Below are 55,711 nucleotides of genomic sequence, written 5' to 3'. Positions count from 1 at the left end.
GCGAGCACCGAGACGCCGAGGCCCCGCCGATCGAGCATCTCGACCAGACCGGCGGCCACCGCGCCCGACTGCGCGACGACGGCGACCCGGCCCGGCCGCGGCGCCTTGGGGAGGAACGAGGCGTCGAGCCGCACCGACCGGTCGGTGTTGACCAGGCCGATGCAGTTGGGCCCGAGCAGCCGCACACCGGCCTCGCGGCACAGCTCGCGCAGCCGGTCCTCGTCGTGGGGTGACCCCTGCTCGGTCGCGTGGCCGAACCCGGCACTCAGCACCAGCAGCGCGCCGACGCCGAGCGCCAGCAGGTCTCGCACCACCGCCTCCACCTCGGGCGCCGGCACCGCGACGACACCGAGGTCGATCGAGCGCGGCAGGTCGGCCACCGACCGGTACGCCGGCACCGAGTGCACCGCGTGTCCCGAGCGGTTCACGACGTAGAGGGGGCCGGTGAACCGCGCCCGACGCAGGTGGGCCACCACCTGGTGGCCGACGCCGTTGCGGCGACGCCCCGCACCGACCACCACCACTGACTGGGGGGCGAGCAACCGCGCCAGCGACTTCACGCTGCTGGTGACGGCACGGCGGCCGGCCTCGGCGGCGCCGGGCCCGTTCTCCTGCAGCGGGATACGGAACGTGACCGTGTCGGCGTCCGTGAGGGCCTCGCGAACGAGGCCGCTGTCGCGCAGCACCTGCACCATCTGGTCGTTGGCGCTCAGCACGAAGGCGGTCACACCGGCGAGCCCGCGGGCCCTGGCCCGGGCGACGAGGTCCTCGAGCAGCAGCGTGCCGATGCCCCGGTGCTGGTGCTCGTCGGCCACGAGCATTCCGATCTCGGCCTCGCCCTCGGTGAGCACGTGGCTGGACGCCACCGCGACGAGCTCGCCGTGCAGCCTCGCGACCACGGCGTCCAGCCCTCGCGCCGGGTCGAGGAGCTGCTCGACGTAGGCATCGACGGCCGGGTGGCCGGCCCCGAGGAACCGTTGGTACAGCGAGCGATCCGACGCACGAGCGAACAGGTCCGTCAGCTCGTCGCGAGTCACCGTAGACACGCTGGAGATCTCGAACGGCACGCCGTCGGCCGAGAGCGTCTCGTAGCGCTCGGGCCACGCAGCCACCGCGGCCGGGTGACCGGGGCTCATCGTCGGGACGTCGGTCTCAGGCCCGTTCCTCGGGCGCGTCCTGGCCACGTGCGGCCGCCTCACACGGCTTCGACCGCCGCCTGGCGGCGGTGGCGCGTCGTCATGGCGGTCGACACCGGCACGAGCACCACCGGGCACCGCGAGTAGCGCAGCGACGGGCGGTGGTCGGTGTCGTCGAGCGGGACGACGAGCAGGTCACCGGGCAGCGTGCGTTCGAACTCCACGTGCGCGGCCCGGCCCTCGACGAGAACCCCCGTGACCGTGGCGACGCCGCGCACCGCTGCGCGCACGGCGGCCATCGTCGCGCCGTGCCGCTTCGCGGCGTCGTCGTGGGCGGCGTCCTCGACCTCGGTGGCGAGCAGGTCGCCGGCCATCGCACCCACCGACCACGTGTCGAGCACGTGCAGCTCGCGCGCCGTGCGCCTGGCTCGCCGGGTGGCCCACGTGAGAGCGGACGCCGCCGCCGCGCCGCTGTGGCAGGTGAGCACCACGCGCTGCTCGGGTTGCGGGACGGCCTCGGGACCCAGCAGCACCACCGGCTCGGTGGCGAGGCGCACGCACCGCCGGCTCACGCTGCCGAGCAGCGTGCCCACCGGGCCGATGTGGCCGCGCGTGCCCAGCACCAGCAGCTCGGCCCCGTGGGCAGCGTGGGTCACCGTGTCGGCTGCGGCGCCCTGGTGCACGATCGTCACCACCACGGCGCGGCCACGCACGATCGGAGCAGCCAGCTGCTGCGCCTCGTCCGCCGTCGCCTCGGCCGCGTCTCGCCCGACGGTCTCGGGGTCGTGGTGCCAGCTGCCGACATCGGGCAGCCAGGCGACGACGATCCGCAGCTCGCCGCGCAGCTCGGCGGCCTCGCGCGCCGCCCACTGCACCGCGGCCCGCGCGGCGGGCGACCCGTCGTACCCGACCACCACGAACGGTCGGTGCGTCGCCAGGTGGGCGGCGTCTGGACTGGACATGGTGGCTCCTCCCGTCGTCCCTGGGATCACCATCTCGGCGCCAGTGGGTACGAGACAGGGCCGTTGGTCCCCCACTGACCTTGGCGCCCGATGCGAGCATGAGGTGAGCCGCAAGGACGCCCTAGGAGGGGACATGGCCGGCACGTTGACCTTCCTCGGCGGAACGGGCACGGTCACGGGGAGCCGCTTCCTCCTGCGTCACGGCGACGGGCGCTACCTCGTCGACTGCGGCCTCTACCAGGGCGAACGCCAGTGGCGGCGGCGCAACTGGGAGCCCTTCGTGCCACCTGCCGAGACCATCGACCACGTCGTGCTGACGCACGCGCACCTCGACCACTCCGGCTACCTCCCGGCGTTGGTGCGCCAGGGCTTCAGCGGCCCGATCTCGTGCAGCGCCGGTACCGCTGCTCTCGCCGAGATCGTGCTGCGCGACAGCGCGCACCTGCAGGAGGAGGACGCGCAGGCGGCGCGCGAGCAGGGCTGGAGCCGGCACGACCCACCCCTGCCGCTGTACGACGCGGCCGACGCTGAGCGGGCGATCGCGCTCTTTCGGCCGCACCCGTACGGCGAGCGCGGCGCCCTGGGCGCCGACGTCGGCTTCACGCTGTCGCGCGCGGGCCACATCCTCGGCTCGAGCAGCATCCTGCTGGACGTCGGTGACTCCCGCCTGCTCTTCAGCGGTGACCTCGGCCGGCCCACGCACCCGGTGCTGCTGCCCCGCGACGACCCGCCCGCCGCGACGACGGTGGTGGTGGAGTCGACGTACGGCGACCGCACCCACTCGGCACCTCGCGGCGAGCGGCACGAGGTGCTCGCGGACGCCGTTCGGCGCACCCTCCAGCGCGGTGGGTCCGTCGTGGTGCCGGCCTTCGCGATCGACCGCACCGAGCTGGTGCTGCACGAGCTGGCCCGGCTGATGCGCGTGGGCGCCATCCCCGCCGTGCCGGTCTACGTCGACAGCCCGATGGCGCTGGCCTCCCTGGCGGCGTACCGCCGCCCCGACCTGCGCCCCGAGCTGCGGCCGGACGTCGGCGACGACTTCTTCGACCTGCCGGGCGTTCAGGCGGCCCGCAGCGTCGAGGAGTCGATGCGGCTCAACCAGCCACGCCACCCGTGCATCATCGTGTCGGCGAGCGGTATGGCCACGGGCGGCCGCGTCGTCCACCACCTGCGCTACCTGCTGCCCGACCGCCGGAACACGGTGGTGCTCACCGGGTACCAGGCCGTGGGCACGCGTGGCCGGGCCCTGCAGGACGGCGCGCGCCAGCTGAAGATGCACGGGCGCTACGTGCCGGTGCGCGCCGAGGTGGTGATGGACGAGGAGTTCTCGGTGCACGCCGACGCCGGCGAGCTGGTGACGTGGCTGCAGCGGCTACCGAGCGCACCCGAGACGGTGTACGTGGTGCACGGGGAGCCCGAGGCCTCGCGCGGCCTCGCCCGACGCGTCCAGGCCGAGACCGGTTGGTGCGTGGTCGTTCCCGAGGTGGGAGAGAAGGTGCGCATCGGTTGAGCACCATGGTCGGCCTCACCTCCACCGAGGCGGCCCGAGCGCTCGAGGACGTCGGCCCGAACGCGCTGCCGGTCGCCGCCCCGCCTCGGTTGCTGCTGCGCGTGCTGCGATCGGCCAAGGACCCGCTCGTGCTGGTGCTGCTCGGCGCGGCGGTGCTGACGGTCGTCACGCGCGACCTCGCCGACGCTGCGGTGATCGGCCTGGTGCTGGTCGTCAACACCGTGGTCTCGGTGCGCCAGGAGGTGGGAGCCGACCGGGCCCTGGAGGCGCTGTCGAACCTCGGTGCACCGGAGTGCCGGGTGGTGCGCGACGGCACCGAGCGGGTCGTGCTGGTGCGCGACATCGTGCCGGGAGACCTGGTGCTGCTCGGCGAAGGTGACCTCGTGCCCGCCGACGGCGCCGTGCTCGAGGCCGTCTCGCTGCGGGTCGACGAGTCGACCCTCACCGGCGAGTCCGTCGCGATCGACAAGGTCGCGGTCGGCGAGCTGGCGGCGACCGCTGACACCTCGCGACTGCTCGCGGGCACCGCCGTCGTCCACGGCCGCGGCACGCTGCACGTCGACGCCACCGGCCGCAGCAGCTCGCTCGGGCAGATCGCCGCCATGCTGGAGGGGCCGCGCGTCGTCACCCCGTTGCAGCGGCGGATGGCGCGGCTGTCGGCCCTCATCGCCGCGGCCACGATCGTGCTGTGCGCGGTGGTGCTGGGGATCGGCTGGGTGCGTGGCCAGGACCTCGAGCTGATGGTGCTGGCCGCCGTCAGCCTCGCCGTGGCCGCGGTGCCGGAGTCGCTGCCGGCCGTGGTCACGATCAGCCTGTCGCTCGCCGCGCGGCGCATGGCCCGCCGGCACGCGCTGGTGCGCAACCTGGCGGCGGTCGAGACGCTGGGTTCGGTGACCCTGCTCGCCACCGACAAGACCGGCACGCTGACCAACGCCAGCATGTCAGTGGTCGACTGGTGGCCGGCCCCCGGCGTCGACCCGTGGCACCTGCGTCGCGCGGCCGCGCTGTGCAACGACGCCACCCTCGATGTTGGCCGCGACGGCGGGCACGCCGGCGACCCCACCGAGGTGGCGCTGCTCGTCGCGGCTCGTGCTGACGCGCACCTGGGCAGCGACGACCTCACCCGCTTCCCTCGCGTCGCCGAGGTCCCCTTCGACAGCGTGCGCAAGCGCATGACCACCGTGCACTCGACGCCGGACGGCGAGCTGCTGCTGGTGTGCAAGGGGGCACCGGAGTCGCTCGCCTCCACTGGCCTGCTCGACGACGGGTCCGCGCTCGAGGAGGCGTTGCGGCGCAGTCACTCCCTCTCCGCCTCGGGGCTGCGGGTGCTGGCGCTGGCGGAGCGGCGCGAATCGCGGGCGGGCCGCTCGGACGGTCAGCTCGCCGACGACCTGAGGGCCGGTGGCCGACCGCTGCGGCTGCTCGGCCTGGTGGCCCTGCAGGACCCGCCGCGCGCCTCCGCGCACGCGACCCTGGAGTCGTGCCGCACCGCCGGTATTCGCGTCGTGCTGGTCACGGGCGACCACGCGCTCACCGCGACGTCGATCGCCCGGCAGGTCGGCCTCGCGCCAGAGCCCTTGCGGCAGCTGGATCTCAGTACGCAGCCGCTCGACCGTGGCGATGGCCTGGACGTCGACGTGATCGCCCGCGCCACGCCCGCTGACAAGCTCTCGGCCATCCGCATCTGGCAGGACGAGGGCCACGTGGTCGCCATGACCGGCGACGGCGTCAACGACGGGCCAGCCCTGCGGCGCGCCGACATCGGCGTCGCGATGGGACAGCGCGGCACCGAAGTCGCCCGCCAGGCCGCCGACCTCGTCATCGCCGACGACGAGCTCGCCACCGTCGTCGCCGCGGTGGAGGAGGGCCGCCGCGTCTACGCCAACATCCGCCGCTTCCTGCTCTACGGGCTGTCCGGTGGCATGGCCGAGATCGTCGTCATGCTGGTCGGCCCGTTCGCGGGGATGCCGTTGCCGCTGCTGCCCGCGCAGATCCTGTGGATCAACCTGCTCACCCACTCGCTCACCGGTACCGCGCTCGGCTCGGAGCCGGTCGAAGTCGGGTCGATGACACGTCCGCCTCGCAGTCCGCGTGAGGGAGTGCTGGGCGGTGGGCTGTGGTGGCGCATCGCCGTGCTCATGCTGGTGGTCGCCGGGGTCGGGGGTGCGGCAGCGTGGGCGGTGCCGGCGTCCGTCGCGCAGTCGACCCTGCTGGTCGCACTCGGGACGGCGATGCTGGGCGTTGCGCTCGGAGTCCGCGCCCGCGCGCACCGGCCCCGGGCCAACCCCTTGCTGCCGGTGTCGGTGGCGACGTCGGAGCTGCTGCTCGTGGCCGCCGTCGAGCTCCCACCGTTGCAGGAGCTCATGGACACGACCTCGATCGGTGGGGCGGGCTACCTCGCGTCGGCCGCGGCCGGGGTCGCCGCGTGGCTGCTCACCCGGCTCATGCGGGTCAGCTGACCTCTCGGCGCATCACCCGGCCGCCCGGATGGCCTCGAGCGTGGCGGTGACCGCGGCTCGGGCGACACCGTGGCCACGGTGGCGGCTACCCGTGAAGACGCAGCCGATGCGCCAGTCCGGCAGGGACGCGAGCTCCTTGTCGTAGACCTTGCGGTTCTTGATGTTCGGCAGCTCCGCCGGCGACCCGTACTGACACCAGCCCACGCAGTCGTCGCCGTCGTAGACGAGGGTCTGGTGCACACTGCCGCGCGTGACGTGGTCGCGTTTGGCCTGTCGGTTGCCACCTGGCTCTTCGGCCTGCCGCCCAGCGGGCGCGCGTGGCAACGCCGGCCCCCTGGCGGTCTTCGCCTCAGATGAACAGCAGCTGGGCGCCGTCGGTCTTCTCGATGAAGTCGGCCGCGCTGATGATCGCCTCGACGCCGTCGTACAGGTCATCCTCGTCGAGCTTCATCATGTCCGCCGACATCCGGCACGCCCACAGGTGACCGCCGGAGTCGACGATCTGCTGCAGGAAGTCTGGGACGTCGGGCACGCCGACCTCCTCGATCTGCTTGCGCATCCGCGAGGTGGCCAGCGCGGTCATGCCAGGCAGGCCTCCGAGACCCTGCGGCATGTGCGTGGCCGGGTTGCCCAGCATCGTGAACTGCAGGTGCCCCATCGTCTTGCGGTTGATCATGTCGAAGCCCCAGAAGGTGAAGAACAGGTGCGTCTCGACGCCTTCGCCGAGTGCGGCGTTCGCCAGGATGAGGCCGGGGTAGGCCATGTCGAGGCTGCCCTTGGAGCAGATGATCGCGAGCTTGCGACCAGTGCCCTCCTCGTCGAACGACGGCACGAGCGGGGCCGCCTGCGGGACGGCCGTGTCGGTGGTGGTCATGACGCTCCTCGCTCTCAGACGCAGCCGTGCGGCTTGGGCAGGCCGGACACGTAGGCGAGCTTCTTCGCCGGCTTCTTCGGGAACAGCTCGAACAGGCGCTTGGTCGGGAAGCCGCCCACGGTCGAGATGCGGCGCAGCGTGGCGGTCTCGCCCTTCTCGGCGAAGTCCTGGCGCAAGAAGCGGATCACCTGCCGGTGCTCGTCGGTGAGCTGCAGGCCGATCTGGGCGGCCAGCGCCTCGCTCAGCGTCTCGTCCCACTCGCCGTACTCGGTCATGAAGCCCTCGTCGTCGACGGTGATGCTGCGGCCGTCGAGCGTGGTCACGGGCATGGCTGGGCCTCCTTGTGCGGTTGCTCCTTGCCGGCCATCGACATGGCGGTCGGCAACGGGATCGGGCGGCCGGGCAGCAGCAGGTTCCAGTAGACCCACCGGAACGCGAGCTTGCCGAGGTGGTTGGCCCGCGTCTCCTTCGCAGGCTGAGCGGCCCCACCACCGGGAGCGGGAAGCGGCCCGGCAGCGGCTCGGTGTCGTAGTTGAAGTCGATGAGCAGGCCCTTGCCGTGCCCGCTCTCGACGAAGCAGTTCGCATGACCGTCGAACGCCTTGGCCATGGGCCGCCCGGCGATCTCGTCGAGGAAGTTCTCGACGAACACCTCCACCGAGAAGTGCGCCACCGAACCGGCCTTCGACGCCGGGATGTCAGACGCGTCCCCGATGGCGAAGACGTTGCTGTGGGCGTTGGAGCGCAACGTCTTCTTGTCGACCGGCACGTAGTTGAGCTCGTCGCCAAGCCCCGACCGCTCGACGAACTCCGCGCCCATGTTGAGCGGCACGGTCACCAGCAGGTCGAACGGCACCTCGCGCTCGTCGTACGACAAGAGGGTCTTGGCCACGGGGTCGATGCTCTCGACGACGAAGTCGGCTTCGACGTCGATGCCTCGCTCGTCGAGCATCGACTGCAGGTGCTCGGCGGCTATCGGCTGGGTGAAGGCGCCGGGCAACGGCGTGACGTACGTGATCGACACGCGGTCGCGCACGCCACGCTCGCGCAGGAACGCGTCGGCGAGGAACGTGAACTCCAGCGGCGCGACCGGGCACTTGATCGGCATCTCGGTGACGTGCACGACGAGCCGGCCGTGGTCGAACCGTTGCAGCACCGGGCCGAGCGCGATCGCGCCGTCCAGCGTGTAGAAGTCGAAGACGCTCTTGCGCCACTCGTCGCTCAGCATGCCCGGTGTCTGGTCGGGGCGAGGCGTCGTGCCGCTGGCGATGACGAGGTAGTCGTAGGGCAGCGAGCGCCCGTCCATGAGGGTCACGACGTCGTCGTCGGCCTGCACGCGGTCGACCTCGCCCACGACGAAGTCGACGCCTCGAGCGAGGAACCGGCTGCGCGGCTTGGTGAGCTGCTCGGGCCGGTATCCGCCGAAGGGCAGGAACAGGTAGCCCGGCTGGTACGGGTGGACGTCGTCGCGGTCGACCACGGTGATCGACCACTCAGCGGGGTCGAGCCGGTGGCGCAGCTTGTTGGCCACCATCGTCCCGGCGGTGCCGGCGCCCAGCACCACGAGTCGCTTCATCACAGGCTCCTTACTCGCTCTCTCGGGTGCGGACGACGGCCACCGGGCAGTCGGCGAGCTGCAGGACGTGCCGGCTCACCGAGCCGAGCAGCAGGCCGGAGAACCCACCGCGGCCACGCGAGCCGACGACGAGCAGGTCGGCGCCGGCGGAGTCCTTGGTCAGCAGCTCGACGGGTTCGGCGCGCACGATCTGCTGTCGCACCTCGACATCGGGGTACTTCTCGCCCCACCCGGCGATGACCTCCGACACCAGCGCCCGCTGGCTCATCTCGAGCTCTTCGTGCTCGCCACCGGTGTACGGGACGGCGAACACGTCGCCGGCGTACTCGAGCCACCAGCCGTGCACGACCGTGAGCGTCGCGCCGCGCGACGAGGCCTGGGCGAACGCGTAGCCGACCGCGTCGTGGCACGTGCCCGCGCCGTCGACGCCGACGATGACGCGGCGCTCAGTCGACACCGCCCTGGGTGGCGCCTGTCGCACGACGACCACGGGGCACTGGCTGTGCGCGGCGACTTGCCCCGCCGTCGACCCGAGCAGCGCCCGGGCCACGCCACGCCGGCCGGCGGTGCCGACCACGACGGTGTCAGCGCGCGTCGAGGCGTCGATAAGGAACTTGGCGGCCGAACCGGTGTGCACGGCCGCGGTGACGCTGAGGTCGGGACCCAGCCGGTTGGCGCGCGCGACGGCGTCGTTGATCACCGCCTGCGCCATGCCACGCAGGTCGTCGAGCGCCGGTAGGACGCCGACCGTCATCGTCGGGTAGTCCTGCACGAAGACGTGCACGAGGTGCAGCGGCCGCTTGCGGCGGGCCGCCTCGTCGGCGCCCCAGTCGATCGCGAGCTCGGACGACGGCGAGCCGTCGACGCCGACGACCACCGCACCGCGGGGCGTGGGGGTGTCGCGGACGGTCATGGCGGCCTCCTCAGCAGGCTGGGCGCCGGTGCCAGGTGGTACCGGCTGCCAGCTCAACCCTCGCTGGGGCGCACTGCAGCGGGAAGGGCCGTTGGTCCTCCGGTGCGGCCGCTCTCGGGCGCCTCAGTCGTCGGCGCGGCGCACGCGCTGCAGCAACCGGTGCGTGCCGTCGCACCACGGCGCGATCCCGGACTTGCCGCACCGGCACAGCGCGACGGTGGCGCGCCGCATCGGCACCTCGGTTCCGTCGTCCCCCAGGATCGCCACGGCGTCGCGCAGCACGAGCGGACCGTCGGGGATCTCCACGACCCGGGCGCGGTGGGTGGGCGGCTGCGCGGTACTCACCGGTCCATGGTGCAGCCGCTCGACGATCGGCGCTCAGCGAGCGGTTCGGGCCGCGCTAGGTGAGCATGAGCAGTACCGATCCGGGGAAGAAGGGGACCATGCTGTCGTTCACCCACGCCACCGACGGCTCCCGCATGCCGGTGCCGAGCGCACGCGGACCGCTCACCGACGCGTTGAGCGCCGTCCTGCTCGGTGACCACGCGTCCACGCCTGACGAGCTCCCGCTGCTCGCCACCCTCGCCAAGTCCGCGATCCACGAGGCGGCGGCCCACGGGCCTGAGGCGCTGGTGGGCGACGACGACGTCCAGCTGGCCCTCACCATGCTCTACGAGCTGCACTACCGCGGTCTGCACGGCGTCGACGACCGCTGGGAGTGGCACACCGGGCTACTGGCGGTGCGCCTGTGCCTCGAGCAGGCCCTCGAGGCCGCGCTGCGGGCGCTGGTGGACGACGACGCCGGCACCTCGGCCGCCGACGTCGTGGCCACGCTGCACGAGCTCACCGAGCCGGCGCGCAAACCCGGCCTCGCGTCGTACCTGGCGCGCCGCGCCGAGCTCGAGCAGTTCCGCGAGCTGCTCGTGGTGCGGTCGGTCTACCACCTCAAGGAGGCCGACCCGCACACCTGGGCGATCCCGCGCCTCGCGGGTGCCGTGAAGGCCGCCATGGTCGAGATCCAGACCGACGAGTACGGCGGCGGGCGGCCGGAGTGGGTGCACGCGGCCCTGTTCGCCCAGTCGATGCGGGCCCTCGGACTCGACGACTCCTACGGCGCCTACGTCGACCTGGTGCCCGCGACGAGCCTGGCCGTGGTCAACGCGATGTCGCTGTTCGGGCTCACCCGCCGGCTGCGCGGCGCCGTCGTCGGCCATCTCGCGGCGTTCGAGATGACGTCGACCCTGCCCAACAAGCGCTATGCGCAGGGACTGCGGCGCCTCGACGCCCCGGACGAGGCGATCGCGTACTTCGACGAGCACGTCGAGGCCGACGCCGTGCACGAGCAGATCGCGGCCCACGACCTCGCAGGCGGCCTGGTGCGCGACGAGCCGACGCTCGCGGGCGACGTGCTGCTCGGTGCTCGCGTGGCGCTGGCGCTCGACACCCTCGTGAGCGACGCCATGGTCGCCGCGTGGAAGAGCGGGCGCAGCGCCCTGCGCTCCACCACGGGTGGCGCACGGCGCCGGGTCGCCACCGCCTGACCCCCGCCAGCCCAGCCCCCGGCCGCCCTTCCCCCGGCCGCCCTTCCCCCGGCCGGGGGACCTTGGGCCCGGGTGCGCGCGCGGCGGCGCGGCGAGGCTGTCCGCATGACAGCCGGGACGACGCCCCTCAGCCGCGCGCGGCGTGACGCGCGCCGGCGCGCCGCCCGCCGCACGTGCCTGACGTGCGGCACCGCACACGCCCTGCGCGTGGTGAACCACCCGTCAGGTCACGTCGTCGTCTGCATCCACTGCGGGGACGTCCGGCTCGCGGCGCGCCTGCTGCGTCCGGCCTGAGCGTCAGGCCAGCGTCAGGAAGAGCTTCTCCATCGCCTTGACGTCCGCCGACTCGGCGCCGCCGGGCTCGCTGAGGCACTGCTTCAGCCCCGTCGACACGATCGCGAAGCCGGCGCGGTCGAGCGCGCGGTTGACCGCAGCCAGCTGCGTGACGACGTCCTGGCACTCGCGGCCTTCTTCGATCATGCGGATGACACCGCCGATCTGGCCTTGAGCGCGGCGCAGCCGGTTCATGACCGCACCCATGTCGTCGGGGTTGAGCGCCACCATGGCGAGCTCCTTCGTGTCAGGCCAGTGAGTCGAGCGCCGCGGCGAGACGGCGACCGGCCTCGTCCGCGACGTCGGTGAGTGCGGTGTTGTCGGTGAGCCCCACCATGACCTGGGGGTCGAGGGCCTCGACGATCGTGGTCGAGTCGTCGACCGAGCGTACGACGACGTTGCACGGGAGCAGCAACCCCACCGAGGGCTCGGCCTGCAGGGCCGCGTGCGCCAGCGGCGGACGACACGCCCCGAGGATCACCTGCGGGGCGACGTCGACGTCCAGCTTGGCTTTCAGCGTGGCCTTGAGGTCGATCTCGGTGAGGACGCCGAAACCTTGCTCCGCCAACGCCTCCCGGGTGGCGGTGAGCGTGTCGTCGAAGCCGCGCTCGACGGTCGTGCTGAGTGCGTAGCCCATGGGGTCTCCTCAGTGGGTGGTGGCGGTCTGCTCGGCGAGCTGGGACCGGACGGCGTCCATGTCGAGGGCGCGGAGCTGGCCGATCAGGTCGTCGAGCGCCGGGGCGGGCAGTGCGCCCGGCTGGCTGAAGACCAGGATGCCGTCGCGGAAGGCCATCAGCGTCGGGATCGAGGTGATCTGGGCGGCCGCGGCCAGGCTCTGCTCGGCCTCGGTGTCGACCTTGCCGAAGACGATGTCGGTGTGCACCTCGGACGCCTTCTCGAAGACCGGCGCGAACATGCGGCACGGGCCGCACCAGGACGCCCAGAAGTCGACGAGCACGATGTCGTTGTCGCGCAGGGTCTGCTCGAAGTCCGTGGCCGTGAGGGCTCGGGTGGTCATGGGTTCTCCTCCTGGTGTAGAGCATACCGGCAGGGGTATACGGTCACTACAACGCGACAGCGCCGCAGGCATTCCCCCGGGCGTCGGCGCCCCGCGGGAATCAACTCGACGGCACCCTCGTTGCGACGACTGATACCCCCCTGGGTATAGTTTCAGCGGAACCGAAGGGATGGAGTCAGCACGCATGCGAGAGGTCACCCTGGAGTCGTTCGTCGCGGCTCACCGCGACGGCGCGTACGTCATCGACGTGCGCGAGCCCATGGAGTACGTCAGTGGACACGTCCCCGGAGCAGAGCTCGTCCCCATGGGCCGGCTGCCCGGCAAGGTGGCGGACCTGCCCCAGGACCGCCCCGTCTACGTCATCTGCGCGCGCGGCAACCGCAGCCTGGCGATGACCGACTTCCTGCAGCGCGCCGGCGTCCAGGCGACGTCCGTCGCTGGAGGCACCCACGCGTGGGCCTCCGCCGGATACCCGATCGTCACCGGCCCGCGCGCCAACGCCGCCTGATCCGCTCACCGCCCGAGAGGTCTCACCCCATGGTCACCATCGTCCCCCTCGAGACGCCGAGCCTCGGCGATCGCAGCTACCTCGCCCACGACGGTGAGGTCGCCCTGGTCATCGACCCGCAGCGCGACATCGACCGCGTGCTCGACCTCGCGCGCGCCACCGGCGTCCGCATCACGCACGTCTTCGAGACGCACCTGCACAACGACTACGTCACCGGGGGCCTGGCCCTCGCCGAAGCCACGGGGGCGGCGTACCACGTGAACGCCGCCGACGAGGTCGCGTTCGACCGGACGCCGGTCAGCGACGGTGACGTCGTCGAGGTCGGCCCGTCGATGCGCGTCGCCGTCATCGCCACCCCCGGCCACACCTTCACCCACCTGTCGTACGCCCTCGAGGCCGATGGCGAGCACCTCGGGGTGTTCACCGGCGGGTCGCTGCTGTTCGGCTCCACCGGGCGGCCCGACCTGCTCGGCCCCGACCACACCCAGGCCCTGGTGCATCACCAGTACGCCTCGGCCCACCGCCTCGCGTCCGAGCTGCCGGACGACGCCCAGGTGCTTCCCACACACGGCTTCGGCAGCTTCTGCTCCTCCACGCAGAGCGAGGCGACGACGTCGACCATCGGCCAGGAGAAGCGGTCGAACCCGGCGTTGACGCAGGACGAGGAGCAGTGGGTCGCCGACCTGCTCGCCGCGCTCGACGACTGGCCCGCGTACTACGCGCACATGAGCCCGGCCAACGCCGCCGGCCCCAGCGCCCCCGACCTCGGCGCGCCGCGCCGGGCCGACAAGCAGGCGCTGCGCGCGAGCCTCGAGCAGGGCGAGTGGCTCGTCGACCTGCGCACGCGCACGGCGTTCGCCGCCGGCCACGCCAAGGGCACGTTCAACTTCGGCCTCGACGGGCAGTTCTCCACCTACCTCGGCTGGCTCATGCCGTGGGGGACGCCGGTGACGCTGCTCGGTGAGTCCGAGGAGCAGGTGGCAGAGGCGCAGCGCGAGCTGGCGCGCATCGGCATCGACGGCCCGAGCGCAGCCACGGGCCGCCCGCAGGACTGGACGGACGAGGAGCTGGGGTCGTTCCCCCGCGCCACGTTCGCCGACCTGGCTCAGGTGCGGCACCACCGTGACGTGGCGGTGCTCGACGTCCGTCGCCGTCAGGAGTTCAAGGACGGCCACATCGAGGGCGCCGTCAACGTCCCGATCCACGAGGTGCTGGAGAGCCTCGACGAGGTGCCGCGTGGCGAGGTGTGGATCCACTGCGCCGGTGGCTACCGCGCGTCGGTCGTCGCGTCGATCCTCGCGGCCCAGGGCCACACCGTGGTCGCCGTCGACGACTCCTTCGACGAGAGCGCCGCCCAGGTCGGCCTGCCGATCACCTCATGATCTGGCTGGCGATCCCGCTCGGGCTGGCCATCGGGCTGAGCCTCGGTGCCCTGGGCGGGGGCGGCTCGATCCTCACCGTCCCCGCCCTGGTGTACCTGCTCGACCAGGACCCCCGCAGCGCCACCACGGGCTCGTTGCTGATCGTCGGCATCACCTCGCTGTTCGGCATGTTCGCCCACGCGCGGGCCGGACGGGTGCGGGTGGCGCACGGCCTGGCCTTCGGCGTCCTCGGCATCGCGGGCGCATGGGCCGGGTCGCGCCTGTCAGCCGCCGTGGCGCCCGAAGTGCTGCTTGCGGCCTTCGCGGGGCTCATGCTCGTGGTCGCCGCGATCATGTTCCGCCGCAGCATGCGCGGTGGGCGCGGTGACGGCGGCGACGACCCCGGTGAGGCGACGGTCGTGTCGTTCCACCCGTTCGTCTGCCACTGCCCGCAGGCGCTGAAGGTCGTCGTCACCGCGACGGCGGTCGGCCTGCTCACGGGGTTCTTCGGGGTGGGCGGCGGGTTCGCCGTCGTCCCGGCCCTCGTGCTGTCGCTGGGCTTCTCGATGCCGGTGGCGGTCGGCACGTCGCTGCTCGTGATCACGGTGAACAGCGCTTCGGCGCTCGTGGCCCGGCTCGGTGCAGGCGTCGAGCTCGACTGGAGGCTGCTCGCGACCTTCACGGGCGCGGCCATCGTGGGGAGCCTGGTCGGCGGCCGGGTCGCGACGCGGGTGCGTCCGGTGACGCTGACCCGGGCGTTCACGGTGCTGCTCGTGCTGGTGGCCGTCTACACGGCCGTCCGCAGCGTGCCGCAGCTCGTGTGATCCCGAGAGGTCGACGGGTCAGAGCCCCGCGACGGCGAGGGCCGACCGGTGGAGCTCGCGGCGCAGCGTCGCCTGAGGCACGCCACCGGGGGCGAGCTGCGCGGCCGACCGCAGCAGCCCGGCGATCAGCTGCGCGCGCGCCCGCTGGACGTCGGCCCGGCGGGCACCACCCGAGCGCAGGATCTCGGTGAGCGTTCCGTAGAGCTCCCTGTGCCGCTGCGCGAAGTGCTCGCGCACCTCGTCCGGCAGCGGCTCCAGCCCGGCACTGGCCTCGGTGAGCATGGCGTGCGACTCCTCGGTGAGGAAGTCCAGCTGGACGTCGATCCACGCGGTGAGTCGGTGCGCCGGTGTGCCGTGGCCCTCGACCACCGCGCGCGAGGCCTCGACGAGCGGCAGCATCTCGAGGTCGAACCAGCGCTGCAGGATGTGCGCCTTGGTCGGGAAGTAGCGGTAGAGCGAGGTGCGCCCGAGCCCCACCTCGGCGGCGATGTCACCGAGGGACACCGCCGCCACGCCGCGCTCGGCGAACAGCCGCTTCGCCGCGTCGACGACTGCGGCCTCCTGGGCGGCGACGTGCTCGGCGATGGTGGCGCCGGTGATGCGGGGCATGCGCTCGGTCAGCTCCTGATGACGGGTGCGACCCTCCCGTGCTCCAGGTGCACCTGGCGGTCGGCCCCCGCGGCCTGGTCGACGTCGTGGGTCACCACGAGGGTAGCCGCGCCGAGCCGCCGCGCCTGCGCGACCAGCAGGTCCATCACCGCCGCACCGCGGTCGGGGTCGAGTGACGCGGTGGGTTCGTCGGCGAGCAGCACCGCGGGCTCGTTCATGAGGGCTCGGGCGATGCCGACGCGCTGGCGTTCACCACCGGAGAGCTCGGCAGGGCGAGCATCGCGTCGATCGGCCAGGCCGACCTGCTCGAGCAGCTCCTCGGCGCGCCGACGGGCCGCGGCGTCGAGGCGTCCGGCGATGTGCGCCACGACCTCGACCTGCTCGCGTGCCGTGAGCGAGGGCAGCAGGTTCGGCGCCTGGTAGACGATGCCGATCCGATCACCACGCAGCCGGGTGCGGGCGCGTTCGCGCAAGGAACCGGCGTCGGCTCCGGCCAGCAGCACCCCACCGGAGTCGATGCGGCGCAGCAGCCCCGCCACCGCGAGCAGCGTCGACTTGCCGGAGCCCGAAGCGCCGGTGAGCGCGACGACCTCGCCGGCGTCGACGGCGAAGTCGACGTGGTCGAGCAGGGTGCGCGGGGTCGTGCCGTCAGGCACGGTGACGGTCACGTCACGCAGCTGGAAGCTCATGGGTTCCTCTCAGTCCGAGGCGCGCAGCGCGCCGGAGGGGTCGACGGACGTCACGCGGCGCACACCCGCGAGACAGCCTGCGAGGCCGAACAGGACGAGCAGCCCGAGCGCAGTCAGGGCCGGCCCGGCGTCGAGCTGGAACGGCACGGCCGTGCGCTCCACCAGCGTGCCCAGGCCGAAGGCCACGAGGCCGCCGACCGCTGCGGCGCCGACCAGGACGACGCCGAGCTGACCCACCGCGTCGCGCGCCACGTAGCCGCGTGAGGCGCCCAGCGCCTTGAGGACGGCGATCTGTCGGGAGCGCTGCATCGTCCAGACGATGAAGAACGCACCGACGACCAGGGCGGAGATCACGAGCAGGAACCAGCGGATCATCGTCATGGTCTGGGTCTCGCCGGTGTAGCCCGGCGACCCGGCGTAGGCCTGCTGCTTGGTGACGACCTCCATGCCCTCACTCGTGGCGGCCTGAGCCTGGGCCGAGTCCAGAGCAGCCGGATCGTCCGCACGCAGCGCGATCGCTGAGAATCGGCCCTTCGCGTTGTCTCCGTAGAGCAGGCTCTGCCACGTCGACAGGCTGGTGAAGCCGATGTCGACGTGCCCGTACGAGCCGGTGTAGGTGAAGCCGAGGACGGGCAGCGGCCGGTCGACCCCGACGATGGTGAGCTCGTCGCCGACGTTCACGCCGTCGTCCTCGAACGCGTGGCTGAGCACGAGGCCGGGGTCGCCGGCCAGGGCGCGTTCGGCGTCGCGTCGGGGCGCGAGGAAGCTGCCCGCTGGAACGCCGATGAGCGCGATGTCGACGGTCGAGCCGCCGGGGCGCTTGGCGTTGATGAACGACACCCCCATCGGCGACGCCTCGACGCCGGGGACGCCACGCCAGGTCGCGAGGTCACCCGGTGTGAGGGTCGACCGGCTGAAGGTGCTCTGGGCGCCGTGCTGGAACGCCAGGTGCGTCATCGGCAGCCGGCGCAGGCCGGAGATGCCGGCGTCGACCAGGCCGTTGGCGAGCCCGGACAGCAGCGTCGTCATCAGGGCGACGAGCGCGATCACGAGCCCGACCAGGACGAAGCGGCCGCGAGCGACCTTCAGGTCTCTCAGTGCGACGTACACGGGGCGTCTCCTCCAGGTATCGACAGGTTGTCACCAAACATGATGACACCCTGTCGTTATCTAGGGGAAACCAGCCCCCGAAGTGGCTCAGTCGCCGTCGCCCTCGCCACCAGACGGCGGGGTGTTGGCGACGCCGCTCCACGCGGCCTTGGCCCCGCTGTGGCCGATGCGCACGATCTGCACCGACGTGCCGACGACACCGATCACCGCGAGCACGGCCACCGCAGCCGTCAGCGGGACGCGCACCTGGGCCCCTCGGCGCTGCAGCCACCAGATGGCGGCGGCGGCCACGACGAGCACGATCACGAACGGCAGCAGGCCGTCGGCCAGCTCGGCGTGCCGCTCGACCAGCGCGGACTCGCCCACGCGGTGCTCGAGCGACTCACCCGACTGCGTCGACAGCGGCACCAGCACCAGCGCGACGACCGACAGCGCCAACGCCGCGATGGCTCCGTGCCGCCGGAAGCGCGGCCAGAACGCGGCCAGCGCCACGGCTACCGCAGCGGCCGGGACGAACACGACGGTCGCGTGCACGATGAGCGGGTGCACGGGGAGGCCGAAGATCGTGTCGAACATGACGCTCCTAGATGAAGGTGGGTGCGAACGGCGCGAGGACCGGACCGCGATCGTTCCGAGAGATTCTCAGAAGAGTCTCAGAACCGCACCAAAGCGTGACATACCGCATCAGTTGTCCGAGGCCGGAAGCCGCAACGTGAAGGTCGCCCCGTGCCCGGGCGCGCCGTCGACGTCGAGCTGGCCGCCGTGCACGCGCGCCACCTCGTCGACGAGGGCCAGACCGAGGCCGAAGCGACGGCCGCCGTCGCGGGAGGTGCCCCGCGCGAAGCGCCGCGCGAGGTCGCGGGCCTGAGCCGGGTCGATGCCCTCGCCGTCGTCGGCGACGGCGACCAGCACGTGGTCGTCCGCCGTACTGACCCGCACCTGGACGTGACCGCCAGAACCCGTGTGCGCCAACGCGTTGTCGACCAGCGCGGTGAGGGCGCGCCGCAGTGCGGCCTCGATACCCACGACGTGCGGCGCGCCGTCCGTGCCCGAGGTCGTCAACGCGACCTCCCGCTCGTCGGCCAGCACGCTGAGGCTCGCGACGACCTCGCGCGCCACCGCGCTGACGTCGACGGGCTCGCCGCGCTGAGGAGCGTGCTCGAGCTCGGCGGCCAGAAGCAGGTCGGTGACCACCTCACCGAGGCCCTGCGCATCGCGCACCAGCCGGTCGAGCTCGTCGCGGGTCGCCGGGTCGGCGGTCTGCCCGACGAGCCGCCGCCGCAGCAGCTGGGCACGCGTGTGCAGCACGGTGAGGGGAGTGCGCAGCTCGTGGCTGGCATCGGCGACGAACCGCCGCTGCAGCCCGAGCGCCTCACCCATGGGACGCACGGCGCGTCGTCCGATGAGCGCGCCCACCCCGGCAGCTCCGGCGATCCCCAGCAGCGCAGCGACGCCGAGGCTCACCAGCAGCCGGTTGCGTTCGGACTCGCGTGGCGACAGGTCGTAGACGGCGCTCAGCCGGCCGAACCTGCGGTCACCGGTCCACAGCGCGAGCTCCTGGCCGCCAACGGTGAGGCGGGAGGCTCCGTCGGGTTGCTTCGCGGGGTCGACCTCCCGCACCGCCTCGGGTGCGCCGTCCGTCACGAGGGTGCGCCCACCTTCGGTGCGCAGCACCAGCCAGATGCCGACCGGCGGGTCGCTGACGTCGTCAGCGCGGGCCCAGGCGCTGCGCGTCGTGGAGTCGGCCTGCCGGTGCTGCTGCTGCTCGTCGACCACCAGCACCACCGCGGTCATGGCGAGGACGACGAGGGCGACGGCGAGAGCGGCCTGGATCGCGACGCTGGCGCTGGCGCGCCGCATGAGCTGGCGATCGGCGGCGGTGGCGTCCCTCATGCGGCGTCCCTCATGCGGCGTCCCTCATGCTGCGTCCCTCATGCCGCGTCCCTCATGCCGCGTCCCTCATGCTGAGCCCAGCCGGTAGCCGCTACCGCGCACGGTGCGGACGACGTCGCGCCCGAGCTTGCGGCGCAGGTAGTGCACGTAGGTGTCGACCGACCCGGTGGTGTCGGCGTCGTCGAACACGCGGTCGAGCAGCTCGGAGCGCGAGAACACCCGCTCCGGGCGGCGGGCGAGCACCTCGAGCAGCGCCGCCTCGCGCGGCGACAGCTCGACGTCGGGCTGGCCGCCGCCGGTGACCAGCCGCTGCTCCGGTGACAGCGTGCGCGTGCCGAGCGACAGCGACTCGGCGACGTCGCGGTGGCGGCGCAGCAGGGCGCGCAGCCGGGCCAGCAGCTCGTCGACGTCGAACGGCTTGACGAGGTAGTCCTCGGCGCCGGCGTCGAGACCCTCGACCCGGTCGTCGGTGGTGCCGCGGGCCGTGAGCATCAGCACCGGCGCGGTGACAGCCCGCCCGCGCAGGCGGCGGACCAGGTCGACGCCCTCGATCGCCGGCAGGCCGCGGTCGACCACGAGCACGTCGTGGTCGCCGGTGAGCCCGAGGTGCAGGCCGCGCTGGCCGTCGCGCGCGACGTCGACGTCGTAGCCCTCGCTGATCAGCAGGCCCTCCAGGAGCCCAGCGAGATCGGCTTCGTCCTCGACGAGCAGCAACCGAGGGCGCGGCGGCTGAGGTTGCGGGTGAGCGTCGGTCACCCCGTGATGGTGGCACGTGAGCTCTCAGAGATCTCTGAGTCTGGCGGCGCATCGTGGAGTCACGTTCGAGGTGAAGGAGCGCTCATGAGCACCGTGATCGGGCCCGTCAGGCACACCGATGCGCGCCGTACGTCCGGCACCCACGCGCCGGGTCAGGAGCGGGCGCGAGCGCGGCGGCGCGCGGCCGACGTCCTCGAGGTGATCGCGGTCACGGTCGTCGTCGCGACGGCCGTGCTGTTCCTGCTCGACGGCGGCAGCTCGGCTCTCACCGGCGGCACCGCGGCCGACCGGCTCGTGGGCCTGGGCCGCCTGACCGGCCTGGTGGGCACGGTGCTCCTTCTGCTGCAGCTGCTGCTGGCCGCACGACTGCCGTGGGTCGACCGCACGTACGGGCACGACCGCGCGCTCGTGGCGCATCGCCGGCTCAGCCGGGTGGCGCTGCCGCTGCTGCTGGCTCATGCCGGCGCGCTGGTGCTCGGCTACGGCGCGCGGTCGGGGATCAGCCCGGCCCTCGCGTGGCTGGTCGAGCCGGTGCGCATGCTCGGTGGTGCGGTGCCCGACATGCTCACGGCGTTCGTCGCGCTCGGTGTGCTGGTCGTCGTCGCGGTGACGTCGGTGAACGCCGCGCGCCGCCGGACCCGCCACGAGACCTGGCACCTCGTGCACTTCACCGCCTACGCGGGTGTCGCGCTGTCGCTGCCCCACCAGCTGTCGACGGGCACCGACATCGCCGGGCACCCCGTGACCCGGGCGTTCTGGCTGGCGCTCTACGTCGCTACCGCAGGCGCCGTCGTGGTGTTCCGCGTGCTGGTTCCGTTGTGGCGCAGCCTGCGTCACCAGCTCGTCGTCGAGCAGGTGGTGCCCGAGGGGCCGGGCGTCGTGTCGGTCGTGGTGCGCGGTCGGCTGCTGAACCGCCTGCCCGTGCGCGCCGGCCAGTTCATGCACTGGAGGTTCCTGACCCGGGGGCTGTGGGCAGCAGCCCACCCGTGGTCGCTCTCGGCCGCACCTGACGGCCGCCGCCTGCGCCTCACGGTGCGCGACCTCGGCGACCACTCGCGTCGCCTGATGGAGCTGCAGCCGGGCACGCGCGTGGTGATCGAGGGCCCCTACGGTGCGTTCACGACCGCCCGGCGGACGCAGCAGCGGGTGCTGCTCATCGCCGCGGGCATCGGCATCACGCCGGTGCGCGCGATCGTGGAGGAGCTGGCCGGCGCGCCGTCCACCCGCCCCGGCGACGTGACGGTGCTCTACCGCGGCAACGACGAGCGCTCGCTCGTGCTGGTCGACGAGCTGCACCACCTGGCGGCGACGTCCGACGTGCGGGTCGAGACGCTCGTGGGGCCGCCCGTACCGGGCTCGTGGCTGCCGCCGCACCTGGCCCGGCGCGAGCGCCGCGCCGACGCCGCGACGCTGCGCCGCCTGGTGCCGCACCTGCGCGACCACGACGTCTACCTGTGCGGGCCGCCCGCGTGGATGTCGCTGGTGCGGCGCGACCTGACGCAGGCCGGCGTGCCGGCCTCGCAGGTGCACGACGAGCGGTTCGGCTGGTGAGGCGCCGGACGGCGGCAGCGACCGTCATCACCGCAGCAGCCGCACTCGTGACGGCGTGGCGCGTCGGCGGTACGGCGGGTCAGCCCGGCAGCGTGCCCGGCGTGCACGTCGTGGCCGCACCGCCCTCGGCGTCGTCGACGCACCAGCCGGCGTCTCGCAGCAAGACCGGCTCACGCTCGACCACCCGGACGACGGCCCCCGCCACCAAGCGCACCATCACCGGTGCGGTGGTGTCGACGCCGTACGGGGACGTGCAGGTGGCTGCGGTCGTGAAGGGCTCGAAGCTGCTCGACGTCAAGGCGCTGCACCTCACCGACGCCAACGGGACGTCGCGCTCGATCAGCGCGAACGCAGCGCCTCAGCTGCGCTCGGAGGCGCTGCAGGCGCAGTCGGCGCAGATCGACACGGTGAGCGGGGCGACGTACACGAGCGAGGGGTACCGCCAGTCGCTGCAGGCCGCGCTCGACGCCGCCCACCTCTGAGCAGCGACTTGTGACGAGTTCTCGACCCTTCTCGAGCCCAGGAAGGTCGCGAACGCGTCACATGTCGACGACGGACGGCGGCCGGTGGGCGCGGAGGGACGCGAGCAGGAGCAGCAGCGCCACGGCCTGGGTGACGGCCACCACCACCGCGAGCGCCGGCAGCGAGCGCTCGTAGAGCGCACCGGCGACGGCGCCGCCGCTCACCGCAGCGGCGCCCTGGATGGCTGCGAAGACCCCGTAGGCGCTGGCGCGGCGGTTGCGGTCGACCAGGTCGGCCACGAGCGCCTTGGCCGTCGAGTCCTGCAGCCCCGTCGCCGCGCCCCAGATCACCACGCCGAGGACGACGACCCCGACGACCCCGCGGAAGGCCAGCAGCGGCACGACCGCCACGAGCACCGGCAGCACCACGAGCACGCGTGCCCCGTGACGGTCGTAGAGGTACCCGGTGGCCAGCGCCGCGATCGCCTCGGCGCCCATCGCCGCCGCGTAGACCACGGGCACCACCGCGACGCTCACCAGGTGCTGCGTCGCGAGGTGGAACGAGATGAGCCCGAAGGTCACGAGCCCCGCGCTCACGGCCCCGGCTGAGGCCGCGAAGAGGTAGAACGCCCGCGGCAGTCGTTCGCGCGGGACGTCCACGGCGGTGGCCTCGGCCGGTGGCGACGTCGGCTGCCGGCTGCCGTCCAGCCGCGCCCGCATCCACCCCAGCAGCACGACGGCCGCGATGCCCGGCACCGCGAGCGCCAGCATCGCCGGCCAGATGACGGCCGTCACCGCGATCACGCCGCTGACGATCAGTGGCCCGACGAACGCCCCGAACTGGTCGAGCGCCTTGTGGACGCCCAGCCCGCGCCCCATCCCCACGTGCCCGGCGGCGTCTGCGAGCAAGGTCGACTTGGCCGGGCTGCGCACCGCCTTGCCCGTGCGCTCGGCCAGCACCAGCACGCACGCGAGCGCGAGCCCTGCCCCGCCCACGAACGGGGTCACGGCGAGCAGCGGCACGCTCACCGCGGTGAGCGCGTACCCCGCGATCGCGATGGCCCAGTACCGGTGCGTGCGGTCGGCGAGCGGGCCGAACACCAGCCGCAGCACCAGCGCCGCCGCCTCCCCCGCGCCGGTGACGACGCCGACCACCACGGCCGTCGCGCCCAGCGAGGCCAGCAGGGGCCCGGTGATCGAGCGCGCCCCCTCGTAGACGACGTCGGCGAGCAACGACACCACGCCGAAGCCCACGATCGTGCGCCACGGCGACCACCCAGCGTGCTCGCGCACTCAACCTCCTTCGCTTGCCGTCCGATACATCCCACCATGGGGGTTGACTTCGGTGCCGCAGGCGTCGCGATGACGCGGCTGCGCGCTGCCCTCGCGCGGGCCATCGCCCCCGTGACGCCGCACGACGACCTCACCCACTGGCGGCTGTCGGCCTTCCTCGAGACCGCCGACGAGGTGCCCTTCGAGACCACTGCCGACGGCACCATCACCTACGCCGGGCCACGCTCGGTCGACCTGCTCGGCTACGAGCCTGCCGACGTGGTGGGCCAGAGCATGGCCGTGGTGCTGGCACCTCGCGAGCTGGACCGGGCCCGCCGGCTCCTCTCCGACTCACTCGTCGCCGGCTCGGGGTGGACCAAGGAGCGCTACACCTACGTGACGCGCGACGGGCAGGAGCGAGAGCTCTACAGCAGCGCGCTGCTGCACGTCGGCCCCGACGGCGAGCCCATCGGGTTCACCGGCACGCTGCGCGCGATCGACGCAGACGTCGCCGCGCTCGCCGCCTGGCAGCGCACGCACGCGCGGGTGACTGCGGCGATCGAGCAGCAGGCGCTGCACGCCGTCTACCAGCCGATCGTCTCGGTCACCTCTGGCGAGGTCGTCGGCGTCGAGGCTCTCGCCCGGTTCACCGCTGAGCCGGTGCAGGCGCCCGACCGGTGGTTCCGCGAGGCGGCCACCGTCGGTCTCGGCACCGCGCTCGAGCTGCTCGCCGTCGAGAAGGCTCTGGACGGCGCGCAGCACCTGCCGCCGGGGCTGTACGTGTCGGTCAACGTCTCACCGCAGACGCTCCTGAGCGGGCGCCTCCCCCGGCTGCTCGACGAGTCGTTGTGGCCGACGTCCCGACTGGTGCTCGAGATCACCGAGCACGTGTCGGTGGACGACTACGCCGAGCTGTTGCCGTTCGTCGACGAGGTCCGGGCCCGCGGGGCGCGCGTGGCGGTGGACGACGCCGGAGCCGGCTACGCGTCGTTCCGGCACATCCTGCGGCTGCGACCGGACTACATCAAGCTCGACCGCACGCTGGTCGACGGCCTCGACGTCGACCCCGCCAAGCGGGCCCTCGCCGGCGCCTTCGTGACGTTCGGGCACGAGGTGGGGGCGACCGTCGTCGCCGAAGGGATCGAGACCGAGCAGGAGCTGCGGGCCGCTGCGGCGCTGGGTATCCAGAGCGCCCAGGGCTACCACCTGGGTCGGCCGGCTCCCGTCGACCAGCTGGCGGGCTCGCTGCCGCGCCCGTCGCCGCCGGTGCCCGTGCCGGCGCGGCCGCCTCAAGACAGGGCCGCCACCTGAGCCTCGAGCGTCGCGCGCAGGCCGGTGATGCGCTCCAGGTCGCGCTCGCTGCCCAGGACGGCGCTCAGCGCGGCCTCGAGGTGCGGTCCAGCCTGCTCGGCGGCCTCTGCGGCTGACCTCGGCTCGGACGCCGGCCCCGCGGTGCCGCGCAGCATCCGCAGCACCAGCTCGGCGCCGTCGAGACGTCCCCAGAGGTAGTCGTTCTCCCGCCACGCCGCGTCGACGAAACCGCCGAAGTGGTGCAGCGACACGCCTTTGAGCTTGCCGCCCTTCGGCGTCGGCAAGGCCATGGCGGCCAACGGACTGAACTGGCTCACCGTGATCGGCGTGAACTGCGGCAGCCGCGAGAGCGCCACGGTCGGGAAGATCAGGGCGTCCCACAAGGGAAAGCCGAGGTAGCGCGAGAGCAGGCCGCGGCGCGTCTCGGCGGCCCAGGCTCGCGTCAGCTCGGCGAACGACTGCCACATCGGCACGCTGCTGTCGGCGAGCTGCTCGGCGAGGCTGGCCCGGTAGGTCGTGAAGAGCTGCGTGAACGCCGCGTCGTGCTCGGCCGCGAAGGCCTCGGGGTTGGCGAACACCGCGTCGTCGCTCAGGTCGGCGCCGAGGAAGGCGACGAGGGAGTCCGTCACGGCGCCCACGGCGTCGCGCGGCGCGGCGTGCAGATCGTCGAGCAGCTCCCAGGCCTTGGCCTTCAACGCATCCAGCTCCGTGCGGCGCGGCGTGCCCGGGCCGGAGTCGGCCACCGGGTACAGCGCGTTGATGCCCGCGAGGATGAACATGAGCCGTCGCTCGCGGTACGGCACGTCGACCGGCCCCAGCATCTCGAGCAGCCGCGTCGAGTCAGGCTGCCGCCACTCGACGCGACCACGGGCCCACGCGGCCAGGGCGGCGCGTACGAAGGTGGTGCGGCTGGAGCCGGGCGGGTAGACGAACCGCGCGACGATCTCGTCGGCCAGGCGCTCGCCCGCTGCCTCGACCTTGAGCCGGCAGTACGTCGTGAAAGCGGCACCGGCGAACGCCGGCGCCTGCGCGTACATGCTGTCGGCCAGGCGCTTGACGTCGTCAGGGTCGTCGATGCTCCACGCGCTCTGCGGTGCGCCAGCCGTCTGCTGCCAGGCCTCGTCGATGGCCGCCGTCACCTGGTCCATCTGCTGGGCGGCGATGGCGCCGAGCTCGGCCACCCGGACGTTGAGGTCGCGCAGGTCCTCGAGGTCGCGCAGGATCGAGTGGCTGCCCTTGACCCCGACGACGCTGCGCAGCAACGCCTTCAGGTACCCCGGCGCCGACTCGTCGCCGTCCGGCTGGTCGTCCTGCTGCATGAGCCGGAGGCCCGGGTCGGGCTGGATGTAGACCAGCCGACGCACCACCTCGGTGCGCGCCCGCTTCTCGGCGATGGCCTCGACGACGAGATCGAACGGCGCGTTGTCGAGCACGCCGCCGTCGACGAACCACCGACGTGCCGCAGTGGTGTCGGCGTACCGGCGGCGGAACATCAGCGCCACGGCGTCGGTGTCGAGCGGCCGAGGGTCGATCTCGGCCGCGAAGCTCGTGAGGCTCACTGGCGGGAACGCCCCGGGGAACGACGACGTGGCCCTCGCCGCGAAGGCCAGCGCGCCCACGCTGCCGGGTCCGAAGGTCTTCTCCACGCCGTCGCGCGCGCGGAACTGCACGACCTGGGCGTGGTTGGTCTCGCGCTGGCTCGCGCCGCCGGCACCGCTCGCCACCAACACCGCCGCGCCGTCCAGGTCGGTGGTGGTGACGAACAGGTCGAGGGGCGTCGCGGGCAGCAGGAGGCTTGCGCGGCTGGGGTCGACCGGCTGATCCATGGCGCTGATGGCGTCGTAGAGCAGCTGCGACATGCGCGCGCCACGCAGCGGCGACACCGGCTGTCGCAGTCTCAGGAGGGTGCGGCCCACCGCCAGCGCAGCCCGCGTGCGCCATCCCCCGACCGGCGGGGCGTTGAGCAGCTTGGTGAGGTCGCCCTCGTTGATCCACAGCCGCTTCAAGGCGTCCTGCGATCCGTTGCGCGCCAGGACCTTGGCCAGGCAGACGCCGTTGATGCCCCCTGCCGAGGTGCCGGCCACGATGTCGATGTTGGCCGAGACCAGCACCCGCTCCCTGGCCAGGTCGCCGAGCGTCTCGAAGTAGGCGTGCTCGGTGTCGGTGCGCTCGTCGAAGGGGTTGGCCGCTGCCGGGCCCAGCTCGTCGAACGCGCGGGACGCGACCACCAGCTTGTGCAGCTCCTTGGCGACCCCGTGCATGTAGATCGCCAGCGACACCCCTCCGTAGCAGATGAGGGCGAGACGCAGCTCGGTGACGGTGTGCGGCTTCGGCCGCGTCGTCGTGGTGTCGTCGGGTCCTGGCACGGCGTCCTCCGCAGGTCACCCGGATACGCCACCCCGCACCCGTGGTGCACCGCAGCGTCCTGCGCCGTGGGCGGCGTGTCAACGGTGGGCACCACGGGACTTTGTGCCCTGGGGCAACCCGTGGCGCCGACCTAGCCTCGGCCACGTGCCGACCAGCCCCGCCCGTCCTGGCCGTGTGTCACCCGTAGCGCGAGCGGTGGTGATCGGAGCCGGCGTCAGCGGCCTGGCCGCGGCCTGGCGGCTGCACCGCCGTGGCGTGCACGTCACCGTCGTCGAGGCGGCCGATCTCGCCGGCGGTCAGGTGCGCACGGTGTTCTTCGACGGCCGCGCCGTCGACGTGGGGGCCGAGGGGGTGCACGTCGCCGAGACGTCGACCGTCAGCACCCTCGCTCAGCTCGGGCTGCTCGAGAGCGCTGTCACCGCCCGCACCGGTGGCACCTGGCTGGAGCGCGAGGGCCGGCTGCGCCGCCTACCGGCCGGCGTGGGGCCCGCCGGCCCGACCCGGCTGCGACCGGTGCTGACGTCCGGCGTGCTGGGCCCCCTGGCGCTGGCGCGCGCCGGCCTCGAACCGTTGCTCGCGCGCCGCCGCGTGGTGGGTGACGTCTCCGTCGGCGAGTTCGTCGGACGCCGGTTCGGCCCGCAGGTGGTCGACCGCTTCGTCGACCCCCTGCTCGGCGGGATCCACGCGGGTGACGTCCGCCGGCTCAGCCTCGCTGCCTGCGCACCCCAGCTGGTCGACGTCGCCGCCGAGGGGCGCTCGATCGTCCTGCGCCGTCGGCCCCCCACGCCCGCGCCGGCCCGCCCCGAGGCGCCCGTTGGGCTCCTGAGCTGGCCGGACGGTCTGCAGCGCTTGACGTCCGAGCTGTCGTCGCGCCTCGGCGAGCCTGTGCGCCTGCAGGAGGCGGTGCGCGCCCTGGGCTTTCGCGGCACCCGATCGTGTGAGGTCGAGCTCGCCTCGGGCGAGATCATCGACGCTGACGTCGTCGTGCTCGCGACACCGGCAGCCACCGCGGCCGACCTTCTCGCACCGACTGCTCCCGGCGCGGCTGCTGCGCTCCGGCTGGTCCAGACCGCCTCTGTGGCCACCGTCATCGCGTCGTTCGCCGATCCGCGGCTGAGCCGTCACCCGGCCCTCGACGGCACCGGCGTCCTGCTCCCCTCCAGCAGCGGCCACGTGCTGCGCGCCGCCACCTTCCTGAGCAGCAAGTGGCCGCACCTGGACGGCGATCGGCCGCTCGTGCGCCTGTCCGCCGGCCGCGCGGGCGACAGCCGGCTCGACGACCTCACCGACGACACCCTGGCCGACCGCCTGGTGGACGAGCTCGGCACGCTGCTCGGGCTGCGTCTGCAGCCGAACGAGGTGTCGGTGCACCGCTGGCGCCGCAGCATGCCCCAGCAGGTGGTGGGCCATCGCGAGCTCGTCGCCACGGCCCGCGGGCGGCTCGCCGACCTGCCGCAGCTCGCGCTCGCGGGCGCCTCGTACGACGGCGTCGGAGTCGCGGCCTGCCTGCGCTCCGGCGAGCGGGCGGTCGACGCGCTGCTGGGCCGGCCCGAAGCCGCTGAGGTGGTGGCGTGAGCATCCCCGCCGCGGCCGCCCGGCCCGTCGTCCGCCACCAGCGGCACGACGTCGGCAGCCGGCCGTTCATCGTCATCTGGGAGGTCACCCGCGCCTGCCAGCTGGCCTGCCTGCACTGCCGCGCGGACGCGATCAAGCGCCGCAACCCGTTGGAGCTCGACGCATCCGAGAGTCGGGCGTTGCTCGACTCCATCGCCTCGTTCCCGACTCCCCACCCACTCGTCGTGCTCACCGGCGGTGACCCGTTCGAGCGGCCGGACCTCGCCGAGCTCGTCCGCTACGGCACCGGCCTGGGCCTGTCGGTGTCGCTCTCGCCGTCCGTGACGCCGAACCTCACCGCTGACCGGCTGCACGAGCTGCGTGATGCCGGTGCCCGGGCCGTGTCGCTGTCGCTCGACGGCGCCACTGCCCTCACGCACGACGGGTTCCGCGGCATCGCCGGCACGTTCGAGCAGACGCTCGAGGCCGCTCAGCTGGTGCGGGAGAGCGGGTTCCGGCTGCAGGTCAACTCCACCGTGACCCGAGACAACGTCCACGAGCTTCCGGCGCTGCTCGCCCGCGTGATCGACCTCGGGGCCGCGCTGTGGAGCGTGTTCTTCCTCGTGCCCACCGGGCGCGGCCAGCAGCTGCGCACGCTGGACGCCGACCAGGTCGAGGACGTCCTGCACTGGCTCGCCGACGTCTCGCACGTCATCGCGATCAAGACCACTGAGGCGCCGCACTACCGCCGCGTCGTCCTGCAGCGGGCAGCGGGCCGCCTCACGTCCGAGAGGGGGCCGCTCTATGACGAGCTCGGCCGCACCACGTCGGTTGCGCTGCACGGCATGCAGCTGCGGCAGCGCGCCGCCCGGCCGCCGATCGACGTCAACGCCGGCCGCGGCTTCGTCTTCGTCGACCACCAGGGCAAGGTCTACCCCAGCGGCTTCCTCCCGCACATCGCGGGCGACGTGCGGGCGCAGGACCTCGTGACGATCTACCGCGAGTCACCCGTGTTCCGCGCGCTGCGCTCACCCGAGCTGTTGCGCGGCAAGTGCGGGCGCTGCGCGTTCCGAGAGCTCTGTGGCGGATCGAGGTCGCACGCGTACGCCGTCACCGGCGACCTGCTCGACAGCGACCCGAGCTGCAGCTACGAGCCGGACGACGTCGACGCCACCACCCTCAGCGGAACGCCGACTGCCCCGTGAGCGCCTGGCCGATCACGAGCTGGTGCACCTCCGACGTGCCCTCGTAGGTCAGCACCGACTCCAGGTTGTTGGCGTGGCGCATCACCGGGTAGTCGAGCGTGATCCCGGCCGCGGCGAGGATCGTGCGGCACTCTCGCGCGATGGCGATGGCCTCGCGCACGCTGTTGAGCTTGCCGAGGCTGACCTGCTCGGGACGCAGCTGGCCGGCGTCCTTGAGGCGGCCGAGGTGCAGGGCCAGCAGCATGCCCTTGCCGAGCTCGAGGGTCATGTCGGCGAGCTTGGCCTGCGTGAGCTGGAACCCGCTCAGGGGCTTGTCGAAGATCTCGCGGCTGCCGGCGTACGCGATCGTCGTCTCGAGGCAGTCGCGAGCGGCACCCAGCGAGCCGAAGATGATGCCGAAGCGAGCCTCGGTGAGGCTCGACAGCGGGCCCGACAGGCCTACCGCCCCGGGCAGCACAGCCGACTCCGGCAGCCGGACGCCGTCCAGCACCAGCTCGGCCGTGACCGACGCGCGCAGCGACATCTTGCGCTTGATCTCCGGTGCCGAGAAGCCCGGCGTGTCGGTGGGTACGACGAAGCCGCGGATCTTGTCGTCCGTCTGCGCCCACACGACGGCGACGTCGGCGACGCAACCGTTGGTGATCCACATCTTCGTGCCGTCGAGCACCCAGTCGGATCCGTCGCGACGCGCGCGGGTGCGCATGCCGGCGGGGTTCGAGCCGAAGTCCGGCTCGGTCAGGCCGAAGCAGCCGATCGCCTCGCCGGCGGCCATGCGGGGCAGCCACTCGTCCTTCTGCTCGTCGCTGCCGTAGCGGTGGATCGCGTACATCGCGAGCGACCCCTGCACCGACACCAACGACCGGACGCCGGAGTCGCCCGCCTCGAGCTCGGTGCAGGCCAGTCCGTAGGCGGTCGACGACGTGCCCGCGCAGCCGTAGCCGTCGAGGTGCATGCCCAGCACACCCAGCTGGCCCAGCTCGCGGGCGAGCTCGCGCGCCGGCAGCGAACCGGACTCGTACCAGTCGGCGACGTTCGGCTTGATCCGGTCGTCGACGAACGCGCGCACGGTGTCGCGGATCGCGCGGTCGTCGTCGCCGACTAGCCCGTCGACGTCGAACAGGGCGAGGGGAGACTGGGCGGCCATGGCCGGAGCCTAGCGCCCGCCACCTGTGATGAGATTTCGACCTCTCAGCCCCCGCTGAGCAGTCGGAAACGCGTCACAGGTGAGGTCAGTCGCGGTCGGCGATCGGGTCGCGCTTCATCCACTGCTCCATCATGGTCGCGAGCGCCAGCAGGCCACCCATGGCGATGATCGAGCCGATGACCACGGCGAAGATGCTGTCGATGTCGGTCATGCGGTGGACTGTAGTTGACCAAGGCTTGACGCGCTCTTTGATCTTCATCCGTCAGCCGAGCGCCTCGGTGAGCAGCGCGGCCGTGCGCTGCCAGATCCCGCTGGCGGGATCGATGACGGTGAAGTGGTCGCCGTCGTCCTCGATGAACGTGACGTCGTCACCGGCCGCCCGGGCCGCGCGCTCGTAGCGCCGGCTCATCTCGCGCAGGTCGGGCGACTCCGAGCGCCCGACCACCACGGCCTGCGGGACGCCCACCGGCAGGCGCTCGAGCGGAGACGCCTGCGCGTACACCTGCGGTCGCTCCTCCGGTGTCCCGCCCAGGGCCGTCACGACGGCGCCGTTGCCGATGTCGCGGCGGTGCGTGCCGACGAGATCGACCAGCCCGGCCAGCTGGACGACGAGCCGCAGGTGCGGGACGCGCGCGGCCACGGCGTCCCCCGCCAGCTGCACGGCCATCGAGCCGCCCGCGGAGTGACCGACGACGGCGACGCGGTCGAGGTCGAGGGGCCAGCGGGCGGCGAGCGCGTGGAGGTGCTCGAGGCTGCGTCGGACGTCCTGCACGGTCGCGCGCCAGCCGTGGCGATCAGGCCGGCGGTACTCGACGTTCCAGGTCGCCAGGCCGCGCTCGGCGAGGTCGACGCTCACGGCGTCCATGAGGTCGAGCTGCCAGCACGAGCGCCAGAAGCCACCGTGCAACACCGTCGCCACCGGGAACGGGCCGTCTCCGGCCGGTAGCCGCAGCTCGCCGAACTGGTCGCGCCGGTCGCCGTAGGCCTCGCGGTGGATCGGGTACCGGCGGCGGTGGTGCACGGCCCGCAGCGCCCACACGACACCCCACACACCGCGCCCCTGCACGTGGGCCACGAGACCGGACGTCAGGTCGGGTTCGCGCAGCGCGACGTCGAGCCGCAGCACCTGCTGCTGGCCGACGGGCGCGACCGCCTGCAGGTCCGGCTCGCCCGGAGCCGTCAGCACCACCAGCAGCTCGTCAGCGGCCTCGGCCGCGCGGACGGCGGCGCCGAGGCCGGTGAGGTCGTCGACCCACGTGGTCGTGACGTGGACACCGAGGGCCGCGGCCTCGCCCGCGACGAGCTCGTCGACCGTCTGCTCGTCGACGTCCTGGCGCTGCGCCAGCAGACGGATCGCCGGCGCGGCGGTGTTCACGCGACGGCCAGCCCGCGCCGGTCGTCGCGGACGACGGCGCCGCCCTTCATCACCCAGCGCAAGGTCCGCAGGGCCGAGACGTCCTGGGTCGGGTCGGCGTCCATGGCGATGAGATCGGCGTACTTGCCGGACTCCACCGTGCCGATGTCATCGGCCGCGCCCAGCCATCGCGCGGGGGCGATGGTCGCCGCCCGCAGCGCATCCAGTGGCGCCAGGCCGAACTCGGCCATGTGCTCGAGCTCGCGCACCGTGGCGGTGGTGCCGCCGGTCTCCTGGAACGGCGGCATGTCGCTGCCCAGCAGCACCTCGACACCAGCTGCCAGCGCCAGCTGGTAGCTCTCGACGTGGCGGGGGCCGGCGTCGAGCGAGCGGCGCTGCATCCACTGCGGCACACCGAGAGTGTCGAAGAAGTCCCCGCAGCGGGTGACGATGAGCGTGGGCACGAGCGCCGTGCCCCGCTGGGCCATCAGCTCGCTCACCTCGCGCGTCAGCTGGTAGCCGTGCTCGACGCAGTCGAGCCCCAGCCGAACCGCCGTCTCGATGATCGGAGCCGGCCCGGCGTGCGCGGTGACCTTGCGGCCCCACGCGTGCGCCGTCTCGAGCACCGCGGCGATCTCGTCCTCGGTGAGCTGCGGCGTGTCGATCGCCTCGTGCTCGCCGGCGATACCGCCCGAGATCATCACCTTGATGAGGTCGGCGCCCTCGCGGATCTGCGCTCGCGCGCCGCGCCGGAAGCCGTCGGCGCCGTCGCACTCCACCGTGTCGGTGCCCTCGTGACCGTGCCCGCCGGTGCACACCAGCGCCTGCCCCGCGGTGAAGATGCGCGGGCCCACCGCCGTCCCGGCCTCGATCGCCGCGCGCAGCGCGAAGTCGACGTGGTCCTTCTCCGCCACGCACCGCACGGTCGTGACGCCGCTGTGCAGCGTGCGGCGCGCGCCGTGGGCCATGTAGAGGGTGAGCTCGTGCGCCCCCATCGCCTGCACCGCACCGCCTCCCGGGCCGGGCAGCGACAGCGAGAAGTGCGTGTGCATGTTGAGCAGCCCGGCCATCAGCCACGCGCCGTCGAGGTCGACCTCGTCGACGTCGTCCTCACCCGCCTGCGCTCGGACGTCGGGCTCCGGGCCGACGGCGACGATGCGCTCGCCGCGCACCAGCACCGCGGCGCCGGGGAGAACCTCGTCCCTGACGCCGTCGAACACGGAGCAATGGTGCAGCAGGGTCGGACGGTCGCTAGGGCTCACGCGTTCACCATAGACGTACGGCGTTTACCGTGACTAGATTCGTCGCATGACCGCGGGACCGGACGGCGTGAGCGAGGCTGAGGCGTTCGTGGACGCTCTCGACGCCACGCCGCCGGACGCCGTCACCGCCTGCCGGGGCTGGACGACCCATGAGCTCATCGCCCACCTCGCCTCCGGCGCCGATGCCTTCGCCGACCAGGTCGAAGCGCACCTCGACGGTCGGCCCGTTCCCGAGTTCGGTGCGTGGGACGTGCGCGAACCGCCCTACCGGGCCATGGACGACCGCACGCTGCGCCGCCGGCTGGTCAGCGCCGAGCGCCGCATGAGCGAGCAGTTCCGCATCATGCTCGACGCCGACCCCACGGTGGCCGTGCCCGACGTCGGCTGGGGCCTGCCGGTGGCCGAGCTGGTGACGCACATGCGCCAGGAGTTCGCGATCCACCGCTGGGATCTCGTGGGCGACGACGAGCTGGGCGCCACGATCCTCGGCCGGCCGGACCTCATCGACCACTCGGTGCGCCTGCTCGGGGAATCGTTGCTGCGCAACGGTCTGGCCCGTGATCCGCGGCCCGGCGAACCGCTCGAGGTGCGCCTGCGCTGCACCGAGCAGCCCGACCTGGTGCTGCACGTGGAGTCCGGAGCGGGCCGCCTGGCGTTCGCGGCACCGCACGACGCCCCGAACGTGATCGAGATGGATCCGGCGGCCCGGCTGCTGGTGCTCTGGGGACGCCACCCGCAGGGCGCTCACCGGCTGCGCAGCTCACTGACGCCGCCCGACCTGGGCCGGCTGCAGGCGGTGCTCGTTGGCTACTGACGACGTGCACCCGTACGTCGAGCTGCTCTTCGCCCACGACCCGATCCTCGCGTCCGTGCAGGGCGACGAGCGCGGGAACGACCGCCTCGGCGACATCGAGCCCGGCGCGTTCAGCGACCTCGCCACCGCCCGCATCCGGATGCTGGCCGAGGCCGAGGCTGTTCCGCCGGAGGCGCCCGGCACCCAGGCCTGGCTCGAGCAGGCGGTGCTGCGCACCGAGCTGCGGACGGCGGCGCGACGTGACGAGGTCGAGCGGCCCTGGCAGCGGGCGCCGTACTGGTACGCCGAGCGCCTGGGTGACGCGCTGTCGGTGCTCATGCAGCCGGGCGACGACCGCCCGCAGACCGGTGAGGCGCTGCTGGCCCGGTTGCGTGAGCTGCCCGCCTACTGCGAGCAGGCGGTGCGCAACCTCACCGACGACTCCCCCGCTGAGTGGGTGGCGATGGGACGTGCGGCGGCGCGCGGGCTGCAACCGCTGATCGGCACCGCCGTGCCGGGCTTCGCCGCCACGATGCCTGAGGCGTTGGCGGCCGACATCAGCCGCGCTGCGCAGGCGGCAAGCACTGCGGCGCAAGGGTTCTCTGACTCGCTCGGTGAGCTGGCTGGCCGCGCCCACGGGCAGTGGCAGTGCGGCGCCGAGCACGTCGACTTCCTGCTGCGCGAGTACCACCACCTCGACCTGGACGCCGAGGCGCTGGCCCAGCGGGGCCGCGAGCTGGTCGAGTCCGAGCGCGCCGAGCTCGAGGCGTTCGCCGCCGCGCTCGACCCGGCGACGTCCTGGCACGACCAGGTCGACCGGGTGAAGGACTGGCACCCCGAGCCGGCGGACTTCCTCGACACCTACCGCACTCAGATGCACCGCGCCCGCGACCACACCGTCGAGCACGGGCTGCTGACGCTGCCGGACGACGAGGTGTGCCGCATGGACTGGGTGCCCGAGTACCAGCGCGAGGGCCTGCCACTGGGGGTGATGTCGCCCAGCCCGCCCTACGCACCCGGACTGCGCAGCGGCTTCCTCATCACGCCCGCTGACGAGCACGCCACGCCCGAGCAGCGCCTGCAGCACATGCGCGACAACTGCTACGTCTTCGCGACGTCGATCGCCGGCCACGAGACGTACCCCGGCCACCACGTGCAGTACGTGCACCACAAGCTCGGCACCGACCGCGGCTCGATCCTCAGGTACTTCTCGACCCCGCAGCTCGTCGAGGGCTGGGGGCTCTACGTCGAGGACCTGCTCGAGGAGACCGGCTTCATGGCCGACGACCGGGTGCGGTTGTTCAAGCGTCGCAACGGCCTGTGGCGCGCGCTGCGCGTCGTCGTCGACGTCGGCCTGCACACCGGCACGCTCGAAGTGGACGCCGCCACCGAGCTCATGCAGCGCGAGGCCGGCATGGACGCCCACATGGCTGCCGGCGAGGTGCGCCGCTACACCCGCCACGACAACCCGACGTACCCGTCGTCGTACATCCTCGGCCGCGACCTCCTCCACGAGGTGCGCACGGCCGAGGAGCAGCGGGCCGGCGCGGCGTTCTCGCTGCGCGCCTTCCACGACGCCCTGCTCGCCCACGGCTCGCCGCCGGTCCCGTTGCTGCGCCAGCTCGCCGGCGGCGGCTGCCTGTGACCTCGTGGCCCGCAGACCGTTGACGTCGCCGCTCGGCTGCTGTTTAGTGACGACGAACGATGTTCCATAGCACTACACACCTCTGAGAGGGCCCTATGAGAACTGTCCCCGCGCACCGGGTGAAGCTCGGCCTCGGCGCCGCGCTCACGGTCGCCGCCCTGAGCGTCAGCGCCTGCAGCGGCAGCGGCAACGCGCAGGACCGGCAGGACGCGCAGTCCGCCAAGGTGCTGACGGTCGACACGTCGTTCGTGGTCAAGACGCTCGACCCGGGCACCGTCTACGAGCCCACGGGCAACGTCGTGGTGCACGCGCTGTACGACACGCTCGTCACCTTCGACGGTTCCGACATCTCCAAGCCGGTGCCCGACATCGCCAAGTCCTGGACCTCCTCGCCCGACGGCAAGAGCTTCACGTTCGAGCTCGACCCGGCCGCGAAGTTCAGCGACGGCTCGAAGGTCACCGCCGCCGACGTCGTGTTCAGCCTCAACCGGCTCAAGAACCTCAAGGGCAGCGCCTCGGCCATCGTCGAGGGCCTGTCGTTCAGCTCGAACGACGACAAGACCGTCGTCGTCACGAGCGACCGGGTCAACCCGAACGTGCCGACGATCCTCGCCGAGCCCTATGCCGGGATCCTGAACTCCAAGCAGGCCAAGCAGAACGGCGGTTCGGACGCCGCCGACGCCTCGTCGGCCGACAAGCTGGGCAACTACCTCAACACCACCGCGCTCGGCGCGGGGCCCTACCTCATCGAGTCGTTCGACGCCGCCTCGCGCATCGTGCTCAAGGCGAACCCCAACTACTGGAAGGACAAGCCCGCCTTCGGTCGCGTCGTCTTCCAGAACATGGACGTGCAGAACCAGAAGCTCACGATGGCCAAGGGCCCGACGTCCGAGGTCGCGCTCGACCTGGCCGGCAACGCCCTGTCGGACCTGCCCCAGGACCTCCAGCAGTCCGGCAGCCCCGACAGCTACTACCAGCTGCGCGTGCATGCCGACCCCGCGGTCAGCAAGGTGACGTCGAACCGCGACTGGCGCCTCGCCCTGCAGGCGGCCATGGACTACCAGGGCATGGCGCAGCTGTTCGGCCCTGCCGGCAAGCCCGCGGCGGGCATCGTCCCCACGGCCTACGCGGGTGCGCTGCCGGCGTCCGAGGCGCAGACGCAGGACCTCGCCAAGGCCAAGTCGCTGCTCGCCAAGTCCGGCGTCGGCGACCAGACCGTGAAGCTGCTCTACCCGGCGATCACGTACGGCGGCATCGACCTCGGCACCTTGGCCGCCAAGGTGCAGAGCGACGCCGCGAAGGCCGGTATCAAGATCCAGCTCGACCCCGCCCCCATCGCCTCGTTCCTCGACCAGCGCAAGACCGGCAAGGTGCCGTTCAGCTTCAGCCCGCAGTCGCTGGACTACCCGGTGGCGGCGTCGATCGTGGCCGACCTCATGCCCGGTGGGCACACCGCTGACGCGGCCGGCTGGACGGCGAACCGGGCCGACCCGGCAACCGTCGCGGCGGCCGAGAAGGTGCTGAACTCCACGGACGCGAGCGAGCAGGAGCAGCTGCTGCAGGACTGGCAGCGCCTGATGATCACCAACGCGCCGTACGTGACGCTGGTCTACAACTCGACCACGGTGGTGGCGAGCAAGGATCTCAAGAACGCCGACTACACGGCGGCCGGCTGGGTCATCGACCTCGCGGACGTCAGCACCAAGTGACCGACACGCTCACCGTCGAGCCGGAGGCGGCACCGGGGCGACCTGCGCAGCGCAGGTCGCCCCGGGCCCTCCCGCGGTTCATCGCCAAGAAGGTGCTGATCACCGTCGGGCTCCTGCTCGGCGTCACGGTGATGACGTTCACCCTGGTGCAGCTGGTGCCCGGCGACCCGTCGCTCACCAACCTCAGCGAGACGGCGCAGCAGAACCCCGAGATCGTCGCCGCGTACAAGGCGAAATGGGGCATGGACAAGCCCCTGCCCGTGCAGTACCTGACGTACCTCGACAACCTCGCGCACGGCGACCTGGGTGTCTCGCAGAGCACCGGCAACCCGGTGCTCACCGAGCTCGGCAAGTACGTGCCGGCGACCATGGAGCTCGCGATCCCGGCCCTCGTGCTGTCGCTGCTCATCAGCCTCGTGCTGGGCACCTGGGCGGCCGTGCGCAAGGACCGCGCCGCCGACCACACCATCCGGGCCGCGGCTCTCACCGGCCTGTCGACGCCGTCGTTCTGGCTCGCGATCGTCGTGCTCTACCTGTTCTTCTACAAGCTGGGCTGGTTCCCCAACGGCGGCCGCATGTCGACCGTCTACCGCCCGCCGGACCACATCACCGGGCTCTACACGGTCGACTCGCTGCTGGCCGGTCGCACCATCTTGTTCCGCGACGTCGTGTGGCACCTCGTGCTGCCGGTCGTCGTGCTCACCGCGCTCACCGTCTCGGTGCTGATCCGTTTCGTGCGCTCGGCGATGCTCGAGGTGCTCGACCAGGACTACATCAAGGCGGCCTACGCCAAGGGCCTGCCCGGTCGCATCGTGCTGGTGCGTCACGTGCTGCGCGCCGGCCTGGTGCAGATCATCACCGTCGGCGGTCTCGCGCTCGCCTCGCTGCTGTCGGGCACCGTGCTGATCGAGCAGATCTACAGCTGGCCGGGCCTGGGGCAGTACGCCTACCGCGCCGCCCTCAACCTCGACCTGCCCGCGATCATGGGCGTCGGCCTGTTCGTGGCGCTGGTGTACATCCTGGTCAACCTGGCGATCGACATCCTGTACGGCGTCATCGACCCGAGGATCCGCGTCTCATGAGCCAGGCCCCTGTCGCCGCCGAGGTCGGTGCAGCGACCCCCGACCCGCTCGACCTGCCGGCCCGCAGGTGGTTCGGCCTGCGCCCCGGGCCGCCGCGCACCGCCGCCGCGCGCGGTCCGCGCAGGCACGCCAACGCGCTGACGATCGCGGCCATCACGATCCTCGCGCTGTGGGCTGTGGTGGCGGTCGCCGCTCCCCTCCTGGCGCCGTACGACCCGCTCGTGCAGTCGGGCCCCTACTACTCGCCACCGTCGTCCGCGCACTGGTTCGGCACCGACCAGCTCGGCCGCGACATCGCCAGCCGCATCATCTACGGCGCGAGGCTCTCTCTGCCGCTGGCCGTGGTGATCGTCGCGCTGGCCCTGCTCATCGGCGGCACGCTCGGGCTGCTCGCGGGGTACGTCGGACGCTGGGTCGACGAGGGCTTGATGCGATTGACGGACCTGGTGTTCGCGTTCCCGCCGATCATCCTGGCGATGGTCGTCACGGCGTCCTTCGGGCCAAGCGCGCGCAACGCCGTCCTGGCGCTCGTGCTCGTGTCGTGGCCGACGTACGCGCGGGTCGTGCGCAGCGCGGTGCTGTCGATCCGCGGCTCGGACTTCCTGCAGGCCTCGCGCATGCTCGGCGTCGGCCCGTGGCAGGCGCTGCGCCGCGACGTGCTGCCGAACAGCGTCGGCCCTTCTGTAGTGCTCGCCAGCCTGCAGCTCGGCGACGCGGTGCTCATGCTGGCCTCGCTGTCGTTCCTCGGCCTGGGCCCTCGGCCCCCGGCGCCCGAGTGGGGCGCGATGATCGCCGCGGGCTCGTCCGACCTCACCAAGTGGTGGGTCAGCATCATCCCCGGCATCGCGATCCTCACGGCGGTGCTCGCCTTCAACCTGCTCGGGGACGCGGTGCGCGACTGGCTCGACCCCCGCAGCAAGGCGGCACGATGACGACGCAACCGCTGCTCGAGATCGAGAACCTGCGGGTGTCGCTGCCCTCGCCGGCCGGCCCGGTGCAGGTGATCAAGCGTCTCGACCTGCGCGTCGAGCCCGGTGAGATCGTCGGCATCGCCGGTGAGAGCGGCTCGGGCAAGAGCCTCACGGCGCTCACGCTGCTCGACCTGCTGCCGCGCGGTGCGGTCGTCGAGGGGTCGATCCGCTTCGACGGCCAGGAGCTCGTCGGTCTCACGCCCCGAGAGTGGGGGGCCGTGCGAGGCACCGCGATCTCCATGGTGTTCCAGGACTCCAGTGCCGCCCTGCACCCGATGCTCACCGTCGGCAAGCAGCTCACCGAGCACATGCGGATCGGCCTGCACCTGAGCCGCGCCAAGGCCCGTGAGCGCGCCATCGACCTGCTCGAGCAGATGCGGATCCCCCAGCCGCACCAGGCGATGCGGTCGTATCCCCACCAGTTCTCCGGCGGCATGCGTCAACGCATCGCCATCGCGATCGGGCTCGCCTGCCGGCCCCGGCTACTCATCGCCGACGAGCCGACGACGGCCCTCGACGTCACGGTGCAGGCGGGCATCCTGGCGCTGCTCGACGACCTGCGCCGCGAGAGCGACCTCGCCGTGCTCTTCATCACCCACGACCTGGGCGTGCTGTCGTCACTCACCCAGCGCGCCTACGTCTTCTACGCCGGGCGGGCGATGGAGAGCGGACCGACCGGTCAGGTGCTCACGTCGGCGCGCCACCCCTACACCGCCGCGCTGCTCGCGGCTCGGCCGCACGGCTTGTCGGCGACCCGGTCGCTGCAGGCGATCCCGGGGCGCCCGGCGCTGGCCAGCGAGGTGCTGCCCGGATGCCCCTTCGCGCCCCGGTGCACCTTCGCCCAGGACGTCTGCCGCGCCACCCCGCCGGACGTCGTCCCGATCGGCGACGGCCGGACGCTGGCCTGCGCCGTCGACCCGCTGCGTCTGGAGGTGCGGGCATGAGCGAGCTCGTGCTGCGCGACGTCGAGGTGGAGTACCACGCCCGCGGGCGCGGAGCCACGCGCGCCGTTGCGGGCGTCGACCTGCGGGTGGGCCCGGGCGAGGTCGTGGGGCTGGTGGGCGAGTCGGGCTGCGGCAAGTCGTCGCTGGCACGCGTGGCCGTCGGGCTGAGCGCACCCAGCGCCGGCGAGATCACGTTCGGCGGCACGCGCGTCACGCCGCTGGGATGGCGGCGCCGGGCGATCGACCAGACCCGGCTGCAGATGATCTTCCAGGACCCCGGCGGTTCGCTGAACCCTCGCCGCACGGTGGGCGCGCAGATCCTCGACGGCGTCACGGCCGGCGCAGACACCGCGCGGCGCCGGCGCGTCACCGAGCTCCTCGAGCGTGTCGGCATGTCGGCGTCCGCGGCCGACCGCTTCCCGCACCAGTTCTCGGGCGGGCAGCGCCAGCGCCTGGCCATAGCCCGCGCTCTGGCCGCTGACCCGCAGCTGATCATCGCCGACGAGCCGGTGACCGCCCTCGACGCCTCCGCGCAGGCGCAGGTGGTGTCGCTGCTGCTGTCGCTGGTGCACGAGCTCGGCGTGGGGCTGCTGTTCATCTCCCACGACCTCGCGCTGGTGCACGACATCGCCGACCGCACGGCCGTGATGTACCTCGGCAAGATCGTCGAGGACGCCCCCACCCGCAAGCTCATGGCCGAGCCCAACCACCCGTACACGCGGGCGCTCGTCTCGGCCATCCCGACGATCTCGGCCACGCCGCACCTGCCGGCGGTGCTGCCCGGCGAGGTCCCGGACCCCAGCCGGGCGCCGTCCGGCTGCCGGTTCCGACCGCGGTGTCCGCACGCCCGCGAGGTCTGCCTCACCGAACCCGTGCTGCGTCCGGTGGGCGGCGACCTCGTGGCGTGCCACCGGGTCGAGGAGATCGAGCGCGAGACCCGGCACGCCGCTGCCGTTCCCGCCCACCTCACCAAGGAGGCCCCGCATGAGTGACCGCGTCCGGGAGACGGCGGGTGACGTGGAGTCCGCCGTGCGGCAGATGTACGCCGGCCTGGGGCACCCCGAGCGGTTCGACCGGTTCCTGCACCCCGACATCACGATCTGGGAGAGCGACCAGCCTGGCGCGCGCATCGGCCTGACCGAGCTGCAAACGTTGCGGCAGAGGCGCTCTGCTGCTGCCAAGAAGGCCGAGTCGTCGTTGCCGCAGATCGAGATCGACGACCTGCTGGTCGATCGGTGGGGCGACGTCGCGGCGGTCGCGCGGTACGTGCTGCGCGCCCGCACCGACCACGGCGTCGAGGAGTTCCGGGTGACCGACGTCTGGGACCATGACCGCCAGGAGTGGCGCATCGTGCACCATCACGCGGAGGCGGTGCCGGTGGACGCGACCGCTACCGAGGGGAGCTCGCATGCTGGGTGAACGACTGCGAGAGCTGCGGCTCAGTCACAAGCTGACCCTGCGAGAGCTCGCGAAGCAGGCCGAGGTGTCACCCGCGCTGCTGAGCCAGCTCGAGAACGGCGTCACCGAGCCCAGCCTGTCGACGCTGCGCAAGCTCGCGACGGTGTTCCAGTCGGAGATCTCGGCGCTGTTCAGCGAGCCCAACGCACCGATGGTGCACGTCTCGCGCCCGGGCGAGCGGATGCGGCTGACCGCGCCACAGGGCGAGATCAGCTACGAGCGGCTGACCCCCGGCCGCGGTGACCTGGAGGTGCTGCAGGCCACCATGGCCCCCGGCAGCGTGAGCGCGGCGGAAGCCCGCGGGCACGAGTCCACCGAGTGCGTCGTCGTCCTCCAAGGTGAGGTCGTGGTCGAGATCGACGGCGACCGGATGGTGCTGGTGCAGGACGAGTCGGTGACCTTCGACTCCCGGCTGCCGCACCGGTTCTGCAATGAGTCCACCGAGCCGGCCCGGTACCTGCTCGCCGTCACCCCGCCGACCCCGTGACCGGCGCCATCTCGCTGGGGTTCCAGACCGACAAGTCGCCGGCTGACTACGCCAGGCTCGCCGTCATGGCGGAGTCGCTCGGCTTCGACGGCGTCTCGGTGTTCCACGACCTCGGGTTCCAGCCGTCGATCTTCCCGCTGCTGGAGATGGCGCGAGCGACGAGCCGGATCCGGCTGGGCTCGGCCTGCCTGAACGCGTTCCTGTTGCACCCCATGGAGATCGCCGGCCAAGCCGCCGCGCTCGACCTCGCCTCCGACGGCCGCGCCTACGTCGGCATCGCGCGCGGCGCCTGGCTCGACCGGGTGGGTGTCGACGCGCAACGTCCGCTGCGGCGCATGCGCGAAGCCATCGAGGTGGTGCAACGGTTGATCGCCGGAGACGACTCCGCGTACGAGGGCGAGATCTTCCAGATGGCTGCCGGCACGCGGCTGCTCTACCCGCGCCGACGCGACCACGTCGACCTGCTGCTCGGCACGTGGGGACGGCTCGGCCTGAAGCTGGCCGGCGAGTACGCCGACGAGGTGAAGCTGGGCGGGTGCGCCAACCCGGACATGGTGCGCGTCGTGCGCCACCAGCTCGACGAGGCGTGCCTCGCGGCGGGTCGTCCGGCGGGGTCGGTGGGCGTCGTCGCCGGTGCCGTGACGGTCGTGGACGACGACAGCGCGGTCGCGCGACGTCGCGCGCGCACCGAGGTGGCGATGTACCTCGACGTCGTGGGTGGCCTCGACACCACGGTGGAGGTGCCCGCCAGCCTTCTCACGCCGCTGCGTGAAGCACTGGCGCGCGGCGACTCCGAAGGGGCGGGCGCGATGATCCCGGACGAGCTGCTCGACAAGTTCGCGATCGCCGGTGACCCCGACACCGTCGCTCAGCACAGCGCCGCGCTGTTCGCGGCCGGCGCCAGCCGGGTCGAGTTCGGCACGCCACACGGTCGCACCGACGACGAGGGCGTCGAGCTGATCGGGCGCAAGGTGCTGCCGGGTCTGCGCGCGCTGACCGGAGCCGGCTCGTGAACGTCTCACAGGTCGCTGACCGGCTGCTGGCCGACCTCGCGCCGGTCGACCCCGAGGCCGCGCAGGCACTGGGCCTCGAGCCGGACGTCGTGATGCCGGCCCTTGCGCCGCAGGACTTCCAGCGGCGCGACGACGCGCGACGCGAGGCGCTCGCCGCGCTGGGCACCGCGACGGTCTCCGGCGAGAAGGAGCGCGTGCTCCAGGCGGTCATGCAGGAGCGGCTCGCCAGCGAGCTGGCGCTCGACGAGTCGGGGTTCACGCGTGCGCTGCTCGCTCCCCTGGCCACCCCGGTGCACCAGGTGCGCGAGGTGTTCGACAACCTGCCGCACGAGACGACGTCGGACTGGGAGCGGGTGGCCGACCACCTGGCGCTGGTGCCGTCGGCGTTGCAGGACTACGCCGAGACCCTGCGTGCCTCGGCGGCGCGCGGGCACGTCGTCGCGGCCCGGCAGGTGACGGTGATGGCCGACCAGTGCGAGCGCTGGGTCGATGCCGGGCGCGACGACTTCTACGGTCGCCTCGTCGCGCAGGCGCCGGACCCGGCGTCCCTGGCTGCGCTGGCCGCGGGGGCGTCGTCCGCCACGCTCGAGTTCGCTAGCTTCCTGCGCGGCGAGCTGCTGGCGCAGGCACCGCAGACCGACGCAGTGGGTCGCGACCGCTACCTCGTGACGTCGCGCGCCTTCCTCGGTGACGACGTCGACCTCGACGAGACGTACGCCTTCGGGTGGGACGAGCTCGCCCGGCTCACCGACGAGATGCAGGCCGTGGCCAGCGATCTCCGGGCCGGCTCGATCGAGGAGGCCGCAGCGCGGCTGGACGACGACCCCGCGGTGCAGCGGTCGAGCCCACCGCAGCTGCTGGAGTGGTTGCAGGGCAGGGTCGACGAGGTGGTCGAGGCGATCGACGGCACGCACTTCGAGCTGCCGGCGATCGCGCGACGTCCGGAGTGCCGTATCTCGCCGACCACGTCAGGCGTCATGTACTACTCGCCACCGGACGCCGGCTTCACCCGGCCCGGACGGATCTGGTGGGCCCCTCCCGCGGAGGGGACGTCGTTCACCTGGCGTGAGGTGACGACCGTGCACCACGAAGGGGTGCCGGGCCACCACCTGCAGATCGCGGTGTCGATGGCCGAGCCCGGAATCCATGCGTGGCAACGGTCGATGGGCCACGTGCACGGGTACGTCGAGGGCTGGGCGCACTACGCCGAGCGGCTGTGCGACGAGCTCGGGCTGCTGCGCACGCCGGGTGAGCGGCTCGGCATGCTCTACGGCCAGCGGTGGCGAGCCGCGCGCATCGTCATCGACATGGGGCTGCACCTCGGCCTGCCGATTCCAGCCGGCAACGGCTTCACCGACCAGACGCGCTGGACGCCCGAGCTCGGTGCCGACGTCCTGCGCCGCGCGGCCGGTGCGGACGCCACGACGGCGCGCTTCGAGGTCGACCGCTACCTCGGCTGGCCGGCTCAGGCGCTGGCGTTCCGGGTTGGTGCACGGCTGTGGCGCGAGGTGCGCCGGGAGGCGGAGCGTTCGCCCGACTTCGACCTGAAGGAGTTCCACATGCGAGCGCTGCGGCTCGGGCCGATGGGCCTGGCCCCGCTGCGCTCGCTTCTGACGGAAGGTGCGTCATGACCGACGAGCCGAGCGAGACCAGCGACGACCTGGCCGGCGACATGGAGCTGTTCGACCTGCGCGTCACCGTCGACCGCATCGAGGGCCGCTCGGTCTGCGGCATGGCGGTGGGCGACTACTTCGAGCTGGTCAACAGCGCCGAGCTGCGGCTGCCCGAGGGCAAGCACTTCTGCGTCTACGCCCTGCAAGCGGTGCTGCCGCTGCTGCCGGCCAAGCAGCGCCAGCTTCCCGCGGCCGACTGGCTCGAGCGCGACTCGCTGGCGTGCTGCCCCGATCCGGAGGAGCGGCTGATCATGCGGATCGAGCGCACCGGCACGCGGCGGATGAACTCCGACGACCTCACCTGAGCCCTCGCCGAGAACGCACCTGGGGGACGCGCGTCACGCCCATGCGCCCCGGCGCAGCACCAGCCAGAGCTCCGCAGCCACGTCGGGATCGTCGAGGTCGACGTCGAGGGCGGTCGTGCAGCGGCGGATCCGGTTCCGCAGGGTGTTGCGGTGGATGCCCAGTGCGCGGGAGGCCGGCTCCCACTGCCCCCGGTGCCGCAGGTAGCCGACCAGCGTCTCGCGCAGCGGTTCGCCGAGCCCGTCGACAGCGACCCGCAGTCGGCCGGCCACGTCGTGGTCATACGGCACCTCCACGCTCGCGGTCAGCCGGCGCGTTCCTGGGCTGAGCGTCGTCAGCGCCGAGGTCGTCAGCTGTCGCACACGGGGCGCCTGCTCGACGGCGACGACCTCGGAGAGGATCGCCACGGCGTCGGCGTCCACTCTCGCGATGGCGGTCTCGAGCGGTTGCAGAGGCGGGTGGTCGCCTGGGACCAGGCCCCAAGCGCTGTGACGGTCCGTCCGCACGGTCAGTGCCTCAGCGCACCAACCGCGCACCGCGTTCGTCAAGCGATCACTTTCTCGGCCGCGGAGCGCCAGGACAGCCACGTACTGACCGGGGCTCGCGACGTCGGTGGCGGCCGCGAGCTGTCTCGCCGCGCCGACCTGCCCCTGGTCGACCAGCAGCGCGACGCATCGGCCGGCCTCGCTCGCGACCGCGTCGGCGCGCGACCGGCGCACCGAGTCGAGACTGAGCAGTGCGCACGCGGTGAGGACCGCCCGTCGCTCGTTCGCGTCGAGCGTCGAGGACGTTCCTACAGCCAGGTAACCGACGACGCGGTCGTCTGCCGCGAGGGGTAGGACGACGACCGCGGACTCAGCCGTCGCGAAGGACGCGGCTGAGTGCACACCCGCGCCCTCGAGGCGGCCCAGCTCGTGGGCGACCTGGTCCACCTCGTGGGCTGCGCGCGCCGGAAAGACCCGCTCGAGGTCGCAGCCGGGCCCGAAGGTCGCCGCCCACGCACCGAGGGCCCGCGCGAGCGTGCGCAACACGCTGCCCACGGGGTCGAGGGACGCAGCGGCATCGACCAGGGCGCGCTGCGTCGCCAGGACGTCCTTCAGCAGCTGCTCGCTCGAGCGCGAGACGGCGGCCCAGTAGGCCGTCGTCACTCTCAGGAAGGGTGTCGGCGCAGGCACGACCAGAAGCGGCAGGTCGAAGCGGGCGCACGCTGAGGCCAGCACGGGAGGCACCGCGTCGTGAACCGGTCCGAGGCCCACGGCGAGCGCGCTCAGCTGCGCCTCGATCAGCCGACGGACGTACCGCTCGCACCCGAGCTTGGTGCGCGGCAGGGTCAGTCCGGTCGTCAGCAGCAGCTCGCCGCCGCTCAGGTAACCGGTGGGGTCAGGCAGCTCGCTGATGTGGACGGCCGAGACCTCGCGAGACGGAGCGGTGAAGCCGGGAGCCGGCGCCAGGTCGGACCCGAGGTCGTGGCACAGCGTGGCCACTGTGGGAACCGACACGGACGCCTCCTGGACGATTCGCACACGCAGGGCCTGAGAGTGTGCATATTAGCCCTGGTCGAGCCGCGTTCGCGCCCATAGCGTCCTGCCATCGCCTCGAAGGAGACCGCATGACGCTGCCCGAGCAACGACGCATCCTCAAGACCGCCATCCCCGGCCCGCGGTCCGTGGCGCTCCAGGAGCAGCGCACCGCTGAGCTGGCGGGCGGTCTGGGCGTCACCCTGCCCGTCTTCGTGGACCACGCCGGCGGCGGCATCCTGGTCGACGTCGACGGCAACCACCTCGTCGACCTCGCTTCTGGCATCGCCGTGACGAGCGTCGGAGCAGCGCACCCCGAGGTGGCTCGGCGGGTCGCGGACCAGGTGGAGCGGTTCACCCACACGTGCTTCCTGGTCACTGAGTACGAAGGCTTCGTCCAGGTGGCGGCGGCGCTCAACCGGTTGACGCCTGGCGACCACGACAAGCGGACGGCCCTGTTCACCACGGGCGCTGAGGCGGTGGAGAACGCGATCAAGATCGCGCGCACGTACACCGGCCGCGACGCGGTCGTCGTCCTGGGCCACGCCTACCACGGGCGCACGTTGCTGACCATGTCCATGACGGCGAAGAACGTGCCGTACAAGCAGGGTTTCGGGCCCTTCGCGCCCGAGATCCACCGGGTGCCCTCGCCGTACCCGTTCCGCTGGCCCGGAGGGCCCGCTGCCGCAGCCGAGGAGGCGCTGGGGCAGCTCCGAGAGGTCATCACGACCCAGATCGGCGCTGAGAACGTCGCAGCGATCGTGGTCGAGCCCATCCAAGGTGAGGGCGGCTTCATCGTGCCGCCACCCGGCTACCTCGCGGGGGTCGCTGACTTCGCCCGCGAGCACGGCATCGTGTTCGTCGCCGACGAGATCCAGACCGGCTTGGCCCGCACCGGAGACCTGTTCGCCTGCGAGCACGAAGGCGTCGTCCCCGACATCATCACGACCGCGAAGGCGCTCGCCGGTGGCCTACCGCTCTCGGCCGTGACCGGACGGGCCGAGATCATGGACGCCGTCGGTGCCGGAGGGCTCGGTGGCACCTACGCCGGGAACCCGGTCGCCTGCGCCGCAGCCCTGGCCGTGCTCGAGGTCATCGAGCGCGACGGGCTGGTCGAGCGGGCACGCCACATCGAGTCGATCGTGCGCCCGCGGCTGGAAGCGCTGCAGGCAGAGGGTTCCCCGATCGGTGAGGTGCGCGGCAGGGGCGCGATGCTCGCCATGGAGTTCGTCCGCCCCGGCACGCTCGAGCCGGCGCCAGACCTGGCCAAGGCCGTCTCGGACGACTGCCACGCCCAGGGTGTGGTCACCCTGGTCTGCGGCACCTTCGGCAACGTCATCCGACTGCTGCCCCCGCTGGTGATTGACGATGACTTGCTGGAGGACGCGTTGACGGTGCTGGAGCAGGCAGTGCGAAGGACGTACGCATGAGCACCACGACGAGCTTCAACCCGTATGACGGGCAACCGGTGAGCGTCGTGCCCGACAGCACCCCCGAAGCCGTGCAGCAGAAGGTTGCCGACGCGGTGGCGACCGCCGCGGAGGTTGCGGCCACCTCTCCGCAGGTGCGACGCGGGTGGCTGAACGCCATCGCCGACTCGTTGGAGGGCCACCTCGACGAGCTGGTCGCGATGGCGGATCTCGAGACCGGGCTCGGCGCCGCTCGACTGAGCGCGGAGCTGTCGCGCACCGCGGGTCAGCTGCGCTTCTACGGCGACGTCGCGGCAGAGGGCTCCTACCTCGCCGTGGCCATCGACGAGGCCTCGGCCACGACGCCTCTGCTGGTCCGTCTGAACCAACCGCTCGGGCCAGTCGCGATCTTCGGAGCCAGCAACTTCCCGTTCGCGTTCTCGGTGCTCGGCAACGACACCGGCTCCGCCCTCGCCGCCGGCTGTCCGGTCGTGGTCAAGGCGCACCCCGCGCACGCGGGGCTGAGCGTGCGGTTGGCCGAGCTGGCCGAGGACGCTCTGCGGCGGGCCGGAGCCCCAGACGGAGCGTTTGCTCTGATCAGTGGCCATCACGCCGGAGTCTGCCTCGTGCAGGCCGAAGAGGTGGCTGCGGTGGCCTTCACCGGCTCGCAGTCCGGAGGCCTGGCGTTGTGGCGCCTCGCGAACGAGCGCGAGCGCCCCGTCCCGGTCTACGCGGAGATGGGCACGGTCAACCCCGTCGTGGTGACCCCGGACGCGACGGCGCGGCTCGACGAGGTCGCCCGCGGGTTCGTCGGCTCCTTCACGCTCGGCGCCGGCCAGTACTGCACCAAGCCGGGCCTCATGCTGGTCCCCGCCGGCCACGACGCCGCGGCGAGGGTCGGCGCAGCGCTGACCACGGCCGCACCGAGCCCACTCATGCTGACCGAGTCGATCGCCGCATCGGTCGAGCACGGCCTGGCCGACCTCGTCGCGGCCGGGGCCACGGTCGTCACCACGCTTCGCGGCGCCCAGGCTGGTTGGTCCGCCCCCGCGGCCGTGCTGTCCGCGCCGGTCAGTGCGCTGGTCGAGGGAAGTCGGCTGCTGGAGGAGTGCTTCGGCGCCGTGGCCCTCGTGGTGGAGTACGCCGACGACCACGACCTGCACGCTGCGCTGCTCGCGCTGCAGGCCAGCTTGACCGCCACGGTCGTCGCCGGCGACGACTCCGACCCGGACGCGCCACGGCTCGTCGACCTGCTCTCGCGCAAGGTCGGGCGAGTCACGGTCGGTGACTGGCCCACGGGCGTGGCCTACACCTGGGCCCAGCACCACGGAGGCCCCTGGCCGGCCACCTCCGATGCGCGGGCCACCTCCGTGGGCGCGGCGGCCCTGGACCGCTTCGTCCGCCCGGTCACCTACCAGTCGACGCCCGACGGCTGGCTCCCGCCGGCTGGGCGCAGCGACAATCCCTGGAACGTGCCGCGTCGGGTCAATGGAGTGCTCGACGCGGGCGCTCGGGCGCAGCCGTCATGACGATGCCGCTGGACGGCGTCGTCGTCGCCGACTTCAGCCGCGTCCTGGCCGGGCCGCTCGCGACCGCCACCCTGGCCGACCTGGGCGCCACGGTCATCAAGGTGGAGCGACCCGGCGCAGGCGACGAGACGCGGTCCTGGGGGCCGCCGTGGACGACGAACTCGAGCACCTACTTCGAGTGCGCGAACCGGTCCAAGCAGTCCGTGGTCCTCGACCTCGAGGACGCGCATGACGTCCGACTCGCGCAGACGCTGGCCCGACGGGCCGACGTGCTCGTCGAGAACTTCAAGGACGGAGCACTCGCCCGGCGAGGTCTCGGCTACGACACGGTGCGCGCGAGCAACCCACGCGTCATCTACTGCTCCATCACCGGGTTCGGCAGCCACGCGGGCGCTTCCTTGGCCGGGTACGACTTCCTCGTCCAGGCGTTGGGCGGCCTCATGAGCATCACCGGCGAGCCCGACGGGGAGCCGATGAAGGCCGGAGTCGCCCTCGTCGACGTCCTCACGGCCAAGGACGCGACGATCGGGATCCTGGCTGCCCTGGCCGCCCGCAGTCAGTCCGGCGAGGGGCAGCGAGTGGAGGTCAACCTCCTCAGCAGCCTGCTGGGCGCGCTCGCCAACCAGGCCTCGGCCTACCTGGCGACGGGCGAGGTCCCCCGCCGGCTGGGGAACCGGCATCCCTCGATCGCGCCGTACGAGACGCTCGCCTGCCAAGACGGTCGGTTGGCGGTGGCGTGCGGGAACGACCGGCAGTTCCGGCGGTTGAGCAGTGTGCTCGGAGCCGCCGACCTGGCCGACGACCCCCGGTTCGCCACCAACTCAGCGCGGGTCCGGCACCGGTCAGCGCTGATCGAGGCGCTGGAGTCCCGGTTGGTGACTGACACGGTCGACGCGTGGAGCGCGCAGCTCACTGCGGAGGGCGTCCCGGCAGGCAAGGTCGGAGACATCGCCGACGGCATCGCGCTCGCGACCGCGCTCGGGCTCGAACCCGTCGTCTCCATGGACAGCTCAGCGCCGCCACAGGTTCGCCACCCGGTGACCTTCTCCGCCACGCCGGTCACCACGTACCTGCCCCCACCACACCTCGGCGAGCACGACGGCCCGGTCCGCCGTTGGCTCACTGACCTGATCGAGGAGACCGATCGATGAGTCGCCCCAGCTCGCTGCCGCCGTTGGACCCGAGAGATCCCGCTGGTCTGGCGGACCTCCTGACCCCGGACGAGAAGGCGGTGGCGGCCTCGGTCCGGCAGCTGTGCGCTGAGCGGATCGATCCCTACGTCAGCGGTTGGTTCGAGCGGGGCGAGATCGACGACGTCCGGGGGCTCGTCAAGGAGCTGGGCGCCCTGGGAGTGCTGGGGATGCACCTGGACGGCTACGGCTGCGCCGGGATGAGCGCCACCGAGTACGGCGTGGCGTGTCTTGAGCTGGAGGCCTCCGACTCGGGCATCCGATCGCTGGTGTCGGTGCAGGGGTCCCTGGCCATGTTCGCGCTCTGGAGGTGGGGGAGCGAGGAGCACAAGCAGCGCTGGCTCCCTGCCCTGGCCGCCGGCGACGCGATCGGCTGCTTCGGTCTGACCGAACCGGACGTCGGCTCCGATCCGGGCAGCATGCGGACCCGGGCCCGTCGCGACGGGCAGGACTGGGTCTTGGACGGTCGCAAGATGTGGATCACCAACGGCAGCATCGCCGACGTCGCGGTCGTGTGGGCGCAGACCGATGAGGGGGTGCGCGGGTTCGTCGTCCCGACGGACACCCCGGGCTTCTCGGCTCCCGTGATCAAGCACAAGCTGTCACTTCGGGCATCGGTGACCAGCGAGCTCGTCCTGGACGGCGTGCGGCTGCCCGATGACGCGGCCCTTCCCGGCGCGCACGGCCTCAAGGGCCCGCTGAGCTGTCTCAACGAGGCTCGCTTCGGCATCGTGTGGGGAGCGATGGGAGCGGCCCGTTCCTCGCTGTACGCCGCACAGTCCTATGCGGAGCAACGCACCCAGTTCGGCCGGCCGATCGCGGGGTACCAGCTGACCCAGCAGAAGCTGGTGGACATGTCGCTGGAGTACGTGAAGGGTGTGCTGCTCGCGGTGCACCTGGGCCGCCGCAAGGACGCGGGAACCCTTCGCCCCGAGCAGGTCAGCATGGGCAAGCTCAACAACGTCCGTGAGGCCTTGGAGATCTGCCGGACCGCCCGCACCGTTCTCGGCGCGAACGGGATCTCGCTGGAGTACCCCGTGATCCGGCACATGAACAACCTGGAGTCCGTCCTGACCTACGAGGGCACCGTGGAGATGCACACGCTCGTCGTAGGCCAGGCGATCACGGGCCACGCCGCCTTCCGGTGAGCGCACGACGGCGGCCCGGGTCGATCAACACCGCCGGAGCGTCATCGGGCACCCGCCGTTCTGTGATGGGATAGCCGCCATGCAGCTCGCCCTGGCCGATGGTGGCATCGAGACCGATCTCATCTTCCACCACGACCAGACCCTTCCCGAGTTCTCGGCGTTCGTCCTGCTCGACGACGACGCGGGCCGGGCCGCGCTGCGTCGTTACTACGTGCCGTACCTCCAGCTGGCGAGTGAGGCAGCTCTGCCCCTCGTGCTCGAGACGCCGACCTGGCGCGCGAGCGAGGACTGGCTGCGGCTGCTGGGACGTCCGGCGCAGGACGTGATCCGCGTGAACACCGACGCCGTCCGGTTCGTCGACGAGGTGCGCCGCGAGATCGCCCCGGACGCGGACGTGACGGTCAGCGGCTGCGTCGGCCCACGGGCGGACGGCGATCCCGGCCCCGGCGCCATGACCCCGGACGAGGCTCGGGACTACCACGGCCCGCAGATCGACGCTCTGGCTGCGGCCGGCGTGGGACGGGTTGCAGCCCTGACGATCTCCTACGTCGCGGAAGCGATCGGCATCGTGCTCGCCGGACGGGACGCGGGTGTCCCGACCGTGCTGTCGTTCACGGTGGAGACGACCGGAGAGCTGCCGGACGGCACGGCGCTGGGAGAGGGCATCCGCCAGGTCGACGTCGCGACGGCACAGGCCGCCGACTCCTTCATGGTCAACTGCGCTCATCCCGACCACATCACGCGCGCGCTGAGCACCGGAGGCGACTGGACTCGCCGGATCAGCGGTGTGCGCGCGAACGCGTCGACCCGCAGCCACGCCGAGATGGACCAGGCCGTGGACCTCGACGAGGGGGACCCCTCCGCGTTCGCCGAGGCCCTGCTCGGCCTGCGCGCCCAGCTGCCCTCGATGCACGTGCTGGGAGGCTGCTGCGGCACGGACGTGCGGCACATCGCCGCCATCGCCCGTGCCGCCGGCGCCTAGGTGCGCGGCCGCACCACCGCGCCGTACAGCTCTGGACGTCGGTCGCTGACCACACCGTTGTGCGCAGAGGTGCCCTTGCGCCGTGCGTCCGCCAGGTCGCACTGGGCGAGGAGGGTCTGCTCACCGCCCTCCCCGCCGGTGGCCGTGAACTGGGCCAGCGCCAGCGGATGGCCGTCGGGATGGATGATGGCGGACCCGCCGACCCACTCGACGCCGCGCTCCGTGCCGACCCGGTCGCACGTCGCCACGAAGATGCGGTCGATCGACGCACTCGCCTGCGCGCGCGTCACCTCGATCGGCCGCTCGCCGGCCGGACGCGGTGCTACCGGCCAGTTGGTCGGCGCACAGAGCACGTCGATACCTTGCAGCGCAATGGTTCGAACCCACTCAGGGAACTCGAGGTCGTAGCAGATCACCACCCCGATCCGCCCGAGCGGCGTCTCGACAGCGGTGGGCGGCTGGTCGCCCGGCACGAACAGGTCGTTCTCGTCGTCCCAGAGGTGCGCCTTGCGGTACACGGCCCGGGACGCCGGGGAGCCGTCGGCGTCGGCGCTGACGACGAAAGCGCTGTTGCGCAGCACGTCGTCCTCGTCGAGCTCGGCGAACCCGCCGACCACGACCACCGGCCGCCCGTGCCGACGAGCCAAGGCGGCGGCAGCCTCGGCGAACGCCGACACGGACGGCCCGGACACCGGCTCGGCGAGGGGCCTGAGCTCGTCACGGTCCGCGAAGGCGTACCCGGTGGTGACGAGCTCCGGCAGGACGACCAACCCTGCCCCGCGATCGCACGCGGCGCGCACCGCCTCGACGGCGCGCGCCACGTTGCCTGCGACGTCCCCGATCACCGGGGCCAGCTGGCACACCGCAACTGTCACGGTGGGGGGCATGTCAGACCGCCGCAGGTGCGTTCAGCTCGTCGTCGAGCTCGGCGTCCGTCATGTGCAGCTCCGGCGGCCGACGGCGGAAGCCCCGGGTGATGACCGCCAGCCACACCAGGCCGGCCAGGACCCAGATGCCACCGACGACGAACGTCGTGCGAGACAGCGACGTCCACAGCCACGCGGTCAGGAGCACTCCGATGAGCGGGAGGAGCCCGAACAGCACCAGGTCGCGGGGGGTGCGCCGGTTCTGGTCGAAGACGTAGTGCTTGATGACCGCCAGGTTGACGAAGGAGAAGGCAGCGAGCGCACCGAAGCTGATCATGGCCGCCGCGAGGTCCAGGCTGATAAAGAGCGCGACGCACGACACCGCACCGACGAGCAGCGTCGCGAGCATGGGGGTGCGGTACCTCCGGCTGAGCCGGCCGAAGAAGCTCGGCGGCAGGACGCCGTCCCGGCCCATCGCGTAGAGGATGCGGGAGACGCTCGCCTGGGACGCCATGGCGGACGCGAAGCAGCCGGCGATGTAGGCGGCGGTGAAGAAGGACGCGAGGAACGAGCCGCCGATGTGCTTCATGACGTCGAGGGCTGCGGAGTCGACGTCGGTGAACGCCCGCCAGTCGGGGAAGGCGAGGTGGCCGGCGTAGGAGATGAGGATGAACATCGCGCCGCCGGCCAGGGTGGTCACCATGATGGCCCGCGGGATGATCCGGCGCGGGTTGTGCGTCTCCTCCGACAGCGTCGAGATGGCGTCGAAGCCCAGGAACGACAGGCAGAGGATCGCGGCGCCCGCGAAGATCTTGGACATCGAGGGGTCACCACCGAAGAACGGAACGGTCAGCGACGGCGCCCCGTCGCCGGAGATGGTGCGAACCGCCCCGATGAGGAAGACGACGATGAACACGATCTGGAAGCCGACCAGCACGAGGTTCATCCGGGTCACGAGCCGGATTCCCAGCACGTTGAGGCCGGTGACGACGACGATGGCCGTGACGATCCACACCCAGTTGGGCACGGACGGGAACTGCGCGTTGAGGTAGATGCCGATCACCAGGTAGTTGATCATCGGCAGGAAGATGTAGTCGAGCAGGAGCGCCCAGCCGACCATGAAGCCGGTGTGGCTGCCGAAGCTCTTCTGCGTGTAGGTGTACGCCGACCCCGCGTACGGATGCGCCTGCACCATGCGCCCGTAGCTGTAGGCGGTGAAGAGCATCGCCACCAGCGTGACGACGTAGGCGCCGGGCAGGTGCCCCTCGGTGCCGTCGGTGACGACGCCGTACGTCGTGAAGACCGTCAGCGGCACCATGTACGCCAGCCCGAAGAGCACGAGAGCGGGCATGCCGAGCACCCGGTGCAGACGGACCGCGGGTTCTTGAGGGGTTTGTGTCACGTCAGACTCCTAGGGGTGGGGTGGGGTGGGGTGGGGGT

The 55,711-nt window shown here is 72.4% G+C and carries 53 protein-coding genes and 2 pseudogenes (1 of these 55 cut by a window edge); 29 read left to right on the top strand and 26 right to left on the bottom strand.

Features of this window, described 5'->3' with window-relative positions; all coding sequences use genetic code 11:
• Together ASD06_RS13690 and ASD06_RS13685 are read right to left on the bottom strand one after the other, a co-directional pair.
• Nucleotides 1-1,136: the start of a bifunctional GNAT family N-acetyltransferase/acetate--CoA ligase family protein gene (locus ASD06_RS13690; protein WP_056678761.1), read on the bottom strand. The gene continues 1,567 nt to the left of window position 1, outside the view; 1,136 of the gene's 2,703 nt are visible here — the first part of the coding sequence; its start codon is at nt 1,134-1,136; its stop codon lies beyond the left edge, outside the window.
• 59 nt (nt 1,137-1,195) lie between these two features.
• Entirely contained in the window at nt 1,196-2,098 is a 903-nt protein-coding gene (locus tag ASD06_RS13685) for a universal stress protein (protein WP_056678758.1), read from the bottom strand.
• 133 nt (nt 2,099-2,231) lie between these two features.
• Here ASD06_RS13685 and ASD06_RS13680 point away from each other — a divergent pair, with 133 nt between their 5' ends.
• Together ASD06_RS13680 and ASD06_RS13675 are read left to right on the top strand one after the other, a co-directional pair.
• The gene (locus tag ASD06_RS13680; protein ID WP_056678755.1) at nt 2,232-3,608 is read left to right on the top strand and encodes an MBL fold metallo-hydrolase RNA specificity domain-containing protein; all 1,377 of its coding nucleotides are present in this window, start codon (nt 2,232-2,234) and stop codon (nt 3,606-3,608) included.
• Nucleotides 3,609-3,613: 5 nt separating this feature from the next.
• Nucleotides 3,614-6,067, top strand: a complete 2,454-nt coding sequence (locus tag ASD06_RS13675) for a cation-translocating P-type ATPase (RefSeq protein WP_056678751.1) — start codon at nt 3,614-3,616, stop codon at nt 6,065-6,067.
• Between the two features lie 12 nt (nt 6,068-6,079).
• Here ASD06_RS13675 and ASD06_RS13670 read toward each other — a convergent pair whose 3' ends face one another.
• The 6 genes and pseudogenes from ASD06_RS13670 to ASD06_RS13645 form a co-directional block, all read right to left on the bottom strand.
• Nucleotides 6,080-6,307, bottom strand: coding sequence for a GNAT family N-acetyltransferase (locus tag ASD06_RS13670; RefSeq protein ID WP_056678748.1), 228 nt, complete (start codon nt 6,305-6,307; stop codon nt 6,080-6,082).
• Between the two features lie 109 nt (nt 6,308-6,416).
• Nucleotides 6,417-6,857: pseudogene (locus ASD06_RS20035) on the bottom strand (DsrE/DsrF/DrsH-like family protein); the annotation flags it as partial.
• A gap of 98 nt (nt 6,858-6,955) precedes the next feature.
• Nucleotides 6,956-7,270, bottom strand: coding sequence for a TusE/DsrC/DsvC family sulfur relay protein (locus tag ASD06_RS20030; RefSeq protein WP_056678742.1), 315 nt, complete (start codon nt 7,268-7,270; stop codon nt 6,956-6,958).
• Nucleotides 7,261-8,516: pseudogene (locus ASD06_RS20025) on the bottom strand (NAD(P)/FAD-dependent oxidoreductase). The gene ASD06_RS20030 and the pseudogene ASD06_RS20025 overlap by 10 nt, the downstream one beginning before the upstream one ends.
• A 10-nt stretch (nt 8,517-8,526) precedes the next feature.
• Entirely contained in the window at nt 8,527-9,429 is a 903-nt protein-coding gene (locus ASD06_RS13650) for a universal stress protein (RefSeq protein WP_056678739.1), read from the bottom strand.
• Between the two features lie 123 nt (nt 9,430-9,552).
• Complete coding sequence (locus ASD06_RS13645; RefSeq protein WP_200942211.1) at nt 9,553-9,774, bottom strand: CDGSH iron-sulfur domain-containing protein; 222 nt, start codon at nt 9,772-9,774, stop codon at nt 9,553-9,555.
• A 98-nt stretch (nt 9,775-9,872) separates the two neighbouring features.
• On the opposite strand from ASD06_RS13645, the gene ASD06_RS13640 reads away from it, so the two are divergent.
• Together ASD06_RS13640 and ASD06_RS13635 are read left to right on the top strand one after the other, a co-directional pair.
• Nucleotides 9,873-10,970 (top strand): iron-containing redox enzyme family protein, encoded by a 1,098-nt coding sequence (locus ASD06_RS13640; RefSeq protein ID WP_200942210.1) that lies wholly within the window; start codon nt 9,873-9,875, stop codon nt 10,968-10,970.
• A gap of 105 nt (nt 10,971-11,075) precedes the next feature.
• Nucleotides 11,076-11,264, top strand: a complete 189-nt coding sequence (locus ASD06_RS13635; protein ID WP_056678736.1) for a hypothetical protein — start codon at nt 11,076-11,078, stop codon at nt 11,262-11,264.
• Nucleotides 11,265-11,267: 3 nt separating this feature from the next.
• Here the strand turns inward: ASD06_RS13635 and ASD06_RS13630 are convergent, their stop codons facing one another.
• Genes ASD06_RS13630 through trxA form a run of 3 tightly spaced genes read right to left on the bottom strand, consistent with a single transcriptional unit; the run spans nt 11,268 to nt 12,321 of the window.
• On the bottom strand, nt 11,268-11,534 hold the full coding sequence (locus ASD06_RS13630) for a metal-sensitive transcriptional regulator (RefSeq protein WP_056678733.1): 267 nt from the start codon (nt 11,532-11,534) through the stop codon (nt 11,268-11,270).
• A gap of 16 nt (nt 11,535-11,550) precedes the next feature.
• Nucleotides 11,551-11,940, bottom strand: coding sequence for a DUF302 domain-containing protein (locus tag ASD06_RS13625; protein ID WP_056678730.1), 390 nt, complete (start codon nt 11,938-11,940; stop codon nt 11,551-11,553).
• 9 nt (nt 11,941-11,949) lie between these two features.
• Nucleotides 11,950-12,321, bottom strand: coding sequence for a thioredoxin (gene trxA / locus ASD06_RS13620; RefSeq protein WP_056678728.1), 372 nt, complete (start codon nt 12,319-12,321; stop codon nt 11,950-11,952).
• Between the two features lie 184 nt (nt 12,322-12,505).
• On the opposite strand from trxA, the gene ASD06_RS13615 reads away from it, so the two are divergent.
• From ASD06_RS13615 to ASD06_RS13605, 3 genes are read left to right on the top strand one after another with little or no spacing between them, the layout of a single operon-like run.
• Nucleotides 12,506-12,829, top strand: coding sequence for a rhodanese-like domain-containing protein (locus ASD06_RS13615; protein WP_056679292.1), 324 nt, complete (start codon nt 12,506-12,508; stop codon nt 12,827-12,829).
• A gap of 29 nt (nt 12,830-12,858) precedes the next feature.
• On the top strand, nt 12,859-14,211 hold the full coding sequence (locus ASD06_RS13610; protein WP_056678724.1) for an MBL fold metallo-hydrolase: 1,353 nt from the start codon (nt 12,859-12,861) through the stop codon (nt 14,209-14,211).
• On the top strand, nt 14,208-15,014 hold the full coding sequence (locus ASD06_RS13605; RefSeq protein ID WP_056678721.1) for a sulfite exporter TauE/SafE family protein: 807 nt from the start codon (nt 14,208-14,210) through the stop codon (nt 15,012-15,014). Before ASD06_RS13610 ends, ASD06_RS13605 begins: the two co-directional genes overlap by 4 nt.
• Before the next feature lie 18 nt (nt 15,015-15,032).
• Here the strand turns inward: ASD06_RS13605 and ASD06_RS13600 are convergent, their stop codons facing one another.
• From ASD06_RS13600 to ASD06_RS13575, 6 genes are all read right to left on the bottom strand, one after another.
• Nucleotides 15,033-15,623 carry a TetR/AcrR family transcriptional regulator gene (locus ASD06_RS13600; RefSeq protein WP_056678718.1) on the bottom strand — a complete coding sequence of 197 codons (591 nt, stop codon included), beginning with the start codon at nt 15,621-15,623 and terminating at the stop codon, nt 15,033-15,035.
• Between the two features lie 8 nt (nt 15,624-15,631).
• On the bottom strand, nt 15,632-16,312 hold the full coding sequence (locus ASD06_RS13595) for an ABC transporter ATP-binding protein (RefSeq protein WP_056678715.1): 681 nt from the start codon (nt 16,310-16,312) through the stop codon (nt 15,632-15,634).
• A gap of 9 nt (nt 16,313-16,321) precedes the next feature.
• Nucleotides 16,322-17,422: an FtsX-like permease family protein gene (locus ASD06_RS13590; RefSeq protein ID WP_056678712.1), complete on the bottom strand. Its 1,101-nt coding sequence runs from the start codon at nt 17,420-17,422 to the stop codon at nt 16,322-16,324.
• 87 nt (nt 17,423-17,509) lie between these two features.
• Complete coding sequence (locus ASD06_RS13585) at nt 17,510-17,998, bottom strand: DUF2231 domain-containing protein (protein WP_056678709.1); 489 nt, start codon at nt 17,996-17,998, stop codon at nt 17,510-17,512.
• A 108-nt stretch (nt 17,999-18,106) separates the two neighbouring features.
• Nucleotides 18,107-19,315: a HAMP domain-containing sensor histidine kinase gene (locus ASD06_RS13580; RefSeq protein WP_056678708.1), complete on the bottom strand. Its 1,209-nt coding sequence runs from the start codon at nt 19,313-19,315 to the stop codon at nt 18,107-18,109.
• A gap of 66 nt (nt 19,316-19,381) precedes the next feature.
• A complete protein-coding gene (locus ASD06_RS13575; RefSeq protein ID WP_056678705.1) occupies nt 19,382-20,071 on the bottom strand; it encodes a response regulator transcription factor in 690 nt (229 codons plus the stop codon).
• Nucleotides 20,072-20,155: 84 nt separating this feature from the next.
• Between ASD06_RS13575 and ASD06_RS13570 the strand changes: the two genes are divergently transcribed.
• Together ASD06_RS13570 and ASD06_RS13565 are read left to right on the top strand one after the other, a co-directional pair.
• Nucleotides 20,156-21,622 carry a ferric reductase-like transmembrane domain-containing protein gene (locus tag ASD06_RS13570; RefSeq protein WP_056678702.1) on the top strand — a complete coding sequence of 489 codons (1,467 nt, stop codon included), beginning with the start codon at nt 20,156-20,158 and terminating at the stop codon, nt 21,620-21,622.
• The gene (locus ASD06_RS13565) at nt 21,619-22,104 is read left to right on the top strand and encodes an FMN-binding protein (protein WP_056678700.1); all 486 of its coding nucleotides are present in this window, start codon (nt 21,619-21,621) and stop codon (nt 22,102-22,104) included. The genes ASD06_RS13570 and ASD06_RS13565 overlap by 4 nt, the downstream gene beginning before the upstream one ends.
• Before the next feature lie 57 nt (nt 22,105-22,161).
• On the opposite strand, the gene ASD06_RS13560 is transcribed toward ASD06_RS13565, so the two are convergent.
• The gene (locus ASD06_RS13560) at nt 22,162-23,376 is read right to left on the bottom strand and encodes an MFS transporter (RefSeq protein ID WP_200942209.1); all 1,215 of its coding nucleotides are present in this window, start codon (nt 23,374-23,376) and stop codon (nt 22,162-22,164) included.
• A 36-nt stretch (nt 23,377-23,412) separates the two neighbouring features.
• Here ASD06_RS13560 and ASD06_RS13555 point away from each other — a divergent pair, with 36 nt between their 5' ends.
• Complete coding sequence (locus tag ASD06_RS13555) at nt 23,413-24,666, top strand: EAL domain-containing protein (RefSeq protein ID WP_056678696.1); 1,254 nt, start codon at nt 23,413-23,415, stop codon at nt 24,664-24,666.
• On the opposite strand, the gene ASD06_RS13550 is transcribed toward ASD06_RS13555, so the two are convergent.
• On the bottom strand, nt 24,645-27,032 hold the full coding sequence (locus ASD06_RS13550) for a patatin-like protein (RefSeq protein ID WP_056678694.1): 2,388 nt from the start codon (nt 27,030-27,032) through the stop codon (nt 24,645-24,647). The genes ASD06_RS13555 and ASD06_RS13550 overlap by 22 nt on opposite strands.
• A gap of 145 nt (nt 27,033-27,177) precedes the next feature.
• Between ASD06_RS13550 and hemG the strand changes: the two genes are divergently transcribed.
• Together hemG and ASD06_RS13540 are read left to right on the top strand one after the other, a co-directional pair.
• The gene (gene hemG / locus ASD06_RS13545) at nt 27,178-28,608 is read left to right on the top strand and encodes a protoporphyrinogen oxidase (protein ID WP_162248083.1); all 1,431 of its coding nucleotides are present in this window, start codon (nt 27,178-27,180) and stop codon (nt 28,606-28,608) included.
• Complete coding sequence (locus tag ASD06_RS13540; RefSeq protein WP_056678688.1) at nt 28,605-29,792, top strand: TIGR04053 family radical SAM/SPASM domain-containing protein; 1,188 nt, start codon at nt 28,605-28,607, stop codon at nt 29,790-29,792. Before hemG ends, ASD06_RS13540 begins: the two co-directional genes overlap by 4 nt.
• On the opposite strand, the gene ASD06_RS13535 is transcribed toward ASD06_RS13540, so the two are convergent.
• The 4 genes from ASD06_RS13535 to ASD06_RS13525 form a co-directional block, all read right to left on the bottom strand.
• Nucleotides 29,767-30,936, bottom strand: a complete 1,170-nt coding sequence (locus ASD06_RS13535) for an acyl-CoA dehydrogenase family protein (protein ID WP_056678684.1) — start codon at nt 30,934-30,936, stop codon at nt 29,767-29,769. The genes ASD06_RS13540 and ASD06_RS13535 overlap by 26 nt on opposite strands.
• Nucleotides 30,937-31,021: 85 nt before the next feature.
• A complete protein-coding gene (locus ASD06_RS19790; protein ID WP_255354499.1) occupies nt 31,022-31,147 on the bottom strand; it encodes a hypothetical protein in 126 nt (41 codons plus the stop codon).
• A gap of 51 nt (nt 31,148-31,198) precedes the next feature.
• On the bottom strand, nt 31,199-32,311 hold the full coding sequence (locus ASD06_RS13530; RefSeq protein ID WP_056678683.1) for an alpha/beta hydrolase: 1,113 nt from the start codon (nt 32,309-32,311) through the stop codon (nt 31,199-31,201).
• The gene (locus ASD06_RS13525; protein WP_056678681.1) at nt 32,308-33,552 is read right to left on the bottom strand and encodes an amidohydrolase family protein; all 1,245 of its coding nucleotides are present in this window, start codon (nt 33,550-33,552) and stop codon (nt 32,308-32,310) included. The genes ASD06_RS13530 and ASD06_RS13525 overlap by 4 nt, the downstream gene beginning before the upstream one ends.
• A 46-nt stretch (nt 33,553-33,598) precedes the next feature.
• Between ASD06_RS13525 and ASD06_RS13520 the strand changes: the two genes are divergently transcribed.
• From ASD06_RS13520 to ASD06_RS13465, 12 genes are all read left to right on the top strand, one after another.
• A complete protein-coding gene (locus ASD06_RS13520; protein ID WP_056678678.1) occupies nt 33,599-34,366 on the top strand; it encodes a maleylpyruvate isomerase N-terminal domain-containing protein in 768 nt (255 codons plus the stop codon).
• Nucleotides 34,356-35,990: a DUF885 domain-containing protein gene (locus tag ASD06_RS13515; protein ID WP_082538046.1), complete on the top strand. Its 1,635-nt coding sequence runs from the start codon at nt 34,356-34,358 to the stop codon at nt 35,988-35,990. Before ASD06_RS13520 ends, ASD06_RS13515 begins: the two co-directional genes overlap by 11 nt.
• Nucleotides 35,991-36,085: 95 nt before the next feature.
• Nucleotides 36,086-37,699, top strand: a complete 1,614-nt coding sequence (locus tag ASD06_RS13510; protein WP_056678672.1) for an ABC transporter substrate-binding protein — start codon at nt 36,086-36,088, stop codon at nt 37,697-37,699.
• Nucleotides 37,696-38,781, top strand: a complete 1,086-nt coding sequence (locus ASD06_RS13505) for an ABC transporter permease (RefSeq protein ID WP_056678670.1) — start codon at nt 37,696-37,698, stop codon at nt 38,779-38,781. The genes ASD06_RS13510 and ASD06_RS13505 overlap by 4 nt, the downstream gene beginning before the upstream one ends.
• The gene (locus ASD06_RS13500; RefSeq protein ID WP_082538045.1) at nt 38,778-39,713 is read left to right on the top strand and encodes an ABC transporter permease; all 936 of its coding nucleotides are present in this window, start codon (nt 38,778-38,780) and stop codon (nt 39,711-39,713) included. Before ASD06_RS13505 ends, ASD06_RS13500 begins: the two co-directional genes overlap by 4 nt.
• A complete protein-coding gene (locus ASD06_RS13495; RefSeq protein ID WP_056678667.1) occupies nt 39,710-40,696 on the top strand; it encodes an ABC transporter ATP-binding protein in 987 nt (328 codons plus the stop codon). The genes ASD06_RS13500 and ASD06_RS13495 overlap by 4 nt, the downstream gene beginning before the upstream one ends.
• Nucleotides 40,693-41,688 carry an ABC transporter ATP-binding protein gene (locus ASD06_RS13490; RefSeq protein ID WP_056678664.1) on the top strand — a complete coding sequence of 332 codons (996 nt, stop codon included), beginning with the start codon at nt 40,693-40,695 and terminating at the stop codon, nt 41,686-41,688. Before ASD06_RS13495 ends, ASD06_RS13490 begins: the two co-directional genes overlap by 4 nt.
• Nucleotides 41,681-42,115, top strand: coding sequence for a nuclear transport factor 2 family protein (locus ASD06_RS13485; RefSeq protein ID WP_056678662.1), 435 nt, complete (start codon nt 41,681-41,683; stop codon nt 42,113-42,115). Before ASD06_RS13490 ends, ASD06_RS13485 begins: the two co-directional genes overlap by 8 nt.
• Nucleotides 42,105-42,641 carry a cupin domain-containing protein gene (locus tag ASD06_RS13480; RefSeq protein WP_056678659.1) on the top strand — a complete coding sequence of 179 codons (537 nt, stop codon included), beginning with the start codon at nt 42,105-42,107 and terminating at the stop codon, nt 42,639-42,641. The genes ASD06_RS13485 and ASD06_RS13480 overlap by 11 nt, the downstream gene beginning before the upstream one ends.
• Nucleotides 42,638-43,654: an LLM class flavin-dependent oxidoreductase gene (locus ASD06_RS13475; protein WP_056678656.1), complete on the top strand. Its 1,017-nt coding sequence runs from the start codon at nt 42,638-42,640 to the stop codon at nt 43,652-43,654. The genes ASD06_RS13480 and ASD06_RS13475 overlap by 4 nt, the downstream gene beginning before the upstream one ends.
• Nucleotides 43,651-45,285, top strand: coding sequence for a DUF885 domain-containing protein (locus ASD06_RS13470; RefSeq protein WP_056678652.1), 1,635 nt, complete (start codon nt 43,651-43,653; stop codon nt 45,283-45,285). The genes ASD06_RS13475 and ASD06_RS13470 overlap by 4 nt, the downstream gene beginning before the upstream one ends.
• Nucleotides 45,282-45,632: a TIGR04076 family protein gene (locus ASD06_RS13465; protein ID WP_056678650.1), complete on the top strand. Its 351-nt coding sequence runs from the start codon at nt 45,282-45,284 to the stop codon at nt 45,630-45,632. Before ASD06_RS13470 ends, ASD06_RS13465 begins: the two co-directional genes overlap by 4 nt.
• Before the next feature lie 33 nt (nt 45,633-45,665).
• Here the strand turns inward: ASD06_RS13465 and ASD06_RS13460 are convergent, their stop codons facing one another.
• Nucleotides 45,666-47,129, bottom strand: coding sequence for a PucR family transcriptional regulator ligand-binding domain-containing protein (locus ASD06_RS13460; RefSeq protein ID WP_157371717.1), 1,464 nt, complete (start codon nt 47,127-47,129; stop codon nt 45,666-45,668).
• 110 nt (nt 47,130-47,239) lie between these two features.
• Between ASD06_RS13460 and gabT the strand changes: the two genes are divergently transcribed.
• From gabT to ASD06_RS13435, 5 genes are all read left to right on the top strand, one after another.
• A complete protein-coding gene (gabT, locus tag ASD06_RS13455) occupies nt 47,240-48,577 on the top strand; it encodes a 4-aminobutyrate--2-oxoglutarate transaminase (protein WP_056678645.1) in 1,338 nt (445 codons plus the stop codon).
• Nucleotides 48,574-50,085 carry an aldehyde dehydrogenase family protein gene (locus tag ASD06_RS13450; protein WP_056678640.1) on the top strand — a complete coding sequence of 504 codons (1,512 nt, stop codon included), beginning with the start codon at nt 48,574-48,576 and terminating at the stop codon, nt 50,083-50,085. The genes gabT and ASD06_RS13450 overlap by 4 nt, the downstream gene beginning before the upstream one ends.
• Nucleotides 50,082-51,236 (top strand): CaiB/BaiF CoA-transferase family protein, encoded by a 1,155-nt coding sequence (locus ASD06_RS13445; protein WP_056678637.1) that lies wholly within the window; start codon nt 50,082-50,084, stop codon nt 51,234-51,236. Before ASD06_RS13450 ends, ASD06_RS13445 begins: the two co-directional genes overlap by 4 nt.
• The gene (locus ASD06_RS13440; RefSeq protein ID WP_056678634.1) at nt 51,233-52,423 is read left to right on the top strand and encodes an acyl-CoA dehydrogenase family protein; all 1,191 of its coding nucleotides are present in this window, start codon (nt 51,233-51,235) and stop codon (nt 52,421-52,423) included. Before ASD06_RS13445 ends, ASD06_RS13440 begins: the two co-directional genes overlap by 4 nt.
• A gap of 79 nt (nt 52,424-52,502) precedes the next feature.
• Nucleotides 52,503-53,405, top strand: coding sequence for a homocysteine S-methyltransferase family protein (locus tag ASD06_RS13435; RefSeq protein ID WP_056678631.1), 903 nt, complete (start codon nt 52,503-52,505; stop codon nt 53,403-53,405).
• On the opposite strand, the gene ASD06_RS13430 is transcribed toward ASD06_RS13435, so the two are convergent.
• Nucleotides 53,402-54,292, bottom strand: a complete 891-nt coding sequence (locus ASD06_RS13430) for a nitrilase-related carbon-nitrogen hydrolase (RefSeq protein ID WP_056678627.1) — start codon at nt 54,290-54,292, stop codon at nt 53,402-53,404. The genes ASD06_RS13435 and ASD06_RS13430 overlap by 4 nt on opposite strands.
• A gap of 1 nt (nt 54,293) precedes the next feature.
• Nucleotides 54,294-55,622: an APC family permease gene (locus ASD06_RS13425; RefSeq protein WP_082538078.1), complete on the bottom strand. Its 1,329-nt coding sequence runs from the start codon at nt 55,620-55,622 to the stop codon at nt 54,294-54,296.
• Between the last annotated feature and the right edge of the window lie 89 nt (nt 55,623-55,711).

The organism is Angustibacter sp. Root456 (assembly GCF_001426435.1).
Taxonomy (GTDB): Bacteria; Actinomycetota; Actinomycetes; order Actinomycetales; family Angustibacteraceae; genus Angustibacter.
Note: the sequence above shows the minus strand (reverse complement) of the source record. Positions and strands in the feature narration are given on the sequence as shown.

What these genes read in the sequence shown, in the direction of transcription:
- ASD06_RS13685 (WP_056678758.1), bottom strand. Translation starts at nt 2,098, where the DNA reads ATGTCCAGTCCAGACGCCGCCCACCTGGCGACGCACCGACCGTTCGTG.
- ASD06_RS13680 (WP_056678755.1), top strand. Translation starts at nt 2,232, where the DNA reads ATGGCCGGCACGTTGACCTTCCTCGGCGGAACGGGCACGGTCACGGGG.
- ASD06_RS13675 (WP_056678751.1), top strand. Translation starts at nt 3,614, where the DNA reads ATGGTCGGCCTCACCTCCACCGAGGCGGCCCGAGCGCTCGAGGACGTC.
- ASD06_RS20030 (WP_056678742.1), bottom strand. Translation starts at nt 7,270, where the DNA reads ATGCCCGTGACCACGCTCGACGGCCGCAGCATCACCGTCGACGACGAG.
- ASD06_RS13650 (WP_056678739.1), bottom strand. Translation starts at nt 9,429, where the DNA reads ATGACCGTCCGCGACACCCCCACGCCCCGCGGTGCGGTGGTCGTCGGC.
- ASD06_RS13640 (WP_200942210.1), top strand. Translation starts at nt 9,873, where the DNA reads ATGCTGTCGTTCACCCACGCCACCGACGGCTCCCGCATGCCGGTGCCG.
- ASD06_RS13635 (WP_056678736.1), top strand. Translation starts at nt 11,076, where the DNA reads ATGACAGCCGGGACGACGCCCCTCAGCCGCGCGCGGCGTGACGCGCGC.
- ASD06_RS13630 (WP_056678733.1), bottom strand. Translation starts at nt 11,534, where the DNA reads ATGGTGGCGCTCAACCCCGACGACATGGGTGCGGTCATGAACCGGCTG.
- ASD06_RS13625 (WP_056678730.1), bottom strand. Translation starts at nt 11,940, where the DNA reads ATGGGCTACGCACTCAGCACGACCGTCGAGCGCGGCTTCGACGACACG.
- trxA (WP_056678728.1), bottom strand. Translation starts at nt 12,321, where the DNA reads ATGACCACCCGAGCCCTCACGGCCACGGACTTCGAGCAGACCCTGCGC.
- ASD06_RS13615 (WP_056679292.1), top strand. Translation starts at nt 12,506, where the DNA reads ATGCGAGAGGTCACCCTGGAGTCGTTCGTCGCGGCTCACCGCGACGGC.
- ASD06_RS13610 (WP_056678724.1), top strand. Translation starts at nt 12,859, where the DNA reads ATGGTCACCATCGTCCCCCTCGAGACGCCGAGCCTCGGCGATCGCAGC.
- ASD06_RS13605 (WP_056678721.1), top strand. Translation starts at nt 14,208, where the DNA reads ATGATCTGGCTGGCGATCCCGCTCGGGCTGGCCATCGGGCTGAGCCTC.
- ASD06_RS13600 (WP_056678718.1), bottom strand. Translation starts at nt 15,623, where the DNA reads ATGCCCCGCATCACCGGCGCCACCATCGCCGAGCACGTCGCCGCCCAG.
- ASD06_RS13595 (WP_056678715.1), bottom strand. Translation starts at nt 16,312, where the DNA reads ATGAGCTTCCAGCTGCGTGACGTGACCGTCACCGTGCCTGACGGCACG.
- ASD06_RS13585 (WP_056678709.1), bottom strand. Translation starts at nt 17,998, where the DNA reads ATGTTCGACACGATCTTCGGCCTCCCCGTGCACCCGCTCATCGTGCAC.
- ASD06_RS13580 (WP_056678708.1), bottom strand. Translation starts at nt 19,315, where the DNA reads ATGAGGGACGCCACCGCCGCCGATCGCCAGCTCATGCGGCGCGCCAGC.
- ASD06_RS13570 (WP_056678702.1), top strand. Translation starts at nt 20,156, where the DNA reads ATGAGCACCGTGATCGGGCCCGTCAGGCACACCGATGCGCGCCGTACG.
- ASD06_RS13555 (WP_056678696.1), top strand. Translation starts at nt 23,413, where the DNA reads ATGGGGGTTGACTTCGGTGCCGCAGGCGTCGCGATGACGCGGCTGCGC.
- ASD06_RS13535 (WP_056678684.1), bottom strand. Translation starts at nt 30,936, where the DNA reads ATGGCCGCCCAGTCTCCCCTCGCCCTGTTCGACGTCGACGGGCTAGTC.
- ASD06_RS19790 (WP_255354499.1), bottom strand. Translation starts at nt 31,147, where the DNA reads ATGACCGACATCGACAGCATCTTCGCCGTGGTCATCGGCTCGATCATC.
- ASD06_RS13520 (WP_056678678.1), top strand. Translation starts at nt 33,599, where the DNA reads ATGACCGCGGGACCGGACGGCGTGAGCGAGGCTGAGGCGTTCGTGGAC.
- ASD06_RS13510 (WP_056678672.1), top strand. Translation starts at nt 36,086, where the DNA reads ATGAGAACTGTCCCCGCGCACCGGGTGAAGCTCGGCCTCGGCGCCGCG.
- ASD06_RS13500 (WP_082538045.1), top strand. Translation starts at nt 38,778, where the DNA reads ATGAGCCAGGCCCCTGTCGCCGCCGAGGTCGGTGCAGCGACCCCCGAC.
- ASD06_RS13495 (WP_056678667.1), top strand. Translation starts at nt 39,710, where the DNA reads ATGACGACGCAACCGCTGCTCGAGATCGAGAACCTGCGGGTGTCGCTG.
- ASD06_RS13490 (WP_056678664.1), top strand. Translation starts at nt 40,693, where the DNA reads ATGAGCGAGCTCGTGCTGCGCGACGTCGAGGTGGAGTACCACGCCCGC.
- ASD06_RS13485 (WP_056678662.1), top strand. Translation starts at nt 41,681, where the DNA reads ATGAGTGACCGCGTCCGGGAGACGGCGGGTGACGTGGAGTCCGCCGTG.
- ASD06_RS13480 (WP_056678659.1), top strand. Translation starts at nt 42,105, where the DNA reads ATGCTGGGTGAACGACTGCGAGAGCTGCGGCTCAGTCACAAGCTGACC.
- ASD06_RS13465 (WP_056678650.1), top strand. Translation starts at nt 45,282, where the DNA reads ATGACCGACGAGCCGAGCGAGACCAGCGACGACCTGGCCGGCGACATG.
- gabT (WP_056678645.1), top strand. Translation starts at nt 47,240, where the DNA reads ATGACGCTGCCCGAGCAACGACGCATCCTCAAGACCGCCATCCCCGGC.
- ASD06_RS13450 (WP_056678640.1), top strand. Translation starts at nt 48,574, where the DNA reads ATGAGCACCACGACGAGCTTCAACCCGTATGACGGGCAACCGGTGAGC.
- ASD06_RS13445 (WP_056678637.1), top strand. Translation starts at nt 50,082, where the DNA reads ATGACGATGCCGCTGGACGGCGTCGTCGTCGCCGACTTCAGCCGCGTC.
- ASD06_RS13440 (WP_056678634.1), top strand. Translation starts at nt 51,233, where the DNA reads ATGAGTCGCCCCAGCTCGCTGCCGCCGTTGGACCCGAGAGATCCCGCT.
- ASD06_RS13435 (WP_056678631.1), top strand. Translation starts at nt 52,503, where the DNA reads ATGCAGCTCGCCCTGGCCGATGGTGGCATCGAGACCGATCTCATCTTC.
- ASD06_RS13430 (WP_056678627.1), bottom strand. Translation starts at nt 54,292, where the DNA reads ATGCCCCCCACCGTGACAGTTGCGGTGTGCCAGCTGGCCCCGGTGATC.
- ASD06_RS13425 (WP_082538078.1), bottom strand. Translation starts at nt 55,622, where the DNA reads ATGCCCGCTCTCGTGCTCTTCGGGCTGGCGTACATGGTGCCGCTGACG.